General features: G+C 71.2%; 38 protein-coding genes and 3 pseudogenes (2 of these 41 cut by a window edge). 18 read left to right on the top strand and 23 right to left on the bottom strand.

Features of this window, described 5'->3' with window-relative positions:
• Positions 1–335 carry the 3' portion of a hypothetical protein gene (locus ACWDYF_RS32005; protein ID WP_389474515.1) on the top strand. Its footprint begins 301 nt before the window's first position, so 335 of the gene's 636 nt are visible here — the last part of the coding sequence; its start codon lies beyond the left edge, outside the window; the stop codon is at positions 333–335.
• Here the strand turns inward: ACWDYF_RS32005 and ACWDYF_RS32000 are convergent.
• Together ACWDYF_RS32000 and ACWDYF_RS31995 are read right to left on the bottom strand one after the other, a co-directional pair.
• The gene (locus ACWDYF_RS32000; protein WP_389474513.1) at positions 258–5,105 is read right to left on the bottom strand and encodes a hypothetical protein; all 4,848 of its coding nucleotides are present in this window, start codon (positions 5,103–5,105) and stop codon (positions 258–260) included. The genes ACWDYF_RS32005 and ACWDYF_RS32000 overlap by 78 nt on opposite strands.
• 272 nt (positions 5,106–5,377) lie before the next feature.
• Positions 5,378–5,573 (bottom strand): annotated as a pseudogene (locus ACWDYF_RS31995) (hypothetical protein); the annotation flags it as partial.
• Here ACWDYF_RS31995 and ACWDYF_RS31990 point away from each other — a divergent pair.
• A pseudogene (locus tag ACWDYF_RS31990) lies at positions 5,547–5,908 on the top strand (hypothetical protein); the annotation flags it as partial. The pseudogenes ACWDYF_RS31995 and ACWDYF_RS31990 sit on opposite strands and share 27 nt — an antisense overlap.
• A gap of 166 nt (positions 5,909–6,074) precedes the next feature.
• On the opposite strand, the gene ACWDYF_RS31985 reads toward ACWDYF_RS31990, so the two are convergent.
• Both ACWDYF_RS31985 and ACWDYF_RS31980 read right to left on the bottom strand, forming a co-directional pair.
• Positions 6,075–6,773 carry a hypothetical protein gene (locus ACWDYF_RS31985; RefSeq protein ID WP_389474518.1) on the bottom strand — a complete coding sequence of 233 codons (699 nt, stop codon included), beginning with the start codon at positions 6,771–6,773 and terminating at the stop codon, positions 6,075–6,077.
• A gap of 84 nt (positions 6,774–6,857) precedes the next feature.
• Positions 6,858–7,151: pseudogene (locus ACWDYF_RS31980) on the bottom strand (hypothetical protein); the annotation flags it as partial.
• On the opposite strand from ACWDYF_RS31980, the gene ACWDYF_RS31975 reads away from it, so the two are divergent.
• Positions 7,088–7,489 carry an integrase gene (locus ACWDYF_RS31975; RefSeq protein ID WP_389474511.1) on the top strand — a complete coding sequence of 134 codons (402 nt, stop codon included), beginning with the start codon at positions 7,088–7,090 and terminating at the stop codon, positions 7,487–7,489. The pseudogene ACWDYF_RS31980 and the gene ACWDYF_RS31975 sit on opposite strands and share 64 nt — an antisense overlap.
• Positions 7,490–7,638: 149 nt before the next feature.
• On the opposite strand, the gene ACWDYF_RS31970 is transcribed toward ACWDYF_RS31975, so the two are convergent.
• Positions 7,639–9,168 (bottom strand): helix-turn-helix domain-containing protein, encoded by a 1,530-nt coding sequence (locus tag ACWDYF_RS31970; protein ID WP_018564444.1) that lies wholly within the window; start codon positions 9,166–9,168, stop codon positions 7,639–7,641.
• 462 nt (positions 9,169–9,630) lie between these two features.
• Between ACWDYF_RS31970 and acnA the strand changes: the two genes are divergently transcribed.
• Positions 9,631–12,348 carry an aconitate hydratase AcnA gene (gene acnA / locus ACWDYF_RS31965; protein ID WP_018564443.1) on the top strand — a complete coding sequence of 906 codons (2,718 nt, stop codon included), beginning with the start codon at positions 9,631–9,633 and terminating at the stop codon, positions 12,346–12,348.
• A gap of 385 nt (positions 12,349–12,733) precedes the next feature.
• Positions 12,734–16,018 (top strand): GH92 family glycosyl hydrolase, encoded by a 3,285-nt coding sequence (locus tag ACWDYF_RS31960; RefSeq protein WP_389474508.1) that lies wholly within the window; start codon positions 12,734–12,736, stop codon positions 16,016–16,018.
• An 83-nt stretch (positions 16,019–16,101) separates the two neighbouring features.
• Here ACWDYF_RS31960 and ACWDYF_RS31955 read toward each other — a convergent pair whose 3' ends face one another.
• On the bottom strand, positions 16,102–19,905 hold the full coding sequence (locus ACWDYF_RS31955) for a GH92 family glycosyl hydrolase (RefSeq protein ID WP_389474506.1): 3,804 nt from the start codon (positions 19,903–19,905) through the stop codon (positions 16,102–16,104).
• A gap of 464 nt (positions 19,906–20,369) precedes the next feature.
• Here ACWDYF_RS31955 and ngcE point away from each other — a divergent pair, with 464 nt between their 5' ends.
• The 9 genes from ngcE (at position 20,370) to ACWDYF_RS31910 (ending at position 32,603) form a co-directional block, all read left to right on the top strand.
• A complete protein-coding gene (ngcE, locus tag ACWDYF_RS31950; RefSeq protein ID WP_381739757.1) occupies positions 20,370–21,815 on the top strand; it encodes an N-acetylglucosamine/diacetylchitobiose ABC transporter substrate-binding protein in 1,446 nt (481 codons plus the stop codon).
• Positions 21,816–21,906: 91 nt separating this feature from the next.
• Entirely contained in the window at positions 21,907–22,833 is a 927-nt protein-coding gene (locus ACWDYF_RS31945; protein WP_018564439.1) for a carbohydrate ABC transporter permease, read from the top strand.
• A 2-nt stretch (positions 22,834–22,835) separates the two neighbouring features.
• Entirely contained in the window at positions 22,836–23,762 is a 927-nt protein-coding gene (locus ACWDYF_RS31940) for a carbohydrate ABC transporter permease (protein WP_037889294.1), read from the top strand.
• Positions 23,763–24,012: 250 nt separating this feature from the next.
• Positions 24,013–25,212: an ROK family transcriptional regulator gene (locus tag ACWDYF_RS31935; protein WP_355479753.1), complete on the top strand. Its 1,200-nt coding sequence runs from the start codon at positions 24,013–24,015 to the stop codon at positions 25,210–25,212.
• Between the two features lie 134 nt (positions 25,213–25,346).
• Complete coding sequence (locus ACWDYF_RS31930; protein ID WP_381740339.1) at positions 25,347–26,453, top strand: sugar ABC transporter substrate-binding protein; 1,107 nt, start codon at positions 25,347–25,349, stop codon at positions 26,451–26,453.
• A 231-nt stretch (positions 26,454–26,684) separates the two neighbouring features.
• Positions 26,685–27,476, top strand: coding sequence for an ATP-binding cassette domain-containing protein (locus ACWDYF_RS31925; protein WP_037872558.1), 792 nt, complete (start codon positions 26,685–26,687; stop codon positions 27,474–27,476).
• A complete protein-coding gene (locus ACWDYF_RS31920) occupies positions 27,473–28,768 on the top strand; it encodes a sugar ABC transporter permease (protein ID WP_381739760.1) in 1,296 nt (431 codons plus the stop codon). The genes ACWDYF_RS31925 and ACWDYF_RS31920 overlap by 4 nt, the downstream gene beginning before the upstream one ends.
• 206 nt (positions 28,769–28,974) lie before the next feature.
• Complete coding sequence (gene dxs, locus ACWDYF_RS31915; RefSeq protein WP_389474500.1) at positions 28,975–30,906, top strand: 1-deoxy-D-xylulose-5-phosphate synthase; 1,932 nt, start codon at positions 28,975–28,977, stop codon at positions 30,904–30,906.
• 170 nt (positions 30,907–31,076) lie between these two features.
• Positions 31,077–32,603, top strand: coding sequence for an amino acid permease (locus ACWDYF_RS31910; RefSeq protein WP_381739762.1), 1,527 nt, complete (start codon positions 31,077–31,079; stop codon positions 32,601–32,603).
• Positions 32,604–32,624: 21 nt separating this feature from the next.
• Here ACWDYF_RS31910 and ACWDYF_RS31905 read toward each other — a convergent pair whose 3' ends face one another.
• Positions 32,625–33,020: an NYN domain-containing protein gene (locus ACWDYF_RS31905; protein ID WP_389474498.1), complete on the bottom strand. Its 396-nt coding sequence runs from the start codon at positions 33,018–33,020 to the stop codon at positions 32,625–32,627.
• A gap of 266 nt (positions 33,021–33,286) precedes the next feature.
• On the opposite strand from ACWDYF_RS31905, the gene ACWDYF_RS31900 reads away from it, so the two are divergent.
• The gene (locus ACWDYF_RS31900) at positions 33,287–34,408 is read left to right on the top strand and encodes a hypothetical protein (RefSeq protein WP_389474496.1); all 1,122 of its coding nucleotides are present in this window, start codon (positions 33,287–33,289) and stop codon (positions 34,406–34,408) included.
• 162 nt (positions 34,409–34,570) lie between these two features.
• On the opposite strand, the gene ACWDYF_RS31895 is transcribed toward ACWDYF_RS31900, so the two are convergent.
• The 5 genes from ACWDYF_RS31895 to ACWDYF_RS31875 form a co-directional block, all read right to left on the bottom strand.
• Positions 34,571–36,700: a 3-hydroxyacyl-CoA dehydrogenase NAD-binding domain-containing protein gene (locus ACWDYF_RS31895; protein WP_389474494.1), complete on the bottom strand. Its 2,130-nt coding sequence runs from the start codon at positions 36,698–36,700 to the stop codon at positions 34,571–34,573.
• Positions 36,697–37,926: a thiolase family protein gene (locus tag ACWDYF_RS31890; protein WP_018564427.1), complete on the bottom strand. Its 1,230-nt coding sequence runs from the start codon at positions 37,924–37,926 to the stop codon at positions 36,697–36,699. Before ACWDYF_RS31890 ends, ACWDYF_RS31895 begins: the two co-directional genes overlap by 4 nt.
• Before the next feature lie 224 nt (positions 37,927–38,150).
• Entirely contained in the window at positions 38,151–39,449 is a 1,299-nt protein-coding gene (locus tag ACWDYF_RS31885) for an HRDC domain-containing protein (RefSeq protein WP_381739769.1), read from the bottom strand.
• Positions 39,450–39,705: 256 nt separating this feature from the next.
• Positions 39,706–40,362, bottom strand: coding sequence for a response regulator transcription factor (locus ACWDYF_RS31880; RefSeq protein ID WP_018564425.1), 657 nt, complete (start codon positions 40,360–40,362; stop codon positions 39,706–39,708).
• Between the two features lie 413 nt (positions 40,363–40,775).
• On the bottom strand, positions 40,776–41,471 hold the full coding sequence (locus tag ACWDYF_RS31875; protein WP_037872557.1) for a DUF3000 domain-containing protein: 696 nt from the start codon (positions 41,469–41,471) through the stop codon (positions 40,776–40,778).
• A 125-nt stretch (positions 41,472–41,596) separates the two neighbouring features.
• On the opposite strand from ACWDYF_RS31875, the gene hemE reads away from it, so the two are divergent.
• Complete coding sequence (gene hemE / locus ACWDYF_RS31870; RefSeq protein WP_381739771.1) at positions 41,597–42,667, top strand: uroporphyrinogen decarboxylase; 1,071 nt, start codon at positions 41,597–41,599, stop codon at positions 42,665–42,667.
• A 113-nt stretch (positions 42,668–42,780) separates the two neighbouring features.
• On the opposite strand, the gene ACWDYF_RS31865 is transcribed toward hemE, so the two are convergent.
• The 4 genes from ACWDYF_RS31865 to ACWDYF_RS31850 form a co-directional block, all read right to left on the bottom strand.
• Positions 42,781–45,153, bottom strand: coding sequence for a glycosyl hydrolase family 18 protein (locus ACWDYF_RS31865; RefSeq protein ID WP_389473927.1), 2,373 nt, complete (start codon positions 45,151–45,153; stop codon positions 42,781–42,783).
• A 220-nt stretch (positions 45,154–45,373) separates the two neighbouring features.
• Positions 45,374–46,192, bottom strand: a complete 819-nt coding sequence (locus ACWDYF_RS31860; RefSeq protein WP_381739774.1) for a rhomboid family intramembrane serine protease — start codon at positions 46,190–46,192, stop codon at positions 45,374–45,376.
• A 45-nt stretch (positions 46,193–46,237) separates the two neighbouring features.
• Positions 46,238–47,650 carry an FAD-dependent oxidoreductase gene (locus ACWDYF_RS31855; RefSeq protein ID WP_389473925.1) on the bottom strand — a complete coding sequence of 471 codons (1,413 nt, stop codon included), beginning with the start codon at positions 47,648–47,650 and terminating at the stop codon, positions 46,238–46,240.
• Positions 47,651–47,674: 24 nt separating this feature from the next.
• Positions 47,675–48,646, bottom strand: a complete 972-nt coding sequence (locus ACWDYF_RS31850) for a DUF4349 domain-containing protein (protein WP_389473923.1) — start codon at positions 48,644–48,646, stop codon at positions 47,675–47,677.
• A 345-nt stretch (positions 48,647–48,991) separates the two neighbouring features.
• On the opposite strand from ACWDYF_RS31850, the gene hemG reads away from it, so the two are divergent.
• Both hemG and hemQ read left to right on the top strand, forming a co-directional pair.
• The gene (hemG, locus tag ACWDYF_RS31845) at positions 48,992–50,446 is read left to right on the top strand and encodes a protoporphyrinogen oxidase (RefSeq protein WP_389473921.1); all 1,455 of its coding nucleotides are present in this window, start codon (positions 48,992–48,994) and stop codon (positions 50,444–50,446) included.
• Positions 50,447–50,450: 4 nt separating this feature from the next.
• A complete protein-coding gene (gene hemQ / locus ACWDYF_RS31840) occupies positions 50,451–51,182 on the top strand; it encodes a hydrogen peroxide-dependent heme synthase (RefSeq protein WP_018564417.1) in 732 nt (243 codons plus the stop codon).
• A gap of 10 nt (positions 51,183–51,192) precedes the next feature.
• Here the strand turns inward: hemQ and ACWDYF_RS31835 are convergent, their stop codons facing one another.
• The 7 genes from ACWDYF_RS31835 to ACWDYF_RS31805 form a co-directional block, all read right to left on the bottom strand.
• Positions 51,193–52,902 carry an alpha/beta hydrolase gene (locus tag ACWDYF_RS31835; RefSeq protein ID WP_389473919.1) on the bottom strand — a complete coding sequence of 570 codons (1,710 nt, stop codon included), beginning with the start codon at positions 52,900–52,902 and terminating at the stop codon, positions 51,193–51,195.
• Between the two features lie 217 nt (positions 52,903–53,119).
• Complete coding sequence (locus ACWDYF_RS31830) at positions 53,120–53,908, bottom strand: TIGR04222 domain-containing membrane protein (protein WP_389473917.1); 789 nt, start codon at positions 53,906–53,908, stop codon at positions 53,120–53,122.
• Between the two features lie 43 nt (positions 53,909–53,951).
• Entirely contained in the window at positions 53,952–55,370 is a 1,419-nt protein-coding gene (locus tag ACWDYF_RS31825) for a DUF692 domain-containing protein (RefSeq protein ID WP_389473915.1), read from the bottom strand.
• 182 nt (positions 55,371–55,552) lie between these two features.
• Positions 55,553–56,266, bottom strand: coding sequence for an aminoacyl-tRNA hydrolase (locus tag ACWDYF_RS31820; RefSeq protein WP_389473912.1), 714 nt, complete (start codon positions 56,264–56,266; stop codon positions 55,553–55,555).
• A 71-nt stretch (positions 56,267–56,337) separates the two neighbouring features.
• The gene (locus ACWDYF_RS31815) at positions 56,338–56,577 is read right to left on the bottom strand and encodes a hypothetical protein (protein WP_381739788.1); all 240 of its coding nucleotides are present in this window, start codon (positions 56,575–56,577) and stop codon (positions 56,338–56,340) included.
• 19 nt (positions 56,578–56,596) lie between these two features.
• On the bottom strand, positions 56,597–57,496 hold the full coding sequence (locus ACWDYF_RS31810) for a polysaccharide deacetylase family protein (RefSeq protein WP_389473910.1): 900 nt from the start codon (positions 57,494–57,496) through the stop codon (positions 56,597–56,599).
• Positions 57,497–57,631: 135 nt separating this feature from the next.
• A protein-coding gene (locus tag ACWDYF_RS31805) for an FAD-dependent oxidoreductase (protein WP_389473908.1) crosses the window boundary here: on the bottom strand, positions 57,632–57,671 show its final stretch. The gene runs 1,520 nt beyond the window's last position; the window shows 40 of its 1,560 coding nt (coding positions 1,521–1,560); its start codon lies off the right edge, out of view; it ends in the stop codon at positions 57,632–57,634.

Below are 57,671 nucleotides of genomic sequence, written 5' to 3'. Positions count from 1 at the left end.
TGACGCCAGAGGAGAGAGCGGCCGCCGACGGGGGCCCGTGGACGCTCTGGGGATGGTTGTACTACTTCGACCCGACCGAGGAAGGAATGGGAGACGATCGCAGCTGGTGGTGGTGCCACGCAGGAACCGGCGAGTCGGGCGGCTGGGTGGCGGCGTGGATCTCGTCTACGGGCCATAAGCAGCGGCTCGCCGTGATCGCGACCTACGGCTGGAGTACCAGGCGCAGGGTCGCGTGGTCGGCTCAGGCGAACGCCATGTCAATTTTGGCCGCCTCTCCCCGTGAGGGCGGTGAAAGCACTGTCGGACCTGGAAGCCCCAGTAGAACGCGCTACTGAAATCCAATCAGCCAAATCGACGGCACTTTCGAAGACTACTGCTGAGATTCCCGTATCTCTCGCGCGACGCAAGATTTCGCGTTCTTCGTCAGGCCGCAGGTGCGTTCCGCCGCTTGAATCTAGAACGGCATTTACGATTCGCAGCAGCAGCTGTTCCGCTTCGGAACGCGAGTCGGGTTCCTCATTTCCGGACCTGCCTGCCCCCGAAGGCCCGGCCGTACTGGCGCCGGGGTCGACTGTGAGGGCGCGGCGCCCCACCGCGATGGTATTTGCCAAATCTAGCACCACTTCCCAATCATCAGGCGCCTGCATTGCACCTGGATGGCCGAATAGTTCAATCTCTTCGTGTGCATTCAAAGGCCATTGGCCGTCTATTCCTAGTGCAAGATTGACCATTTGAACTAGTTCATCATTTTGGGTCAGGTCGCGCTCTGGATGACCTTGGGCGGATGCGCCTGCCCTTGACGCCCCTGTGCCGCTATTGCTGGGTTCTGGAACGGAGGCAAAACGTGCCAGCACCACGTTTTCTGCCATAGTTTGAGCAAAGTCCCAGTCGTGCGCGGTCTGAGAAAGGAGTGGATGGCCCACCATTGTCTGCACCTCCTCTACGCTTAGCGGGTCATGTCCAAGCACCAGAAGCGCAGTATCCACCATTTGCATTAGCTCCTCGTGAGCCGCCGCAGGCGCCTGCTCAAATCGCGCTTGATCTTCGACATCAAACTCGAAAATATCGCGTAGCATCTCCTGCAAATTGTCGGCACTCTGTTCCCGTAGGGGATCACCGACGGAACGCTCCCTTGAGCCTCTCGGCGAGTCATGCGCTACAGACGCCGACCTGCTGGAGCCAGCCGCACCCCTGGCCGTGCCGGAGGGAGTCGGCAAGCGCAGGTGATCCTGGCCAATGCCACCCATGACTCGATCTGGAGTGGCACCACCAAATATGTCTTCTTGTAGTGCCAGAGACCCGTCAGGCGCCCTACGGATATTGACGGAGATCATTTGCACCGGTTCGCCGGACGAATCCGCGGGGATCCGGCTGGGTCCCGCAGTCGGCTGTTGTTCCGGGCCGCGCATGACAACGAAAGGACCGGACCGCTCCCGCACGACTCGAGGGGACGAAGAAGGCAGCTCCCCGGTCCGATTTCTTCCGTGATTGGTCTGCCATTCATCGTGCGCGTCCGAAATCCTCTGAGCGGTGGCGTCATCGATCTTACGTGAAGGGTATTTCTCGGCAAAGAAGTACGCTGCGCCAGAGATGCTGCTCGTTGAATTCCTCTGGACGATCTCAACTCCTCCGTCCCTGAAGGCTTGAATCACATCAGGGTGGATTGTCCGATAGCCAACCCGTCTGAAGTGTCCACTCCAGTCTGCGAAGGCGCGCACCTGAGCAGGCAGCCGCCTCCTTGCATGACTGTTCAGGAACGAAGGGATGCGTCCACGGTTCTGTGGATCACCGAACCAAGCACGGATCTCATGAGCCAGCCGCGATCCTTCGTCTGCCGCCTCCGCCTCCGCCTCCGGGGCTGAAATCCTTCCGGTAGGTAGAGCAAGGTTCCAAGGGTTCGAGCTAGACGATTGATCAGGTGTAGGAGGCGGCGGCGAACCGAAGAGACTGTCGTTCTCGTCGTTTCGACCGGAGCGATTCGCTCCATACTGGTGATTGGGCGCCGGATCTATGAGTGCTTGCACGGTGGACGAAGTACTGGAGCTCGAATGACGAGGTAGAGCGAGAACTCCACCTGCGGGACCTACGAAAAGTGCGCGCGCTTCCACCGGTGCCGTCTGTGGTAGGTCTTCTGTTATGAAGCGGTGCTGTGCGGCGGTCATGTCGATCCAAACGACTCGAGGGGGACTCTGCGGGTCTTTCGGATGCAGGGAGTAGGCAGCCCATGAGTGTCCCATACCGGACAGGTGGCGATTGAGGATGAATGCGGCACTGCCCGGGGCATTCCCCAGCGTTTCTATTACGGAACGCCAGGAATCAACTTTCTGCCATCCCGGCCCTGCAGCGATCAAGCTCTCCTGGTGGTGAACCCCGAGTACGGCGTCGTCGACAGTGGTCGAGGGCCGAATTCCGTGAGGATAAAGTTGCTTCCTCAGTTCGTGTAGAAGCGTCAGGCACTCCTGGACCGTCATGTCATGCGGAGACTGTGTGGCATGCGCATCGGCGTTGGCTGTTGATCGCTCCTTGTGGGTTATCTGGGCCACATGACGCACGGCGGTTTCCACCTCCGTGATGCTCAGCGGGTGACGCTGGGTGCCCACAGTGCCTCGACGAAACTGGTCACCGTTAGACCCGGGGACGGTGTTCGAAATGGTGCGCCTGGCCACTTGGCCTTCGGTGTCGGTCGGCGGACGCAGCCTTTCGTCGGACAGGCCCGTGAGCGAGTTCTCCGCGCCGCGGAAGACGGAAGCCCTACCAACACCGGCATCTGCCACCACTGTCGAATCGGGGACCTCATTCCCTGTGTCCTTCCCGGCGCTGACTGCCTCTGCGGTGACTGCGGGGCCCTTCTCCGCTTCACTGGCCGTCGGTAGCGGGTGGTCGGGTGCCGCCACTGAGCGGGTGTCGGCACCCGATACGGGAATGCCTGAGCCGGGTTCGGCGTCGAGTAGAGGTCGGGAAGCCGCTCCGTGTGTCTCGGGCGTGTTCGCGTCGAGAGTGACCCGAATGTGGTCGCGAAGGTCGGTGAGGTGAGTGGCCGCCTGCTGCCAGTCGCGGCGGGCCGCCGCCGCGTCGGCGGGGGCGAGGAGGCGGCGCTGCTCGGCGGGCGTGATGCCCGCTTCGGCGGCGAGCTGCCGCAGGTGCTGCATCGCCTGGAAGGCGGCTGCGGGGCGTTCCAGGACGAGGCGCGTCCGGTCGGCGTCGTGCCGGGTCAGTTCCTCGGGTGCCTGCCAGCGGTGCAACGACTCTTCCAGCCGGGCCCGCTGACCGGCCTCGAGCGGAGGGCGGCCGGCGCCGGACTCGGTGGCCAGGCGCGGGGCAGGCGTGAGCGGGGCGGGACGGCCGTTCCCGGCCGGTGTCGCCCCGGGCGCCGCATGGCCGACGGTGAGCCGTTCGGGGATGTCGAGCCGTACCTGCCCCGACCGGGGGAACTGTGTTCCCGGCCCCGGCGACCAAGACGGGGCCGGTGTGCCGTTGCCGGTGGCCGGCAGGGCACTTGCCTGGAGCAGGGTGCTTTCGCCTGGCCCTGGAACGGCTCGGTAGGGCCGTGCTGGCACGGACCCGTCTTGCCTGGCACCGTCCCCGAACGGGAAGCCACCGGTGCTGCTGTCAGCGGGCCCGTGTCCGGGTGTCCTGTTGATCTGTGTGAGGTCGAGGTCGGTGAGGGAGGGTTTGTGGTGGGGGAGGTCGAAGCCGAGCTTCCCCTTGATCCAGTGGCCGAGTTTGGCCGCGCCGATGTGGCCGATCTCGCTGCCCAACGAGGCGCCTGCACCACCCACCGTGGTCATCCACGTGGTGGTGAATTGGCCCGTCTCGCTGAGGTTGAAGAACGCTTCCGCCCCGTTCATGGCCGCGGCCTGCAGCGCGGCCACCGGGAAGGCACGGACGAGTTTCATCAACAACGGCGAGGGCAGCGCGCCGGCCAGGCCGTGCGAGAGCGCGCTGTGCAGCCCGTCCAGGCCGGCCGGCATCCAGCTCAGCGCGGAGTCCAGCTCCCGGCCCAGCGTCCTGGGTCCGTGTCCCGCGTGCGCCATGAAGGTGTCCGCCCACCGCAGGCCGGCTTCTCCTGCCTGGTGCAGGCCCAGCCGCTCGCCGAAGGCCCGCGTGAACTGGTCGCCCACCGCGGTGCGGAACTCCTGCCGGGTCTTCTGCCACACCACCTCGTTCTGCAGCCGGATCGCCATCGGCACGCTCAGGCGGGCCATCTCGTGCCCGAACCAGTCGCCTCTCAACAGCTCGCGGGAGAGCGGATCGTTGTGCAGTCCGCCCAGGGCACCCTTGCCGAAGACCCCCGTCTCCGCGCCGAGCAGGGCTTTCTCCCCGCCGGATACGGCTGCCTTGCCGCCGGCACGGGCCGGTGCCGTCCCGGGGCCGTGCACACTCTTCTCGATGATCTGCTCGATGTTCTTGATCGATTTCGGACCGAGGAAGGGCAGTTTCCCGACGGCCTTGCCGATCGGTCCCACCACGAACGGCACCAGCGTGGACAGCGCACCCTGGATCGCCCCGAACTTCAGCGACTGATCGCGGTACTCGTCCGCGTGGGCCGTGTGCTTGCCCTGGGCCGCCAGGATCCAGCGGGTCAGACCGTCCAGAGATGCCGCGAGCACGACGTTCATGGCCATGATCGATGCGCTCTGTATGGCGACACGTGCCATGAACAGCTTCAGTTCCGAGATGAACACGTCCCGGAAGAAGAGTTCCAGGATCATCTTCTCGAACTGGGCCTCGATCGGGTCGAAGAACTCCAGGAGCAGGACGATCGCCAATTCGGCGAAGAACAGGGCCACCTGTTCCACGATCATCATGTTCGTGTAGTCGAGCTGGTACGCGAGCTCGTTGCCCGCGTCCGCGAGTTGCAGCGCGGTGTCCTTCAGGCCCTGTATATAGTCCGCGCCGTCTCCCGAGGCGAACCGCGAGATGGCCTGGACGTACGCATCGATCGCCTCGCCCTTCGCCCCCGACACCGTGGCACCCGCGACATCCGCGACGGCCCCCTGCAGACCGGTCAGGAACTGCGACACCGCCAGATGCGGAACTACAACCTCGGCATATATCCGCTCCGATGAGCCCTCAGGAACCGACATCCCCGTCAGCATGAGCACAAGACCATTGACCGCAGGATCCACAGCCACCGAAAACCCCCCGTATACATACAGAAAAGGAAGGCGCAGACAGTTGCACCGTGGCGCAGCTGTAGCACCACGGACGAATGTAAACCTCCATTTCTGATACGTAGTCGCAACCCGCAAGGTTCACGCGTCGCGGCGCCAGTTGAGGTCTGATCCGCTGGGGGTTGGGCCGATGCTGCTCGCCGAGGCGGAAGGCGCGCGGAGCTCGCGGCGGCGACGAGCTGCGAGCTGGCCGCCCGGGCGGCGGGCCGGTGGGTGAGCCGCTGCACGAGTGTCGGGAACAGGTGGTGCGTCGCCTCTGCGGCGAGGTGCTCTCGAAGCCAGTCCGACCGGGAGCCGCTGGCTGAAGCTGTGAATGGCGGCCTCCTGGGCCAGGTTCCGAAGCTGAGCGGTGCCGCCGGTTCGGACGGTGCCGGGGAGGGTCGGCACCTCGTCGAGCATGCCGCCACCCTTGGCATCGACATGGAAATCAGCGCACGCAAACCGGGACCAAGGGTTTCACCCCGATCCCAAAGTGGTGGGCGGTCCAGCGCACCTACGGCTGGCTCATGCTCCGCCGCCCGCCGCCCGCCGCCCGCCGCCCGCCGCCCGCCGCCCGCCGCCTGGCCCGCGAGCGAGAGACCTCCCCTGGCGCGACCCGACACCACAGACCAAACAGCCGATTCCGGCATGAAACATCAGGCGAAAACGACCTCAGCCCCCATGCGAGCTGCCGTTCTGGCGGCCAACTCGACCACAAAATAGAACGATTCCCCAGACCATCGGTTCCGGAGTGATCCAACCACCTCGGAGATCATTTCGTTAAGAGTTCCGAGGAGGGAGGCCGGGCTTCGTGCGTGGCAGCGCGGTCCGTGCGGTGCGTGGCCTCAGCCGTGCCGGGCGCACGCTACGGAATGCCGGAGCCCCGGCCGTACGAAGGCGGCCGGGGCCACGAGAGCCGGGTCAGCCGGTGGCTGTGGCCTTGGCGAGGGCGTTGTCGAGGTGGCGGTCGACGAGGGCAGGGGAGCCGGAGAGGACCAGCAGCACACTGCCGTCGCGGACCGCGGTCTCCTTGACCACGGTGCCCCTGCCCTCACTGGAGAACGTGAGGAGCTGGCTCCACTGCTCGTCGCCGAGTCCACTGGGCGCGGGCAGCTTCCGCGAGGCCATGTCGATCGTGGTGCCGCCTGCGACGACCTGATAGGTCGGGCAGTTGGTCATGGCGTCGAATATCCGGCTGATGCCGTCGGACAGCTGGGTCGTGCTGCCGCTGTACAACTCCTCGGACACCTCGGAGCCGCCGACGGAGTAGGTGGAGGTGGCCTTCGTCGTGCGCGGGAAGGCGAATGCGCCGCCGGTGGCCGCGTCGCCGCCCAGCTCGCTCAGGGCCGGGCAGCCCAGGACCGTCACGTCTCCGTGCCGAGCTGGGGGCTGCGGCTTGCGCACGTAGCCGTTGCGGAGTTCGCTGCCGTCCAGCAGGCGCATCTCCAGCACGGCTGACGAGAGCTGGGTGGGCTCCCGGACAGCGCCGGATGTCCTGCCCGAACGGGCGGGGGCGGCGCCCCGGTGCTCGGCGCCGATGGTGTCGGTGGAGCAGGCGGGTACGGAAAGGAGAGCGGCGGTGATGCCGAGGGCGGTGGTGGTGGCGGTGCGGATGCGCATGCGCATGCGGAACTGACCCCTTGATGCTGGGCGACGGGTGGTCAGTGCGGGCCCGAGGGCCCGGTGGGGTCGTGGGAGTAGGGGTCAGTGCCCGAGGTGGCGGAGGCAGTCCTCGAACGTGGCGTGCGTGGCGACGTCCGCCGGTCCGGAGTTCCGGTTGAACCAGGCGGTGTCGAGGCGGCTCTCCTGCTGCTGGTGGCCGGCCCGGCACCGCAGCCAGATCTGGTCGCGGGTGGAGAGGATGAGCCAGTCCCGGTACGCGCCGCACTCGCCGCAGGCGATCATCTCACCGTGGAGGACGAGTGGCTGCGTCCATGGCATCATCGAGCCACCCACCTGGTCGTGGCTGGGTACTCGCAGCTCCGGCGGAAGGAAGTCGCAACCTCCTGGTCACGGGACGCGAGCGGAAGGCCATCAACCGGAACTACTTCAACTCCTACGTGTGGAAGCCCGCTCTGGCCACGGCGGGCGTGATCGCCCCGCTGGACGAGGGCAGCACCGACGGTGCCCGCGTGTGGGAGCCGTCCCGGGAACACGGCTTCCACGCCCTGCGCCACTTCTTCGCCTCCGAGGAACTGGAGGCTGGCGAATCGGTCGTCTCCCTGGCACGCTGGCTGGGGCATTCCGATCCTGGGTTCACGCTGCGGAAGTACTCCCACTTCCTGCCGTGCGCCGGCGCACGAGGCAGCGCCGCCATCGACGCGATCTTCGCGTAGCTGCGGCCGTGGCCGGTCGGTAGAGCCCGTGGAGCGTGACGCGTAGTCCGCCGCAGGCCCAAAGTCCCAGAGAAGTCCCACAGATGCCGCCGCACCCCTCACTGAGCCGCTAAATGGCAGGTCAGACGGGGTGTGGCGGCATCGTCATATCAAATGTCCCGGAAGATCTCGATCTGCGCCCCGATCGAGTTCAGCCGCTCCGCGAGGTCCTCGTAACCGCGGTTGATGACGTACACGTTGCGCAGCACGGACGTGCCCTCGGCGGCCATCATGGCGAGGAGGACGACGACGGCGGGGCGCAGGGCCGGCGGGCACATCATCTCGGCGGCGCGCCAGCGGGTGGGGCCCTCGACCAGGACGCGGTGCGGGTCGAGGAGCTGGAGGCGGCCGCCGAGGCGGTTGAGGTCCGTCAGATAGATGGCGCGGTTGTCGTAGACCCAGTCGTGGATGAGGGTCTTGCCCTGGGCGGTGGCCGCGATGGCCGCGAAGAAGGGCACGTTGTCGATGTTCAGGCCGGGGAACGGCATGGGGTGGATCTTGTCGATCGGCGCCTCCAGCTTGGAGGGCCGGACGGTGAGGTCCACCAGGCGGGTGCGGCCGTTGTCCGCGACGTACTCGGGCGTGCGGTCGTGGTCGAGGCCCATCTCCTCCAGGACCGCCAGCTCGATCTCCAGGAACTCGATCGGGACGCGGCGGACCGTCAGTTCGGACTCCGTGACGACGGCGGCGGCCACCAGGCTCATCGCCTCCACCGGGTCCTCGGAGGGCGAGTAGTCGACGTCGACGTCGATGACGGGCACGCCGTGCACGGTGAGCGTGGTGGTGCCGATGCCCTCCACCCGGACGCCCAGCGCCTCCAGGAAGAAGCACAGGTCCTGGACCATGTAGTTGGAGGAGGCGTTGCGGATGACGGTCACGCCGTCGTGCCGGGCGGCGGCCAGCAGCGCGTTCTCGGTCACCGTGTCCCCGCGCTCGGTCAGCACGATCGGGCGGTCCGGGCGGACGGAGCGGTCGACCACGGCGTGGTACTGACCCTCCGTCGCGGCCACGTCCAGACCGAACCGGCGCAGCGCGATCATGTGCGGCTCGATGGTGCGCGTACCGAGGTCGCAGCCGCCCGCGTAGGGCAGCTTGAAGCGGTCCAGGCGGTGCAGCAGCGGACCGAGGAACATGATGATGGAGCGGGTGCGGACGGCGGCCTCGGCGTCGATGGTGCCCAGGTCGAGGTCGGCCGGCGGCACGATCTCCAGGTCGGTGCCGTCGTTGATCCAGCGGGTGCGCACGCCGATGGAGCCCAGCACCTCCAGGAGGCGGTAGACCTCCTCGATCCGGGCCACCCGGCGCAGCACCGTGCGCCCCTTGTTGAGCAGCGAGGCGCACAGCAGCGCGACACACGCGTTCTTGCTGGTCTTCACGTCGATGGCGCCGGACAGCCGGCGGCCGCCGACCACCCGCAGATGCATCGGGCCCGCGTAGCCGAGCGAGACGATCTCACTGTCGAGCGCTTCGCCGATCCGGGCGATCATCTCAAGGCTGATGTTCTGGTTGCCGCGCTCGATGCGATTGACGGCGCTCTGGCTGGTGCCGAGCGCCTCGGCGAGCTGCGCCTGCGTCCAGCCGCGGTGCTGCCGGGCGTCGCGGATGAGCTTGCCGATGCGTACGAGGTAGTCGTCTGCCATGGGGTTGAGGTTATCTCAGATATGAGATGGCACCTCTCGGGGGGTCCGTTCGGGTGATGTGCCGTCAGTCCGCCCTGCTCGCAAGGGTTCCGCGTCACCCGAACGGACCTGGCAAATCGCCCGATGTCGTACGACATCCGCTGTTGTGGTGGGTGTGTCGCGGAGTTCCGGCGCAGCCGTGCGGCGGGCGGGCCGGGTGGTGCCGGGCCGGGTGTCGGGCCGGTTGGTGTCGGGGCGTGCCGGGGCGCGCCTGGGCTCCGGAACGGGCCGTGGGCGCGGGGCGCGCATGACCTTCCGGGTCTCATGTACTAGAGTTATCTCGACATCGAGATATCTGCCGGGGAGCACCACCGCCGTCACCTGGGTAAGGGCTACCTAACTTAGGTCTACCTTAGCGGACTGGCCGAGTTGGCGTGGCGGCAGGATCGTGGTGGTACGCGCACATCAATGAAGGAGACTGTCGTGTCGGCGAACAGCTTCGACGCCCGCAGCACGCTGCACGTGGGCGACGAGTCGTACGAGATCTTCCGGCTTGACAAGGTCGAGGGCTCGGCCCGACTGCCTTACAGCCTGAAGGTCCTGCTGGAGAACCTGCTCCGCACCGAGGACGGCGCGAACATCACCGCCGACCACATCCGCGCCCTCGGCACCTGGGACTCCCAGGCCCAGCCGTCGCAGGAGATCCAGTTCACGCCGGCCCGTGTGATCATGCAGGACTTCACCGGTGTCCCGTGCGTCGTGGACCTCGCGACCATGCGCGAGGCCGTGAAGGAGCTGGGCGGCGACCCGGCCAAGATCAACCCGCTGGCCCCGGCCGAGCTGGTCATCGACCACTCCGTCATCGCCGACAAGTTCGGCACCAACGACGCCTTCCAGCAGAACGTCGAGCTGGAGTACGGCCGCAACCGCGAGCGCTACCAGTTCCTGCGCTGGGGCCAGACCGCCTTCGACGAGTTCAAGGTCGTCCCGCCGGGCACCGGCATCGTCCACCAGGTCAACATCGAGAAGCTGGCCCGCGTCGTCATGGTCCGTGACGGCAGGGCCTACCCCGACACTCTGGTCGGCACCGACTCGCACACCACCATGGTCAACGGCCTCGGCGTCCTCGGCTGGGGCGTCGGCGGCATCGAGGCCGAGGCCGCGATGCTCGGCCAGCCGGTCTCCATGCTGATCCCGCGCGTCGTCGGCTTCAAGCTGACCGGCGAGCTCCCGGCCGGCACCACCGCCACCGACCTGGTGCTGACCATCACCGAGATGCTGCGCAAGCACGGCGTGGTCGGCAAGTTCGTCGAGTTCTACGGCGAGGGCGTGGCCGCCACCTCCCTGGCCAACCGCGCCACCATCGGCAACATGTCGCCGGAGTTCGGCTCCACCGCCGCGATCTTCCCGATCGACGACGAGACCCTGAAGTACCTGCGGCTGACCGGCCGCAGCGACCAGCAGGTCGCGCTGGTCGAGGCGTACGCCAAGGAGCAGGGCCTCTGGCTTGACCCGAAGGCCGAGCCGGACTTCTCCGAGAAGCTGGAGCTGGACCTCTCCACGGTGGTCCCGTCCATCGCCGGTCCCAAGCGCCCGCAGGACCGCATCGTCCTGGCCAACGCCGCCCAGCAGTTCAAGTCGGACGTCCTCAACTACGTGGACGTCGTGGACGAGGCGGGCAAGGAGTCCTTCCCGGCCTCCGACTCCCCGGCCGTCACCCCGAACGGCGCGCCGTCCAACCCGGTCCAGGTCACCGCCCCCGACGGCACGACCTACACGCTGGACCACGGTGCGGTGACGGTCGCGGCCATCACCTCCTGCACCAACACCTCCAACCCGTACGTCATGGTCGCCGCCGCCCTGGTGGCCAAGAAGGCGGTCGAGAAGGGCCTGACCCGCAAGCCGTGGGTCAAGACCACCCTCGCCCCCGGGTCCAAGGTCGTCACCGACTACTTCGACAAGGCGGGCCTGACCCCGTACCTCGACAAGGTCGGCTTCAACCTGGTCGGCTACGGCTGCACCACCTGCATCGGCAACTCCGGCCCGCTGCCGGAGGAGGTCTCCAGGGCGGTCAACGAGCACGACCTGGCCGTCACCTCGGTGCTGTCCGGCAACCGCAACTTCGAGGGCCGGATCAACCCCGACGTCAAGATGAACTACCTGGCCTCCCCGCCGCTGGTCGTCGCGTACGCCCTGGCGGGCTCCATGAAGGTGGACATCACCAAGGACGCCCTCGGCACCGACCAGGACGGCAACCCGGTCTACCTGAAGGACGTCTGGCCCTCCGAGGCCGAGGTCAACGACGTCGTGGCCAACGCCATCGGCGAGGACATGTTCAACAAGTCCTACCAGGACGTCTTCGCCGGCGACGCGCAGTGGCAGGCGCTGCCGATCCCGACCGGCAACACCTTCGAGTGGGACGCCGAGTCCACCTACGTCCGCAAGCCCCCGTACTTCGAGGGCATGACGATGGAGACCACCCCGGTCTCCGACATCTCCGGCGCCCGGGTGCTGGCCAAGCTGGGCGACTCGGTCACCACCGACCACATCTCCCCGGCCGGTGCCATCAAGGCCGACACCCCGGCCGGCAAGTACCTCACCGAGCACGGTGTGGAGCGTCGTGACTTCAACTCCTACGGCTCGCGCCGGGGCAACCACGAGGTCATGATCCGCGGCACGTTCGCCAACATCCGCCTGCGCAACCAGATCGCGCCGGGCACCGAGGGCGGCTACACGCGCGACTTCACCCAGGAGGGCGCGCCGGTCTCCTTCATCTACGACGCCTCCCGGAACTACATCGACCAGGGCATCCCGCTGGTCGTCCTCGCGGGCAAGGAGTACGGCTCCGGCTCGTCCCGCGACTGGGCGGCCAAGGGCACCGCGCTGCTCGGCGTCAAGGCCGTCATCGCCGAGTCCTACGAGCGCATCCACCGCTCCAACCTCATCGGCATGGGCGTCCTGCCGCTCCAGTTCCCCGAGGGCCGCACCGCCGAGTCCCTCGGCCTGACCGGCGAGGAGACCTTCTCCTTCACCGGCGTCGAGGAGCTGAACAACGGCACCACCCCGCGCACGGTGAAGGTCACCACCGACACCGGCGTCGAGTTCGACGCGGTCGTCCGCATCGACACCCCCGGCGAGGCGGACTACTACCGCAACGGCGGCATCATGCAGTACGTGCTGCGCAGCCTGATCCGCAAGTAACCGGCAGGCGCACGGGCGCACTCGGGCCGCACCCCCGGCGAAGGGGGTGCGGCCCTCGCGCGTGCGGGGCGCGGCGGCGGGGGGAAGCGTGGCCGCCGGGTCCGCGAGCGGCCGGCCGGGCGCCGGGGGAGGACGCCGGACCGGGGCAGTGCTGGCTTGTGGTGGTGCCGTGGTGCGACAACGTTGTCTGACTGGTCTGTACATGACTGTACCGCCGTAACGGACAACGATGTCAAGCATCTTGGCCGACCGCCGCCCCCCGGAGGGCGCGGCACACGCCGGTGGAGCGCGCGGTCTTCCGCTGTACCACCGGCGCGCGCTACTGTCCCTGCGGCTTGTGTGCTCCGTGGTGCGCGACCCGTCCTGAAGGAGGAGGGGCCGCGTCATGCGTTTCCGTCCCATGTCCCTGCTGCTGGCCGCGGTACTCGCGGCCGGCGGCGCCACGCCCGCCCTCGCGGCGACCACCGCGCCCGGCGGATCCGGGGCCGCCCTGGTGAAGGACCCGACACCGTACGTCGATCCGCTGATCGGCACCAAGAACGGCGGCGACACCTTCCCGGGCGCCGTCACGCCCTTCGGCATGTTCTCCTTCAGCCCGGAGAACACCCGCGGCGACGCCACCCGCACCACCGCCCCCGGCGGCTACCACTACGACGCCACCCGCGTCCGCGGCTTCAGCCTCACCCACATGTCCGGCACCGGCTGCGCGGGCGGCAGCGGCGACATCCCGTTCTTCCCGTACGCCGGGAAGGTCACCACCTCACCGGCGAGCGACACCAAGGACGCCGTCTACGCCGCCGACTTCCAGCACCGCGACGAGCAGGCCGAACCGGGCCACTACCGGGTCGGCCTCGCCTCCGGGGTCACCGCCGACCTCGCCGCGACCGCCCGCACCGGCTCGGCGCGCTTCACCTACCCCGCGGACAAGCCCGCCTCGCTGCTGATCCGCACCGCCAACTCCGAGCTGGGCTCCACCGACTCCTCGGTCACCATCGACCCGGCCGCCCGCACCGTGTCCGGCTCGGTCACCTCCGGCAACTTCTGCGGCTACCTCGACCCGGAGGGCCAGCGCTCTTACTACACGCTCTACTTCACCGCCCGCTTCGACCGGCCCTTCACCGCCACCGGCACCTGGCAGGACGACAAGCTGACCCCCGGCGCCACGAAGGCCACCGGCGGCACCGGCGGCTTCTCGCACGGCGGACGGCCGGTGGCGGGCAAGGGCGCCGGCGGCTACGTCGAGTTCGCGCCCGGCACCGGCCCGGTCGGCGTCAAGGTCGGCATCTCCTATGTCAGCCAGGCGGGCGCGGCGGCCAACCTCGCCGCCGAGAACCCGCCCCGCCGCTCCTTCGACGCCGTCCGTGACGCGGCCCGCCGCGCCTGGCGCGAACGGCTGGGCGCGATCCAGGTCGGCGGCGGCACCACCGACGAGCGCACCACCTTCTACACCGCGCTCTACCACGCCCTGCTGCACCCCAACGTCATCAGCGACACCGACCGCCGCTACCGGGGCCCGGACGGCAAGGTGCACACCGTCGCCCGCGGCCACCAGGCGCAGTACGGCACCTTCTCCGGCTGGGACGTCTACCGCGACCAGGTGCAGCTGCTCACCCTGCTCAGCCCGCGCACCGGCTCCGACATCGCCCAGTCGCTGTACGAGCTGTCCCGGCAGAACGGCGGCGTGTGGGACCGCTGGCTGCACGGCGCGAGCGGCACCCACGTCATGAACGGCGACCCCTCGCCCACCGCACTGGCCGGCATCCGCGCCTTCGGCGGCACCGACTTCGACCTCAGGGGCGCGCTGGCCTCCCTGGTGAAGGCGGCCACCGTACCGACGGAGCAGGACCTCTCCCCGGCCGGCAAGCCGGTGCTCTCCGCCGGTCAGCGGCCCTCCCTGGACAAGTACCTCAAGCTGCACTACATGCCGTCCGTCTCCAACGCCTGGGGCGGCGCCGCCGAGACCCTGGAGATGTCCACGGCGGACTTCTCCCTCTCCCAGCTCGCCGCGACGGCCGGACAGAAGAGGACCGCGGACGCCTTCGCCGGCCGCGCCCAGTGGTGGCAGAACAACTTCAACGTCGCCGCCACCCCCTCCGGCGGCTACATCGCCAACCGCAAGGCCGACGGCAGCTGGGTGACCGGCTTCACCCCGGACACCGGCAACGGCTTCGTCGAGGGCACGGCCGCCCAGTACACCTGGATGGTCCAGCACGATCCGGCCGGGCTGTTCGCGGCCATGGGCGGCCGGGACGCGGCCCTCGGCCGCCTCGACGCCTTCTTCCACACGGACGGCGGCGGCTGGGCCTTCACGGGCCAGGGCGGCGACAAGGCCGCCATGGACAACGAGCCGTCCATCAACGTCCCCTACCTCTACGACTACGCGGGCGCCCCCTACAAGGCGCAGGAGACCGTCCGCGCCGCCATGCGGCAGCTGTGGACCACCGAGCCCGGCGGCATCCCCGGCAACGACGACCTGGGCGCCATGTCCGCCTGGTACGTCTTCTCCGCGCTCGGCATGTACCCGCAGGTGCCCTCCCGCTCCGAACTGGTCCTCGCCTCCCCGCTGTTCGAGCGCGCCGAGATCCACCGTCCGCAGGGCAACGACATCTCCGTGCGCGCCCGGGGAGCGGCGGCCGGATCGCCCTACGTGCAGTCCCTGAAGGTCAACGGCCGCACCAGCGACCGGCCGTGGCTGCCCGCCTCCTTCGTCCGCGACGGCGGACGCCTGGACTACACCCTCTCCTCGACACCGAACCGCGCCTGGGGCAGCGCCCCGTCCGCCGCGCCGCCGTCCTTCCGGCAGGGCGAGCAGCCGTACCAGATCGGCGTGGGCCCGACCACGGCGACGCTCGCCCCCGGTGAGAGCGCCGAGGTCACCGTCCGCGCGCTGGCGCTGAACGGCGGCCAGGGACCCGAGGCGCACTTCCGGGTCAGCACCCCGGCCGGTGTCACGGCGAGCCCCGCCGAGGGCACCGTCACCGGCGGCGCGCAGAAGATCACCCTCACCGCCGGGAAGGACACCGCGCAGGGCTACTACGACGCGCGCGTCACGGTGACCTCCGGCGAGCAGTCCTACGAGCAGCCCGTGGCCCTCACCGTCGCGGCCCCCGGCACCCTGCTCGCCGCCCGCGACAACACCGGCGTCTCCGACGACACCGGCGACCACGACGAGGCCGACTACGACGGCGGCGGCTGGAGCTACTCCCGCCAGGCCCTCGCCGCGGCCGGTCTCACCGCCGGCGGCCGGGGCACCGCGGACGGCCTCGCCTTCACCTGGCCCGGCTCGCCCGACGGCCGCCCCGACAACGTCTCCGCGGCCGGCCAGAGCATCACCCTGGACGCGCCCGCGTCCGCCCTGTCCTTCGTGGGCAGCGCGGTCAACGGCGACCAGCAGGCCAAGGCCACCGTCACCTACACCGACGGCACCACGGCCGAGACCGACCTCGCCTTCACCGACTGGACCGTCGGCGGGGGCGGCGGCACCGTCCAGTACGGCAACACGGTGGTCGCCAAGACCGCGTACCGCAATGTCGCGGGCGCCGACAAGGACCCGGTGGCCACCTATGTGTTCGCCACCCGGCCCTTCACGGCCCCGGCGGGCCGGCAGATCCGCTCGGTGAAGCTGCCGTCCGACACCGACCTGCACGTCTTCGCCCTCGCGGTGAAGTGACCGGCTGAGCCGCACGGCGGCAGCACGAAGGGGCGGGCCCGCCGGGACCCGCCCCTTGTGCTGTGCCGCGCACCGGGTGCGCGTCAGGCCAGCAGCTCCACCTCCGCCAGCGTCGCGGAACCGTCGAGCACCAGCCGGTACTTCTGGTACGTGCCCGGCGAGGCTATGGTGAACGGCCGGGTCTGCTTGTCCCAGGCGAAGGACTCGCCCGAGCGCCGGTCCAGCGTCCTGAAGTGCGTGCCGTCCGCCGACGCCTGGAGCGTCCAGCCCTTCGGCGCCTTCGTGCGGTCGCCCGACGAGGTCAGCGTGTACTGGACGGCCTTGGCGGCGCCGGTCACCGGCAGGTCCACCGTGGTCACCGTGGCGTCCGTGGCCGAGGTGTCGTCGAACAGCGCGCCCTCGCCCTTGAGCACGTCGGCGCGCGGGGCGGGCGCCTTGTCGCCGGTCGTGATCGACACCGGCGCCGCGTTCTTGCCGGTGCCCCACTTCGAGGGCCGCGGGCCCATGTCGAACTCCAGGACCCCGCCCTTGGACAGCAGCGAGTGCGGCAGGTTCGTGGAGTCCCACTTCTTGCCGTTGAACCGGACGCCCTGCACATAGATGTTCCGGGCGCTGTTGCGCGGCGCCTTGACGACCAGGTCGTGGCCGTTCTCCAGGTGCACGGTCGCCTTCGTGAACAGCGGGCTGCCTATCGCGTACTCGCCGCTGCCCATGACCAGCGGGTAGAAGCCGAGCGAGGAGAAGAGGTACCAGGCCGACTGCTCGCCGTTGTCCTCGTCGCCGTGGTAGCCCTGGCCGATCTCACTGCCCACGTACAGCCGGGAGAGGACCTCGCGGATCTTCTCCTGCGCCTTCCAGGGCTGCCCGGCCGCGTCGTACATGTACGTGACGTGGTGGGCGACCTGGTTGGAGTGGCCGTACTGGCCCATCCGCACGTCCCGCGCCTCGGTCATCTCGTGGATGATCCCGCCGTAGGAGCCGGCGAACTCGGAGGTGGCCGTCTCCGGGGTGGCGAAGTACGTGTCGAGCTTGTCCGCCAGGCCCTTCTGGCCGCCGTACAGGTTGGCCAGGCCCCGGCTGTCCTGCGGGGCGGTGAAGGCGTAGCCCCAGCCGTTCGTCTCCGTGTAGTCGTAGCCCCACACGCGCGGGTCGTACTTCGCGGAGTCGACGCGCCAGTTGCCCTTGGCGTCCTTGCCCTGGAAGAAGCCGGCCTTCGGGTCGAACATCTTCACGTAGTCCTGGGCGCGGTTGAGGAAGTACTGCGCCTCGTCCTTGTAGTGCTGCTGCCCGGTCTTCTTGTAGAGGGCCTCGCCCATCTTGGCGATGCCGTAGTCGTTGACGTAGCCCTCCATGGCCCAGGACAGGCCCTCACCGGTGGCGGTGCTGGTGTAGCCGAGGAAGGGCGAGGTGCTCATGCCCTTGCGGCCCACCCCGGAGGACGGGGGCACCACGGTGGCGTTCTTGACGGCCGCGTCGTACGCCGCCTTCGCGTCCATGGGGACGCCCTTGACGTACGCGTCCGCGAACGCCACGTCCGAGGAGGTGCCCGTCATCAGGTCGGCGTAGCCGGGGGAGGACCAGCGGGAGGTCCAGCCGCCGTCCTTGTAGCCCTGCACGAACCCGTCGACCATCTCACCGGCCTGCGAGGGCGTCAGCAGCGAGTACGCGGGCCAGGTGGTGCGGTAGGTGTCCCAGAAGCCGTTGTTGACGTACACCTTGCCGTCGACGATCTTGGCGCCGGTCTGCGTCGGTGTGTCCTCGCCGGTCATCGCCGAGAACGGGGAGGCGTAGCGGTCCTTGCCGCCGACCTTCTCGAAGCCCGAGTTCGGGTACAGGTACAGCCGGTACATGCTGGAGTACAGCGTGGTCAGCTGGTCCGGGGTGGCGCCCTGGACCTCGACCTTGCCGAGCAGCTTGTCCCAGGTGCGCTGGGCGCGCTGCTCGACCGTGCCGAAGGAGGTGCCCGCCGGGATCTCCTGGCGCAGGTTGTCCTTGGCCTGGTCGACGCTGATCAGCGAGGTGGCCAGGCGCAGCGTGACGCTGCGGCTCTTGCCCGCGTCGAAGCGGAGGTAGCCCTTGACGCCGGAGGACGAGCCGTCCTTGACGGGCTTGTCGAAGACGCCGTAGACGAAGAGCCGGGTGGCGCCGGTGGACAGCCCGGACTTCACGTCCGAGAAGCCGGTGACGACGCCGTGCTCCTTGTCCAGGGTCAGACCGGCCTGGTCGGTGACGTTGTCGAACAGGACGCTGGCGTCGTCACCGGGGTAGGTGAAGCGCAGCGCCGCCGCGTGGTCGGTCGGGGCCATCTCGGCCTTGACGCCGTTCTCGAAGGTGACGCCGTAGTAGTAGGGGTGCGCGGTCTCCTTCTCGTGCCGGAAGGGCAGCGCGCGGGCGGCCCGGCCGGTGTCCGGGGTGCCGGACGCGGCCGACGGCATCACCTGGAAGGTCTGCCGGTCGCCCATCCACGGGCTGGGCTCGTGGCTGGCGGCGAACGCCTGGATGGTGGGCAGGTTGTCGCTGTTGTTCGCACGTGCGTATTCGTACAGCCAGCTCTGCGAACCCGCGTTGGTGACCGGGGTCCAGAAGTTGAAGCCGTGCGGCACGGCGGTCGCGGGGAAGTTGTTGCCGCGCGAGAAGCTGCCGCTGGAGTTGGTGCCGCGGGTGGTCAGCGCGTAGTCGGCCAGGTGCGCCTCGGGGCGCTCGGGCGCGGCCTGCTTGATCGACACGTCGTCCAGCCAGCCGCGGAACTTCGCCGGGCCGGTGGGGGAGTCGTAGGCGAGCAGGACGCGGTCGACGGTCTTGCCGGCCGCGACCGACCCGATCCGCGAGGAGACGTTGTTCCACTGGTTGACGTAGAGCGTCTTGGCGGCGCCCTGCGCCTGCGGGCTCAGGGCGAAGCCGTGCTGGTCGGTGGCGCCGAGACGGCTCAGATAGGTGCCGTCGGTGAAGGCGAGGTCGACGGAGACGTTCGTGGCGTCGTAGTCGCGGTCGCCGTCCGCCATCGACGGGAAGAGGCGGTAGGACAGCTGGGTGTCCCGGGTGACCTTGACGTTCACATCGAAGATCTTGTTGTACGAGTAGGCGCGGCCCTTGGCGGTGTGCCGTCCGGCGTAGCGCAGGGCCCGGGTGCCGGTGTAGCCCGCGCCGGCCTTCGCGGTCGGCGAGCCGCTGGGGCCGCGGTCGGCCAGCGAGAGCATGTCCGGCGGGGTGGACCCGCCGTCGTCGCCGGTGGAGAACTGCACATCGGCGAGCTGGAGTATGCCCGAGGCGCCGTTGTTCTTGCTGATGTCGAGCCGGAAGTGCTGGTACTCGGCCGGGGCGGCGAGGTCGTAGGTCCTGGTCTGGAGCCGCTGGGCGAAGGATTCCCCGGAGCGGCTGTCGACGGTCTTCCAGTCCTTGCCGTCGGCGGAGCCCTGGAGCGTCCAGTCCTTCGGGTCGCGCTCGCCGTAGTCATTGGCGGAAGTGAGAGCGTATCGAGTGATTTTTATGGGTTTGTCGAGGTCGAACTCCACCCAGCCGGTGGATTCGAACGCGAGCCATTTGGTGCCCGGCTCGCCGTCGACCAGGTTCTCCTTCACCTCGCCCGAGCCGCTGTTCTCGGCGCTGGCCCGCAGCCCGGTGACATGGTCGTCGACATTGCCCGGGATACCGGTGCTGTAGCCGCCGTCCACGCCCGAGGCGCGCTTGCCGCCGTCCCGCCCGGTGTCGACCGTGTTCAGCCAGTCCGGTGCCGGGTCGCCGGACTCGAACGAGGACGTGAACTCCCGGTCCGCCGCCGGGGCCTTGCCCGGCAGGGCCACCGCCGCCCCCTGGGAACCCGCGGCCAAGGCGAAGGCGGCCGTGACCACGACCGCCGGACTCCATCTGTGCCGTACTCTGCGCTGCATACGAGGGCACCCTCCCTGGTTCTTCTGGCGCCGGACAACGTTGTCAAATTCGGCGCAAGCACCAGTAGGGAGTCAAGTGGCCAGGGATGTCAAGGGTGTTGGGTGCGGCATTCGGGCGTGAAGTCCCGGATATTTCCGTCAAGGACCCCCACAGGGGGTTCATATTTCCGTGAGGTCTCAACTCGGAAAAGACCGACAGTGAACCTTGCGTTCGATCTTGCTCCGTCCGCCTGAAGTGGACTATACCTGTCGGCGTCCGCGAAGCCGTTCGACTGCTCGGCCGCGGCCGCCGGGGGAGCCGGAAAGGTGGTTTGACGTGCGAAACACGTCGGCCTCCTTGTTTTCCCAGTGCTCCCGGTGGATGACGCAACGAAGTACTTTTTGCATGACCCAGCTTGGCCTACCGCGGTGCCGGGGAGGATCCGGTTCACCGCCTGAGTCCTGGAGAAGGCGAGGACTTGCGCATGGGATCCACTTCCGCCGAGAACCACGGGGGCGTCGGCCGCCGTTCCCTCATCAAGAGGTCCGCGGCCCTCGGACTCGCGTCCGTGCCCGCGATGAGCTTCCTGTCCGCCTGCGCCAGCGGCGGTGGCGACGGCCAGGACAAGGCCAAGGCGGGCAAGAAGACGGCGAAGAATCCGCTCGGTGTCAACGACACCGCGCAGATGGAATTCGTCCTCTTCGACGGCGGCTTCGGCTCGGAGTACGCCAAGGACGCGACCGAGATCTACCAGAAGAACTTCCCGAAGGCGAAGGTGAAGTTCACCACCACCCAGAAGATCCAGTCGACGCTCCAGCCCCGGTTCAACCAGGGCAACCCGCCGGACCTCATCGACAACTCCGGCGCCGAGCAGATGGACATGGGTGTGCTGGTCGGCAAGAACCAGCTGGCGGACCTCACCCCGCTGCTGGACGCGCCGTCCTACGACGACCCGAGCAAGAAGGTCCGTGACACGCTGCGGCCGGGCATCGTCGAGATGGGCCAGTTCGACGGCAAGCCGGTCTGGATCTTCTACTACGCCTACACCGTCTACGGTGTCTGGTACTCCCAGAAGGCGCTGGACGCGCTGGACGAGAAGTACCCGGAGACCTGGGACGAGATGATCAAGGTCTGCACCAAGGCCAAGGCCAAGGGCATGGCCGGCTGGACCTACGCGGGCAAGTATCCGTACTACCTGCCGTTCTCGCTCTACCCGATGATCGGCAAGGTCGGCGGCCGCGACGTCCTGGACGCCATCGACAACCTGGAGCCGAACGCCTGGAAGCACCCGGCCGTCAAGGCCTGTTTCGAGGCGTACTACGAGCTGTACAAGAAGGGCTTCATCCTCAAGGGCACCCCTGGTCTGGACCACATCCAGTCGCAGACCGCGTGGGCCAAGGGCAACGCGCTGTTCATCCCGAACGGCTCGTGGGTGGAGAACGAGTCGGCGAACGTCATCCCCAAGGACTTCGACCTCGCCGTCTCCGCGCCCACCGGCCTCGACAGCTCCGACAAGATGCCGTTCGGCACGATCTGGGCCTCCGGCGGCGAGCCCTTCATCGTCCCGGCCAAGGCCGCGAACACCGAGGGCGGCATGGAGCAGCTGCGCATCATGCTCAGCGAGGCGTCCTCCAAGAACTTCACCGCCAAGGTGAAGTCGCTGACCGCGTACAACGGCGGCACCACCGGCATCGACCTGACCCCCGGTCTGAAGTCGGGTGTGGCGGCGCTGGAGAAGGCGGGCACCAATGTGGTGAACCCGCGCATGCAGGACTGGTACGTGCAGCTCCAGAAGGAGAAGATCGGTGTGTCCGGTCTCGGCGAGATGATGGCCGGCCGTGCCACCCCGGCGGAGACCATCAAGAAGATCCAGGGCTTCGCCGACGAGGCCGCCAAGGACACGTCGATCAAGCACTACAAGCACCAGTGAGGGCTCGTCATCAGGGTCCGTCCGGCGGTCGGTCAGGCCGCCGGACGGACCCTGGCGGCACCGCCCGCCCTTCAGATCGGGGTCGCTAGCAATGCAGCACGGCAAGTACCGGTTCATCGTGGGGTTCCTGGTGGTACCCCTGGGGCTGTACGCGCTCTTCGTCGTCTGGCCGTTCATCCAGTCCATCTACTACTCGTTCACGGACTGGACGGGCCTGAGTCCCGACTTCAAGATGGTCGGCGTCGACAACTACAAGCGGATGTTCGACGACGAGATCTTCTGGAAGTCGTTGCAGCACAGCCTGGTGTTCGCCCTGGTACTGCCGGTGGTGACGATCGGGCTGGCGCTGTTCTTCTCCTTCATGATCAATGTCGGCGGGCGGCGCAGGAGGGGCGGACCGGCGATCAGCGGTGTCCGCGGCTCCTCCTTCTACAAGATCGTCTACTTCTTCCCGCAGGTGCTGTCGATCGCCATCGTCGCCCTGCTCTTCGCCTTCGCGTACAACCCGGACAGCGGGGCGATCAACTCCCTGCTGCGCGGGGTCGGGCTCGGCAGCCTCCAGCCGCTGTGGCTGGGCGATCCGAACCTGGCCCTGTGGTGCGTCATGGCCGTGCTCGTCTGGTCGACCACCGGCTTCTTCGTGGTGCTCTTCTCGGCGGCGATGGCCTCCATCCCGGCGGACCTGTACGAGGCGGCGCTGCTGGACGGCGCGAGCCGCTTCACCACCTTCTTCCGCATCACCCTGCCGCTGCTGTGGGACACCGTGCAGTCCGGCTGGGTCTACATGGGCATCCTCGCGCTCGGCGCGGAGTCCTTCGCCGTCGTGCAGATCATGACGACCGGCCCCGGCGGCCCCGACTACTCGACCACCGTCATGGTCCTGTACGTGTACCAGAAGGCGTTCCGTGACGGTCAGGCCGCCTACGCCACCACGATCGGCGTCGCCCTGCTCGTCGTCACGCTGGCCTTCTCGGCCCTCGTGATGAAGCTGGGCCGGCGCGAGCGGCTGGAGTTCTGAGCATGGAAACCACCGAGACCCCCGCCCCCGTGCCGGCCGAGTCCGGCGTCGCCGTCACCAAGACCGGCACCCCCGGCGCGAAGAAGGAGCCCCGCCAGAAGAAGGAGGGCGGTGTCCTCAACGTCTTCTCGCACGGGGTCCTGATCATCTGGGCGATCATGGTCGTGCTGCCGCTGGTGTGGGCGGTGATGACCTCCTTCAAGTCCGACGGGGCCATCTTCAGCTCGCCCTGGGCGCTGCCCGACAAGCTGCACTTCGACAACTGGTCCCGGGCGTGGAACGACGCCCATATGAGCGACTACTTCCTGAACACCGTCCTGGTGGTCGGCGGCTCGCTCGTGGGCACGCTGGTGCTCGGCTCGATGGCGGCCTACGTACTGGCCCGCTTCGAATTCCCGGGCAACCGGTTCATCTATTACCTGTTCATCGCCGGCATGAGTTTCCCGGTCATTCTGGCGCTGGTCCCGCTGTTCTATGTCGTGAACAACATGGGGCTGCTGAACACCATCCACGGGCTGATCCTGGTCTATATCGCCTATTCGCTGCCCTTCACGGTGTTCTTCCTGACGGCGTTCTTCCGGTCGCTGCCCAGTTCGGTGGCCGAGGCCGCCTTCGTGGACGGCGCCTCGCACACCCGGACGTTCTTCCAGATCATGCTGCCGATGGCGAAGCCCGGCCTGATCAGCGTCGGGATCTTCAATTTCCTGGGGCAGTGGAACCAGTACATCCTGCCGACCGTGCTGAACACCGACCCGGACAAACGCGTTCTCACCCAGGGCCTGGTCCAGCTGGCCGTCAGCCAGGGTTACAAGGGTGACTGGTCGGGCCTTTTCGCGGGTCTGGTGATGGCGATGCTGCCGGTGCTGGCGGCGTACATCATCTTCCAGCGACAGGTGGTGCAGGGGCTCACCGCAGGTGCGCTGAAATAGTTTCGGGGGCCGCGAGGCCCCGCCGCTCCAGGACCGCCCCCGGCGATATGCCGGGGGCGGTCCTGTGCATGTCCGCGAGCCGATTCCCGGTGCCCTGACGTGCTGTCCTGTGCATGCCAGCGTCGTTCTCCGTGGCCCCTGAAACGGTTCAACCTCTTGACGGGAGGCGACCCGAACGGCTCATCTTAGAGTTCACTTGTTGGACATGGACGGGGCCTCGCCGAAGCGGCCCCGCGCTCAGGAGGTCGTCGTGGAGACTCCAGGGTCGCAGTCGTCGCTGCACCGAGCCAACCTGGAGCGGGTCGTACGTGCCGTGCGTCTTGCCGGATCCCTCACCCAGGCGGAGATCGCGCGGACCACGGGTCTGTCCGCGGCGACGGTCTCCAACATCGTGCGGGAGCTGAAGGACGGGGGGACGGTCCAGGTCACCCCCACGTCAGCGGGCGGGCGCCGGGCCCGCAGCGTCTCCCTGAGCGGAGACGCCGGGATCGTCATAGGGGTCGACTTCGGGCACACCCATTTGCGGGTCGCGATCGGGAACCTGGCCCACCAGGTGCTCGCCGAGGAGTCCGAGCCACTGGACGTGGACGCCTCCTCCAGCGAGGGCTTCGACCGGGCCGAGGAGCTGGTCAGCCGGCTGATCACGGCGACCGGGGTGGACCGCGCCAAGATCGCCGGGGTGGGCCTCGGCGTGCCCGGACCGATCGACGTGGAGTCCGGCACGCTGGGCTCCACCGCGATCCTGCCGGGCTGGGGCGGCATCAAGCCCGCCGAGGAGCTGCGCGGGCGCCTAGGCGTCCCGGTGCACGTGGACAACGACGCCAACCTCGGCGCCCTCGGCGAGCTGGTCTGGGGCAGCGGGCGCGGGGTGCGCGACCTGGCGTACATCAAGATCGCCAGCGGTGTGGGCGCCGGTCTGGTGATCAACGGCAAGATCTACCGCGGCCCCGGCGGCACCGCCGGCGAGATCGGGCACATCACGCTCGACGAGTCGGGACCGGTCTGCCGCTGCGGCAACCGCGGCTGCCTGGAGACCTTCACCGCGGCCCGCTACGTGCTGCCGCTGCTCCAGCCGAGCCACGGCACCGAGCTGACCATGGAGGGCGTGGTGCGGCTGGCCCGGGACGGCGACCCGGGCTGCCGCCGGGTGATCGCCGACGTCGGCCGGCACATCGGCAGCGGGGTGGCCAATCTCTGCAATCTGCTCAACCCGAGCCGGGTGGTCCTCGGCGGCGATCTCGCGGAGGCGGGCGAGCTGGTGCTCGGCCCCATCCGGGAGTCCGTGGGCCGCTACGCCATCCCCAGCGCCGCGCGTCAACTGTCCGTGCTTCCCGGGGCACTCGGCGGCCGTGCGGAGGTGCTGGGCGCCCTCGCGCTGGCGCTCAGCGAGATGGGGGATTCGACCCTTTTGGACGGAACCCTGACCGCGGCGACCCCTGCCTTCACTTAGAGAACGTATGGCACCGTTGCCATCTCGTTAAGGATTTACTTCTTGACGTCGCACGTGCGGCCGAGTTGACTTCCAGCCACCTCGGCCGCAACGACGCGGCCTCGTCAGGGAGGTTTGAGGAAGTGAACACGCGTATGCGTCGTGCGGCCTTCGCCGTTGCCGCTGGTGCCATGGCCGTCTCGCTCGCCGCCTGTGGCAGTGCCAAGGAGTCCAAGGACAAGGACACCTCGTCGTCCGCCCCCGCGGCCAAGAAGGGCGACGACATCAAGGTCGGCCTGCTGCTGCCGGAGAACAAGACCGCTCGTTACGAGCAGTTCGACAAGCCCCTGATCGAGAAGAAGGTCGCGGAGCTGACGAACAACAAGGGCAAGGTCTTCTACAACAACGCCCAGCAGAACGCGAACCTGCAGAGCCAGCAGGTCGACACGATGATCACCAACAAGGTGGACGTGCTCATCGTGGACGCGGTGGACGCCAAGGCCATCAAGAACTCCATCCAGAAGGCCAAGGACCAGGGCATCAAGGTCGTCGCCTACGACCGCCTGGCCGAGGGCCCGATCGACGCCTTCACCACCTTCGACAACGAAGAGGTCGGCAAGGCGCAGGGCGAGGCGCTGCTGAAGGCGCTGGGCGACAAGGCCACCAAGGCGAGCAAGATCGTCATGATCAACGGCTCGGTGACCGACCCGAACGCCGCCCAGTTCAAGAAGGGCGCCCACTCCGCGCTCGACGGCAAGGTGACCATCGCCAAGGAGTACGACACCAAGGAGTGGTCGCCGGACAACGCCAACTCCGAGATGGAGGCGGCGATCTCCGCGATCGGCGCCAAGAACATCGCGGGCGTCTACTCCGCCAACGACGGCATGGCCGGCGGCGCCATCACCGCCCTGAAGGCCGCGGGCATCAGCGTCCCGGTCACCGGCCAGGACGCCGAACTCGCCGGTGTGCAGCGCATCCTCGCGGGCGAGCAGAACATGAGCATCTTCAAGTCCTACCCGACCGAGGCGAACGTCGCCGCCGAGATGGCGGTCGCCCTCGCCAAGGGCACCAGCCTGGACTCGATCGCCAAGACCAAGGTCGACAGCGACAGCGCCAAGAACGTCCCGGCGCTGCTGGTCCCGGTCATCTCGCTGACCAAGGACAACGTCAACGAGACGGTCATCAAGGAGGGCTTCTACACCGCCGCCCAGATCTGCACCGGCAAGTACAAGGCCGACTGCGACAAGTACGGCGTCAAGTAGGCGGCCCGGCCGGGACCGCGCACCGCGGGTCCCACCGGACCGCCGTCGAGCGGCCCGCACCGGTCCGCCGCGGGAGTCGCCAGCGACCTCCCGCACGGACCGCGGCCGCCCCATGGCTCCGCCGGCGCCCCGCGCGCCATTCAGCCCCGCAAGCTCGGCGCGGGGCGCCGGACGGAACATCCTCCCCCCAAACTTCTGCACAACCTCCCGCCGGGTCAGGCGGCGAAGGAGATGGTTCACGTGTCCGCTACGCCCGTGCTGGCGTTGCGCGGGGTCTCCAAGCGGTTCGGTGCCGTTCAGGCGCTCACCGACGTAGAGCTTGAGGTCCACGCCGGTGAGGTGGTCGCCCTGGTCGGCGACAACGGCGCCGGAAAGTCCACGCTGGTCAAGACGATCGCCGGCGTCCACCCGATCGACGAGGGCGCCATCGAGTGGGACGGCAGGCCCGTCCAGATCGGCAAGCCGCACGACGCCCAGAGCCTCGGCATCGCGACCGTCTACCAGGACCTCGCGCTGTGCGACAACATCGACGTCGTCGGCAACCTCTACCTGGGCCGCGAACTGAAACGGTTCGGCGTGCTCGACGAGGTCGAGATGGAGCGCCGCTCCCAGGAGCTGCTGCGCACCCTGTCGATCCGCATCCCGAGCGTGCGCATCCCGATCGCCTCGCTCTCCGGCGGCCAGCGCCAGGTCGTGGCCATCGCCCGCTCCATGCTCGGCGAGCCCAAGCTGGTCATCCTGGACGAGCCCACCGCCGCCCTCGGCGTCGAGCAGACCGCCCAGGTGCTCGACCTCGTCGAGCGGCTGCGCGAGCGCGGCCACGCCGTCATCCTGATCAGCCACAACATGGCCGATGTGAAGGCCGTGGCGGACAAGGTCGCCGTCCTTCGCCTGGGCCGCAACAACGGTGTCTTCGAGGTCAGGACGACCTCGCAGGAGGAGATCATCTCCGCCATCACCGGCGCCACCGACAACGCCGTGACCCGCCGTGCGGCGCGCGCGAACGGGGAGGTATCCAAGTGAGCATCGACAAGACCTCCGCCACCGCGCAGGACGGGCCGAGCGTGGAGAACACCGAGGCCGCGGCCGCGGCGGTGACCGCCGTCGACCCGCGCCTCCTGGTGCGCGAGCAGGGACTGGCCGGCTACTTCGGCGAGTTCAAGCGCAAGATGAAGGCCGGTGAACTGGGCTCGCTCCCGGTCATCCTCGGCCTGATCATCATCTGCGTCGTCTTCCAGAGCCTCAACTCGCAGTTCCTGTCCGCGCAGAACCTGAGCGACATCACCGTCACGATGGTCGGCACGGGCATGATCTCCGTCGGCATCGTCTTCGTGCTGCTGCTCGGCGAGATCGACCTGTCGGTCGGCTCCGTCAGCGGCGCGGGCAGCGCCCTGGCCGCCGTCCTCGCGGTCAACCAGGGCTGGCCCGAGTGGGCCGCCGTGCTCATCGCCGTCGCCGCGGGCGCGGCCATCGGCGCGGCCCACGGCTTCTTCTTCGCGGTGCTGGGCGCCCCCGCCTTCGCCGTGACCCTGGCCGGCCTGCTGTTCTGGCTCGGCTTCATGCTCAAGATCCTGGGCGCCCAGGGCACCATCAACCTCGACAGCGACGGCCTGATCGGCAAGCTGACGACGTACTTCTTCGCGGACGTGGCCGCCGCCTACGGGCTGGCCCTGATCGTGGTCGTGGTGTTCTTCGTCACCTCCTTCCTCGGCAACCGCCGCCGGGAGGCCGCGGGCATCCCCTCCCGCCCGCTCAGCGACACCGTCCTGCGCACCGTGCTGCTCGCCGTGATCTCCTTCGCCGCCGCCTTCATGTACAACCAGTACAAGGGGCTGCCGCTGGCCACGGTGATCTTCCTGGTGTTCCTGATCGGCACCGACTTCCTGCTGCGCCGCACCGCCTTCGGCCGGAAGATCTTCGCGCTCGGCGGCAGCGTCGAGGCGTCCCGCCGCGCGGGCATCAACGTCACCGCCATCCGGATCTCCGTGTTCGGCATCTCGGGCGGCTTCGCCGCGATCGGCGGCCTCTTCCTGGCCTCCAAGATCGCCTCGGCCAACCAGAGCGCCGGCACCGGTGACCTGCTGATGAACGCCATCGCGGCGGCCGTCATCGGCGGCACGTCCCTCTTCGGCGGCCGCGGGCGCACCTGGAACGCGCTCCTCGGTGTCCTCGTCATCGTCTCGATCCAGTACGGCCTCCAGCTGGAGTCCATCGCCGAGCCGGTGAAGTACATGATCACCGCGGCGGTCCTGCTGGCCACCGTCGTCATCGACTCGGTCACCCGCAAGACCCAGAAGACGGCCGGCCGCGCCTGACCGCGACCGACCCGAACACCTGTGCCCGGCACCCCTGCGGTGCCGGGCACAGTCGTCGGGGGAACCCAGCCATGGAACGGCCCCGGCCGGGGTACAGCCGTTCGCGTGACCTACGACGCACCGCCCGGCCGCAGGGCGCCGGAGCGGAACATTAGACTCGACAAGCCCGGCAACAGCTCGATCAGCTCTACTGCAAGGAGGCACGGGTGCCGCTGCTGACCCGCATCAGGGGACCGCGCGATCTGGACCGGCTCAGCATGGAGGAGCTGGACCAGCTGGCGGAGGAGATCCGGACCTTCCTGGTCGACGCCGTGTCCAAGACCGGCGGTCACCTCGGCCCCAACCTCGGTGTGGTGGAGCTGACCATCGCCCTGCACCGGGTCTTCCACTCGCCGAAGGACAAGGTGCTCTGGGACACCGGCCACCAGTCCTATGTGCACAAGCTGCTCACCGGCCGTCAGGACTTCTCCCGGCTGAAGATGAAGGGCGGCCTGTCCGGCTACCCCGCGCAGGCCGAGTCCGAGCACGACGTCATCGAGAACAGCCACGCCTCCACGGTGCTCGGCTGGGCCGACGGCATCGCCAAGGGCAACCAGATCCTGCGGCGCGACAGCCACGTCGCCGCCGTCATCGGCGACGGCGCCCTGACCGGCGGCATGGCCTGGGAGGCGCTGAACAACATCGCCGCCGCCAAGGACCGCCCGCTCGTCATCGTCGTCAACGACAACGAGCGCTCCTACGCGCCCACCATCGGCGGCCTCGCCGACCACCTGGCCACCCTGCGCACCACCGACGGCTACGAGCGCTTCCTCGCCCGCACCCGCGAGGTCCTGGAGCGCACCCCGGTCGTCGGCCGCCCGCTGTACGAGACGCTGCACGGCGCCAAGAAGGGCCTGAAGGACTTCATCACCCCGCAGGGCATGTTCGAGGACCTGGGCCTCAAGTACGTCGGCCCGATCGACGGCCATGACATCGAGGCCCTGGAGTCCGCGCTGACGCGCGCCAAGCGCTTCGGCGGCCCGGTCATCGTGCACTGCCTCACCGAGAAGGGCCGCGGCTACCAGCCCGCCCTCCAGGACGAGGCCGACCGTTTCCACGCCGTCGGCAAGATCCACCCGGACACGGGCCTGCCGATCGCCGCCTCCGGCGCCGACTGGACCTCCGTCTTCGGCGAGGAGATGGTCAGGCTCGGCAAGGAGCGCGAGGACATCGTCGCCATCACGGCGGCCATGCTCCAGCCGGTCGGCCTGGACAAGTTCGCCAAGGCCTTCCCCGACCGGGTCTACGACGTCGGCATCGCCGAGCAGCACGGCGCCGTCTCCGCCGCCGGCCTTGCCCACGCGGGCGTGCACCCGGTCTTCGCGGTCTACGCCACCTTCCTCAACCGTGCCTTCGACCAGGTGCTGATGGACGTGGCCCTGCACAAGTGCGGCGTCACCTTCGTCCTGGACCGGGCCGGGGTCACCGGCACCGACGGCGCCTCCCACAACGGCATGTGGGACATGTCGATCCTCCAGGTCGTGCCCGGCCTCCGGCTGGCCGCCCCGCGCGACGCCGACCAGGTCCGCGCCCAGCTCCGCGAGGCCGTCGCGGTCGACGACGCGCCCACCGTGGTCCGCTTCTCCAAGGGCGCCGTCGGCCCCGCCGTGCCCGCCGTGGGCCGGGTGGGCGGCATGGACGTGCTGCGCGAGCCCGGCACCGCCACCCCCGACGTGCTGCTCGTCTCCGTCGGCGCGCTCGCCCCGATGTGCCTGGAGATCGCGGCGCTGCTGGACAAGCAGGGCATCTCCACGACGGTCGTCGACCCGCGCTGGGTCAAGCCCGTCGACGAGGCCATGGCCCCGCTGGCGGAGCGGCACCGCGTGGTCGTCACCGTCGAGGACAACTCCCGCGTCGGCGGTGTCGGCTCCACGATCGCCCAGGCGCTGCGCGACGCGGGCGTCGACGTACCGCTGCGTGACTTCGGCATCCCGCCGCGCTTCCTCGACCACGCCTCGCGCGCCGAGGTCATGGCGGAGATCGGCCTGACCGCGCCCGACATCGCCCGCCAGGTGACCGGCCTGGTCTCCGAGCTGGACGGCCGCTTCGCGCGGACGGCCGCCGACGTCGACCAGGCGGTGCAGCCCGCCCGCGACTGACCGGCGGGCACCCACACCCCGCGCACACCGGAAGGACCGGTTCCGTCACCCTCCCACAGGTGGCGGAACCGGTCCTTCTGAGTGAACCTGCCAGTGCGGGGGCATGCGCGTCCCCAGCCCTCTCGATCACGTCGAGCCAGGTCGAGGCGAGCAGCGTGGGAGGTAGGCCCGTGACCGATTCGCTGTTCCGGACGAAGAACATCGAGCAGTCGATCCAGGACACCGAGGAACCCGAGCACGCGCTGCGCAAGTCGCTGTCCGCCCTCGACCTGACCGTCTTCGGCGTCGGCGTCATCATCGGCACCGGCATCTTCGTCCTCACCGGCACGGCCGCCCGCAACACCGCGGGACCGGCCGTGTCGCTGTCGTTCGTGGTGGCCGGAGTGGTGTGCGCGCTCGCCGCGCTGTGCTACGCCGAGTTCGCCTCCACGGTCCCGGTCGCCGGATCGGCGTACACCTTCTCCTACGCCTCGCTCGGCGAGTTCCCGGCCTGGATCATCGGCTGGGACCTGGTGCTGGAACTCGCGCTCGGCACGGCGGTGGTGGCCGTCGGCTGGTCCGGCTACATCCACTCGCTGCTGGACAACGCGGGCTGGCACCTGCCCGCCTACCTCGGCGGCCGGGACGCCGCCTCCGGCTTCGGCTTCGACATCCTCGCCGCCGTCCTGGTCCTGGCCCTCACGGCCATCCTCGTGGTCGGCATGAAGCTCTCCGCACGGGTCACCACGGTCGTCGTCGCGATCAAGGTGGCGGTGGTGCTCGTGGTGATCATCGCGGGTGCCTTCTTCGTCAAGGGCGGCAACTACGACCCGTTCATCCCGAAGGCCCGGCCGGTCACGGCGGGCGGCAACCTCCAGGCCCCGCTGGTCCAGCTCATGTTCGGCTGGGCGCCCTCGGACTTCGGCGTGATGGGCATCTTCACCGCCGCCTCCGTGGTCTTCTTCGCCTTCATCGGCTTCGACGTGGTCGCCACGGCGGCCGAGGAGACCCGCAATCCGCAGCGCGACGTGCCGCGCGGCATCCTCGGCTCACTGGTCATCTGCACCGCGCTGTACGTGGCCGTGTCCATCGTGGTCACCGGCATGCAGAAGTACAGCAAGCTGTCCGTGGACGCGCCGCTCGCCGACGCGTTCAAGTCCACCGGGCACCCCTGGTTCGCCGGACTGATCAGCTTCGGCGCCGCGATCGGCCTGACCACGGTCTGCATGATCCTGCTGCTCGGGCAGGCCCGGGTGTTCTTCGCGATGAGCCGCGACGGTCTGCTGCCCCGCTTCTTCTCGCACACCCACCCGCGCTTCCGCACCCCCTACCGGCCGACCATCCTGCTCGGCGTGATCATCGCGATCGTGGCGGGCTTCACCAGCCTGAGCGAGCTGGCCGAACTGGTGAACATCGGTACTCTGTTCGCCTTCATCGTCGTCGCGCTGAGCGTGATCATCCTCCGCAGGACCCGCCCCGATCTGCACCGCGCCTTCCGCACCCCGCTGGTGCCCTTCGTGCCGGTCGTCTCCGTGCTCGCCTCGCTGTGGCTGATGCTGAACCTGCCCGCCGAGACCTGGCTGCGGTTCGCCGTGTGGATGGCGATCGGCTTCGTCGTCTACTTCCTCTACGGCCGCTCGCACAGCCGCCTCGCCCAGCGCACCCGCGCCGCGGCGGACGCCCCGCCCGGCGGCGGAACTCCCGGCGGGACTCCGTAGCCCCGCCCGCGCGGGCGCGGCTCAGCCCCGTACCGTACGCGGACCGGCGACCTCGGCGCCCCGCTCCGCCACCCGGCGGCGCAGCTCCCGGTCCGCCGTCACCACCAGCACCCGGCGGCCCGCGGCCCCTTCGGCCAGCGCCACCACCAGGTCGTCGCCGCTGCCGGGCGCCGCCTCCACCCGCACCCCGGGGACGGACTCCACGCCCCGCGCGGCGCCCTCGACCACCAGCACGATCTCCAGCGGCCCGGGATGTCCGGGCAGCCCCGGACCCGCGTACCCCGCCAGCCGGTCCCGCAGCCGCTCGGCGGCCCCGCGCCGGTCGCGCCACCAGCCGTCCGGCACGGACCCCACGACATTGGCCCCGTCCACGACCAGCAGCAGGGGGGACACCCCGCCGCTCCCGTCATCCGCCATACGCCGCCCGCCTTCCTCGGCCTCCACCCGGCCAGCCTGCCACGACGGCAGGACGCTCCCGCCGCCTCACGGGCAGTCGGTCCGGGCGCGCCGAGCTGCGGGCCGCCGACATGGGCCCCGAGTGCGCGGGCCGGTGCGACCGGCCGCCGTGAGACGCGCATCCGCGCTCGCCTATGATGAGCCAGCTCGGCCGCCCGCAACACGGGTTCGGGACAGGCGGATCAGCCCGCGCCGAGGTCACGTCAGGGAAGGGGCCAGGTCACCTCATGCGGACCAGATCCGGGCGCGCCGCCGCCCGCGGCAGAGCCGAGGCGCCGGGGGAGCATGCGAGCACCGGACGGCACACGGCGGGACGCACCGTCGGCGGACGCTGGCTCGTGCTGGGCAAGGACGGCAGGCTGACGGCGTACGCACGCACCGGCGACGGGCTGCTGCGCTGGACCGAGCTGCGGCCGGGCGGACCGCAGTGGTCGGCGCCGGAGTTCTTCCCGGTGGACGGCCTCACTCACCTGACGGTCGTTCAGGGAGCCGATGCGTACGTGCACTTCCTGGGCCGGCGCGAGGTGCGCCGGGCCGACGGGCCGCCGGCCGTCGACATCGTCCACGCGATCCAGTACCAGACCGGCCGCCCGGTCACCGAGTGGCGCTCGCTCGGCAACGCGCACCAGGACCGGGAGAGGGCGGCCCGCTTCGGTGCGCCCGCGGGCGCGGTCAGCGGCTCGGGCCGGGTCCACGTCTTCGCGCGCAACGCGGGCGGCGGCGTCATGCTGCGCCGGGAGGACGCGAGCGGCAAGTGGGAGGGCTGGCAGGACCTCAAGGGCAGCCAGGTGAAGGACGGGATGGCCGCGGTCGTGCACGACTCCGGCCGGGTCGAACTCCTCGCCGTCGGTGAGGGCGTCGTCATGCGCTGGCAGCAGGAGAGCCCCGACGGCGCGTTCCGGCGGGAGCCGAACGTCTCGCTGCGGGTGGCGCCCGGCACGGTGGCGGCGCTGCCGACCGGTCCGGAGCGCGCCACGTACTACTGGGCCGAGCCCGACCGGGGCGGTCTGGTGGCGCACCGGCCCGGCCGGTCGGCGATCCCGCTCGGCGGCGCGCCGGACGGCGAACCGGTCGGCGCGCTGCGCGCCGATCCGGCCGGTTACGACTGCACGGTGCTGGCCCATCGCGACCAGGACTGGCAGGTCCTGTTCGCCGTGTGCGGCACGGAGAACGAGCAGGCCGGGGTGCGGTGGTCACCGACCGGTGAACGCGCCCTGGGGGCCCCGGCGCTGGCGTTGGACGGGCGCGGACGCGTGGTGCTCGCGCTGATCGGTCCGGACGGGCGGCTCAGGGTGGCCCGGCAGACCGAGGCAGCGGACCTGTCGCTGGGCCCGTGGACGCGGGCCTGACGCCCTCCTCACGCCACCGCCGCGACGGCCGGGCGGCTCCTCGTGCGGACGCCTCCGGAGCCCCACCACGCCCTGGCGGAGGGTGAGTCCGCCTTCCGCGGCACGACCTGACGACGGAGGGCCCCCGCCTCGGCGGGGGCCCTCCTCACCGTGGTGCGCGTCTCACGCCGGGACCGACGCCACGCCCGGTGCCAGGAACCGCTTGCCGTTGACCCGCTCGCTGACGCCCTCGCGGTCCAGGTACGGCGTGATGCCGCCCAGGTGGAAGGGCCAGCCCGCGCCGGTGATCAGGCACAGGTCGATGTCCTGCGCCTCGGCGACGACACCCTCCTCCAGCATGAGCCCGATCTCCTGCGCGACCGCGTCGAGCACCCGGGCCCGCACCTGCTCCTCGGTCAGGACGGTGTCGCCCTGCCTGAGCAGCGCGGCGACCTCGGGGTCCAGCTCGGGCTTGCCGCTGTCGTAGAGGTAGAAGCCGCGCTTGCCGGCCTCGACGACCGCCTTGAGGTTCGGGGAGACCGTGAAGCGGTCCGGGAACGCCCGGTTGAGGGTCTCCGAGACGTGCAGGCCGATCGCCGGGCCGACCAGCTCCAGCAGCACCAGCGGGGACATGGGCAGACCGAGCGGCTCGACCGCCTTCTCCGCCACCTCCACCGGGGTGCCCTCGTCGATGACGTTCTGGATCTCGCCCATGAAGCGGGTCAGGATGCGGTTGACCACGAACGCCGGGGCGTCCTTGACCAGCACCGCGGTCTTCTTCAGCTTCCGGGCCACCGCGAACGCGGTCGCCAGGGAGGCGTCGTCGGTCCGCTCGCCGCGCACGATCTCCAGCAGCGGCAGGATCGCGACCGGGTTGAAGAAGTGGAAGCCGACGACCCGCTCCGGGTTCTTCAGCTTCGAGGCCATCTCCGACACCGACAGGGACGAGGTGTTGGTGGCGAGGATCGCGTGCGCCGGGGCGACCGCCTCGACCTCGGCGAACACCTGCTGCTTGACGCCCATCTCCTCGAACACCGCCTCGATGACGAAGTCGGCGTCCGCGAAGCCCTCGGCCTTGTCCAGGACACCGGTCACCAGCGCCTTGAGCCGGTTGGCCTTGTCCTGGTTGATCCGGCCCTTGCCCAGCAGCTTGTCGATCTCGGCGTGGACGTAGCCCACACCCTTGTCGATACGGTCCTGGTCGATGTCCGTGAGGACCACCGGGACCTCCAGACGGCGCAGGAAGAGCAGGGCGAGCTGAGAGGCCATCAGGCCCGCGCCCACCACGCCGACCTTGGTCACCGGCCGGGCCAGGTTCTTGTCCGGGGCACCGGCGGGGCGCTTGCCGCGCTTCTGCACCAGGTTGAACGAGTAGATACCGGCGCGCAGTTCGCCGCCCATGATCAGGTCCGCGAGGGCCCGGTCCTCGGCGTCGAAACCGGCCTGGAGGTCACCGTCCTTGGCGGCGGCGACGATCTCCAGGGCGCGGTAGGCGGCCGGGGCCGCGCCGTGCACCTTGGAGTCGGCGATGGCCCGGCCGCGCGCGACGGCCTGGTCCCACGCCTCGCCGCGGTCGACCGCGGGACGCTCCACGGCGATCTCGCCCTTGAGGACGGACGCCGTCCAGATCAGCGACTGCTCCAGGAAGTCGGCGCCCTCGAACAGCGCGTCCGCGATGCCGAGTTCGTAGACCTGCTTGCCCTTGAGCTGCCGGTTCTGGTTGAGGCTGTTCTCGATGACGACCGTGACCGCGTTGTCCGCGCCGATCAGGTTCGGCAGCAGGGTGCAGCCGCCCCAGCCGGGCACCAGACCGAGGAAGACCTCCGGCAGCGAGAACGCCGGCAGCGCGGCGGACACCGTGCGGTAGGTGCAGTGCAGACCGACCTCGACACCGCCGCCCATGGCCGCGCCGTTGTAGTACGCGAAGGTCGGCACGGCCAGCTTCGCCAGCCGCTTGAAGACCTCGTGGCCGCCCCTGCCGATGGCCAGCGCGTCCTCGTGCCGCTCCAGCAGCTCGACGCCCTTGAGGTCGGCGCCGACCGCGAAGATGAACGGCTTGCCGGTGATGCCGACGCCGACGAGGGCGCCGTCCGCGGCCTCCTTCTCGACCTGGTCGATCGCGGCGTCCAGGTTCGCCAGCGAGGCCGGTCCGAAGGTGGTCGGCTTGGTGTGGTCCAGGCCGTTGTCCAGGGTGATGAGCGCGAAGCGGCCCGCACCCAGCGGCAGGTCGAAGTGGCGTACGTGCGCCTGGGTGACGACCTCGCCCGGGAACAGCTCCGCCGCGCCCTTCAGGAGTTCGGTGGTGGTGCTCACTTGTCGCCTCCGGCAGCGCTCTCGAAGTGCGGGTTCTCCCAGATGACCGTCGCGCCCATGCCGAAGCCGACGCACATCGTGGTCAGGCCGTAGCGGACGTGCGGCTGCTCCTCGAACTGGCGGGCCAGCTGCGTCATCAGCCGGACACCGGAGGAGGCGAGCGGGTGACCGAAGGCGATGGCGCCGCCGTACTGGTTGACGCGCGCGTCGTCGTCCGCGATGCCGTAGTGCTCCAGGAAGGCCAGCACCTGCACGGCGAAGGCCTCGTTGATCTCGAACAGGCCGATGTCGGAGATGGACAGACCGGCCTTGGCGAGCGCCTTCTCGGTCGCCGGGATCGGGCCGTAGCCCATGACCTCGGGCTCCACGCCCGCGAAGGCGTAGGAGACCAGGCGCATCTTGACCGGCAGGCCGTTCGCGCGGGCGAACTCCTCGCTGGCGATCACGGAGGCGGTGGCACCGTCGTTCAGACCGGCCGCGTTGCCCGCGGTGACCCGGCCGTGCACCCGGAACGGGGTCTTGAGTCCGGCCAGGTTCTCCAGGGTGGTGCCCGGACGCATCGGCTCGTCGGCGGTGACGAGACCCCAGCCGGTCTCGCCGGCCTCGGGGCTGGTGCGGCGCACCGAGACCGGCACCAGGTCGGCCTGGATCTTCCCGTTCGCGTACGCCTTGGCGGCCTTCTCCTGGGAGCGCACCGCGTACTCGTCGGCGCGCAGCTTGGTGATGCCCGGGTACCGGTCGTGCAGGTTCTCCGCGGTCATGCCCATGAACAGCGCGGACTCGTCGACCAGCTTCTCGCTGACGAAGCGCGGGTTGGGGTCGACGCCCTCGCCCATCGGGTGGCGGCCCATGTGCTCGACCCCGCCCGCGATGGCCACGTCGTACGCGCCGAAGGCGACCGAGCCGGCCACCGTGGTCACGGCGGTCAGCGCGCCCGCGCACATGCGGTCGATCGAGTAGCCGGGCACCGAGGTGGGCAGACCCGCCAGGATGCCCGCCGTGCGCCCGATGGTCAGGCCCTGGTCGCCGATCTGCGTGGTCGCGGCGACGGCGACCTCGTCGACCTTCTTCGGGTCGAGCCCGGGGTTGCGGCGCAGCAGCTCCCGGATCGCCTTCACGACGAGGTCGTCGGCGCGGGTCTCGTGGTAGATGCCCTTCGGGCCCGCCTTGCCGAACGGGGTGCGGACGCCGTCGACGAAGACGACGTCCCTGACGGTACGAGGCACGATGGCTCTCCTCCAGGGTGCGGGATGGCACTGCTGCGGCGCGCGGAGCTGAGCGCGCGCTCAGCGCTCATGCTACTCGCGGGTAATGTGACTGCCCAGTCCCCCCGCCCCAAGCGGCGAACATCACACCTCGCGGGACGCCGAAGCGCCCCGCGAGGGACGCGGGGAACCGCGCGAGCAGCCACAGCCACAGGCGCAGCACATCCGCAGCCCGGCCCGCACCCCTACGGTGTCTGGGCGCCCGCGCCCGCCAGCGCGGCGACCAGCGAGGGCGTCGCCAGCTCCACCTGCCACGGCCGCGCGCCGTACCCGGCAAGGGCCGCACCCACGGACGCCTCGTCGGCGGGCTTCGGCGGCTCCCAGCACAGCCGGCGCACCGTGTCCGGCGCGACCAGGTTCTCCTGGGGCAGGTTCAGCCGTTCGGCGAGCGCGGAGACCGCGGCGCGGGCGGCGCTCAGCCGCTGCGCCGCCACCGGGTCCTTGTCGGCCCAGGCCCGCGGCGGCGGGGGACCGGTCACGTGCTGGCCCTGCTGCGGCAGCGCCGTCTCGGGCAGTGCCCTGGCCCGGTCCACCGCCGCCTGCCACTGCTCCAGCTGGCGCCGCCCGGTGCGGTGCCCGAAGCCGTTCAGCGCGGCCAGCGCGTGCACGTTGACGGGCACGGCGAGCGCGGCCTGCACGATGGCGGCGTCCGGGAGCACCTTGCCGGGCGAGACGTCCCGGCGCCGGGCGATCCGGTCCCGGGTCTCCCACAGCTCCCGTACGACGGCGAGCTGCCGCCTGCGCCGCACCTTGTGCATCCCGGAGGTGCGCCGCCAGGGGTCCTTGCGGGGCTCGGGGGGCGGCGCGGAGGCGATGGCGTCGAACTCCTGGAGCGCCCAGTCCAGCTTGCCCTGCCGGTCCAGCTCCTTCTCCAGCGCGTCGCGCAGGTCGACGAGGAGTTCCACGTCGAGGGCGGCGTAGCGCAGCCAGGGCTCGGGCAGCGGGCGGGTGGACCAGTCGACGGCGGAGTGGCCCTTCTCCAGGACGAAGCCGAGGACGTTCTCGACCATGGCGCCCAGGCCCACGCGCGGGAATCCGGCCAGCCGGCCCGCCAGTTCGGTGTCGAACAGGCGGGTGGGGACCATGCCTATCTCGCGCAGGCACGGCAGGTCCTGGGTCGCCGCGTGCAGCACCCACTCGACGCCGGTCAGCGCCTTGCCGAGGGCGGAGAGGTCGGGGCAGCCGACGGGGTCGATCAGTGCGGTCCCGGCGCCCTGGCGGCGCAGCTGGACCAGATAGGCACGCTGGCCGTAGCGGTAGCCGGAGGCGCGCTCGGCGTCGACGGCGACGGGGCCCGAGCCGGCGGCGAAGGCGGCGACGACTTCGGCGAGCCCCTCGGGGGAGGCGATCACGGGCGGAATGCCCTCGCGCGGTTCGAGCAAGGGGACCGGCGTCCCGGTGTCAGAAGTTCCGCCGTCGTCCGGAGGGGCGCCTCCGGTGGTGCGCAGTGGGCTGTCTGCTGCGGTTTCTTGGGCGTCGGTCACCTGTCAAGGGTATCGGTGGATGGGCGGCGCCCGCCGACGGAACGTTCCGTCGGCGGGCGCCGGGGGTCGTGAACCGGTCAGGTCGGGGACACGTCCGGTTCACGGCCGGTACACGGGACAGGCCGGTGCGCGGGGGCCGGACGCGACGGGGCGTCGAACCGGACGGCGGGGGGTCGGGGGATTCGCGGGATCGGGCGGTGGAGTGACGGGCGGACGGCCGATCGGGGGAGCGTGGGCGGCCGGGCGCCGGGCGGGGTCAGTGGATGATGCCGGTGCGCAGGGCCACGGCGACCATCCCGGCGCGGTCGCCGGTGCCGAGCTTGCGGGCGATACGGGCCAGGTGGCTCTTGACGGTGAGGGCGGACAGGCCCATCGAGACGCCGATCGCCTTGTTCGACTGGCCCTCGGCGACCAGCCGCAGCACCTCGACCTCGCGGCCGGACAGCTCGCGGTAGCCGCCCGGGTGGCTCGGGGCGCCCGGGGGGCGGCGGTGCAGCCGGGCGGCGCCGATGGGGGCGGCACCGGGCCGGGTGGGCAGTCCGAGGTTGGTACGGGTGCCGGTGACGACGTAGCCCTTCACTCCGCCCGCGAGGGCGTTGCGGACGGCGCCGATGTCGTCGGCGGCGGACAGGGCCAGGCCGTTGGGCCAGCCGGCGGCTCGGGTCTCGGAGAGCAGGGTGAGCCCGGAGCCGTCGGGCAGGTGCACGTCGGCGACGCAGATGTCGCGCGGGTTGCCGATGCGCGGACGGGCCTCCGCGACGGACGACGCCTCGATGACGTCACGGACTCCGAGCGCCCACAGATGACGGGTGACGGTGGACCGGACGCGCGGGTCCGCCACGACGACCATGGCGGTCGGCTTGTTCGGGCGGTAGGCGACCAGGCTTGCGGGCTGCTCGAGGAGAACGGACACCAGGCCTCCTGGGGGGTGGGGGACGGGGCCGGCTTGTGGGGAGGAAGCCGGTACGAACCGTGCTTGCTAGGTCACAGTCGTCTTCGGCATCAAACCCCTTGTCCTTTAGAGAATGATCACGATCTGGTGAGTAACAATGCGTTCAATTCGGACATACTGTCGATCATCCGAAGGTCGAATCGGTTCACTCGGGGCCGTTCGGGGTCGCTACCTGCCCGAAAGTGGCCGTATCGACAAAGACACGGCAAGGGACCGGTAAGACGCCGGACGGCGGCGGGGACGGCGCTCGGAGCCCGGCACGGCGAACGGCCCGGACGGTGTTCCGTCCGGGCCGTCCGGGCCGTTCGAAGAGACGAGAGAGATCAGAAGAGATCAGGAGAGACGAAGGGAGGGGAGACGCCGGCCGGTGTGGCTCAGCGCGACTGCGGGTCCCGCCGCTGCGGCAGTGTCACCACGGACGCGTCCCCCGGCCCGGCCGGCGGCAGACCCGCCACCTGGGCCAGCAGATCGCACCAGGAGGCCAGGTGCGCCCCCGTGTCCGGCACCCCGCCCAGGCTCTCGCGCGGGGTCCAGGAGGCCCGGATCTCGATCTGCGAGGCCGGCGGCCGCGCCGACAGCCCGCCGAAGTAGTGCGAACCGGCCCGGGTGACCGTACCGCTCGGCTCCCCGTACGTCAGCCCGCGCGCCTGGAGCGCCCCGGTCAGCCAGGACCAGCACACCTCCGGCAGCAGCGGATCCGCGGCCATCTCCGGCTCCAGCTCCGCGCGCACCAGGGTCACCAGCCGGAACGTGCCCCGCCACGCGTCGTGCCCGGCCGGGTCGTGCAGCAGCACCAGCCGGCCGTCGGCGAGGTCCTGCTCGCCGTCGACGACGGTGGCCTCCAGCGCGTACGCGTACGGCGCCAGCCGCTGCGGCGGCGGTACCTGGTCGATCTCCACCTGCGGCCGCAGCCGCGCGGCTCTCAGCGCGTCGACGGCAGCCCTGAACGGCAACGGCACCTGATCCGCCCTGCCCGCATTCCCGTCGCCGTCTTTCGCCTCCTTCTTCGCCCCCTTCGCGTCGTCCATCCCGCCAGCGCCGTCCGACAGTCGTCCCTGAGCCGCAGCCATGCCGGGAAGATTAAGGGGAACCGGGCCTTTGTGCAGGGCAAGACACCCCGCCGCAGGCAGGAGCGCCGTCCGCGGGCCGCACACCGCGGCCCGCGCGCCCCCGGCGCCGTGCGAAACTTGCTCGCGTGAGTGCCAACGAGACGCCTGCCAGCCACCGGCCGCCGACGGCCACCTACGACTCCGCCTTCCTCAGGGCGTGCCGGCGCGAACCGGTGCCGCACACGCCCGTGTGGTTCATGCGGCAGGCCGGGCGCTCGCTGCCGGAGTACCGCAAGGTGCGCGAGGGCATCGGCATGCTGGACTCCTGCATGCGGCCCGACCTGGTCACCGAGATCACCCTCCAGCCGGTCCGCCGGCACGACGTGGACGCGGCGATCTACTTCAGCGACATCGTCGTCCCGCTGAAGGCCATCGGCATCGACCTCGACATCAAGCCGGGCGTGGGCCCGGTCGTCGAGCGCCCGGTGCGCACCCGCGCGGACCTGGCCCGGCTGCGCGACCTGACCCCCGAGGACGTCTCCTACGTCACCGAGGCGATCGGCCTGCTCACCCGCGAGCTGGGCGCCACCCCGCTGATCGGCTTCGCCGGGGCGCCGTTCACCCTCGCGAGCTACCTCGTGGAGGGCGGCCCCTCGCGCACGTACGAGAACGCCAAGGCGATGATGTACGGCGACCCGGAGCTGTGGGCCGATCTGCTGGACCGGCTGGCCGCCATCACGGCCGCCTTCCTCAAGGTGCAGATCGAGGCGGGCGCGAGCGCCGTGCAGCTCTTCGACTCCTGGGCCGGGGCGCTGGCCCCCGCCGACTACCGTCGCTCGGTGCTGCCCGCCTCCGCGAAGGTCTTCGAGGCCGTCGCCGGGTACGGCGTCCCGCGCATCCACTTCGGCGTCGGCACCGGCGAGCTGCTGGGCCTGATGGGCGAGGCGGGCGCGGACGTCGTCGGCGTCGACTGGCGGGTCCCGCTGGACGAGGCCGCCCGCCGGGTCGGCCCCGGCAAGGCGCTCCAGGGCAACCTCGACCCGACCGTGCTGTTCGCGACCCGCGAGGCCGTGGAGGACAAGACGCGCGAGGTGCTGGCGGCGGCTCAGGGCCTGGACGGCCATGTCTTCAACCTCGGCCACGGGGTCATGCCGGCCACCGACCCGGACGCGCTGACCCGGCTCGTGGAGTACGTGCACACCCGCACCGCCCGCTGAGGCGGGCGGCCTGACGGACGGGCGGACGGACCCGGGCGGGCGGTCCGCCGGCCGCCCGCCCGGGAGTCACCGGCCGGCCCGGAGTCCCGGACCGGCCCGCTCTGCTGCTCCGGCTACTTCAGCCCGGTGTCGAGCGCGGTCATCAGCTGACCGTTCGAGGTGTCACCGGACATCTCCCACACGAAGCCGCCCAGCAGCCCCTTGGACTTGATCCAGGCCGTCTTCTTCCCGATCGACCAGGCGTCGTCGAAGGACCACCACTGGCCGTTCGCGCCGGTGTAGCCGAACGTCGACACCGACTGCTCGTCGTGGTGGACGGTCATCGACGGATAGCTGGCGATCAGGTTGTTGTAGCCGCGCACCCCGGCCTCGGTGTCGAACTGGCCGGGCGCCGCGCCGTTCGCGGCCTGCCACTCACCGGCCGCGCCGCCGTCGGTGACGCCCTGCCAGCCGCGCCCGTAGAACGGGAAGCCCACGGCCAGCTTGCGCGGGTTGACCCCGGCGTCGAGGTACGCCTGGATGGCGTTCTCGATGCTGAAGTGGAACGAGTAGGGGTCCTGTGCGTCCGTGTACAGGTTGGACGCGTCACCGGTGCGGTTGGGCTCCCAGGAGTTGTCGCTGCCCGAGCCGTGGAAGTCGTAGCCCTGGACATCGGCGTAGTCGAGGGAGTCGAAGATCCGGCTCAGGTCCCAGCCGGCGGCGATCTTCGCCGGGTCGGCCGGGGTGAACGCGGTCAGCAGCTTGTGCTCGCCGCCGAGCGCGTCGAGCTGCTTGCGGAACTCGGCGAGCAGCGCGGTCAGGTTGTCCTTGTCCTGGGTGCCGTAGTGGTTGCCCGGGTGGCCCTCGGAGCCCGGCCACTCCCAGTCGATGTCGAAGCCGTCGAAGATCCCGGCCGCGGTGCCGGGGCCGCCCGCGCCGTTGTAGACGGGCAGGTTGCCCTTGATCCACACGTCGATGCAGGACTTGACGAACTTCTCCCGGCTGGCCTGGGTGGCGGCGGCGTCGGAGAAGAACTTCGAGTACGTCCAGCCGCCGATCGACGCGACGATCTTCAGCTTGGGGTACTTGGCCTTGAGCTTCTTCAACTGGTTGAGGTTGCCGCGCAGTTTGCCCCAGCCGTCGTCGGCGACGCCGTCGACCGACTGGTCGGCGGACATCGGGCGCGCGTAGTCGGCGTCCGCGTCACCCGCGTCGGTGCCCTGGTCCGGGTCCTCCGGGTCGGCGGTGGTGCCCCTGGTGACGCCCGCCTTGCAGGTGAGGTCCTTCGAATCCAGGTTCTCGAAGGCGTAGTTGACGACGTCGAGCTTGGCCGCGGCGCCGGAGGTGTCCAGGTTCTTCACGAAGTACTGGCGGCCGTAGATGCCCCACTGGACGAAGTAGCCCACCTTGAGCTGCTTGCCCTGCCCGGCCACGTCGTCGGTGGTGACCTTCACCGCGTTCGAGGCGGGCGACGGGTTGTCCGCGGTGTCGCGGGCCTTGACGGTGAAGGTGTAGGCGGTGGCCGGGGAGAGGCCGTCCACGGTGGCCGTCGTGGTGTCCGCGCCGACCGACTTCGCCAGCGTGCTGCCGCGGTAGACGTCGTAGGCGGCCACGCCCACGTTGTCGGTGGCCTTGTCCCAGGCCAGGCCGACGCTGTAGGAGGTCTTGCCGGTGGAGCGCAGGTTGCCCGGCGCGGTCGGCGGCGTCGGGTCGGTCGACGGGTCCACCGTCTTGACGGTCAGCGGCTGGCTGGCCGGTCCGATGTTCCCGCGGGTGTCCTTGGCCCGCACGGTGTACGTGTAGTTCGTCGCCGGGGTCAGCCCGGTGACGGTCGCCGAGGTGCCGGTGACGGTGGCCACGGTGTTCGTGCCGCTCAGCACGTCGTAGGAGGCCACGGTGTGGTCGCCCGGCTGGGCCGCGGTCCAGCTCAGCGCCACCGAGTGCGCGGTGACCGCGGTCGCCTTGGGGGTGCCCGGCGCGGTCGGCGGGATGTCGGGGCTGCCGTCGCACTTGTCGCCGTTGATGGTGCAGCCGGTCGGCGCGGCGGCCTTGCCGGTCGCGGTGAACCAGTAGCTGTACGGCTCGGTGCTGCCGCCGGCCGGGACGTTCCCGTTGTAGTAGGCGTTCTTCGCGGTCACATGCTGCCCGGAGACCGTGACGTCGGCGTAGTAGTTGCTGGTCAGGGTCGCCCCGGCCGGGAGGTCGAACTCCAGGGTCCAGCCGCTGGCGGCGGCGGAGCCGCTGTTGCGGACGACGTACTTGCCCTGCCAGCCGGAGCCGTTGTCCTGGGAGGAGAAGGTCGCGGTGAGCGTGCCGGCCGCGTGGGCGGGCGCGGCGAGGGCGGTGAGTCCGGCCAGCGGCAGGATCAGGGTCGCGCCCAGGGCGACGATCCGCCGCCGCAGCCGTCCGGCCCCTGAGCCGGGCCGGCGCGGCGTCCTGATGCCGGACAGCGGTCCTCGCCCGCGGTCCGGTCCTCTCTCGGAAAGTGGTCTGCGCCTGTGGAACATGGCTCTCCCTGCTGAGGTGGGGTGGTACAGGGGTGAGGTGAACCGTGCGCGTGCGCGTGCGTGTGCCGGGAGGGGAGGCAGGCCGGCGGGCCGGGACACGGCGCGCTCCCGCCTTCGATCGGGGCGCCCACAACGTAGAAGGTCTGGACCAATGCGTCAACAGGTCCGGCCGGACTCCGGGGGGTCAGGGGTACCCCCGGCGGCCCTCACCGGCCGGTGCTCACCAGCCGGTCCGGGCCCGGCGGCCGAACAGCAGACCGCGCGGCTCCGGCGGGGGCGGGGTGCCGGGGCGCAGCGGCAGCGCGAGCAGCATGCCCGCGACGAAGCCGAACACATGGGCGGTGTACGCCACGGTGCCCGCGTCGGACACGCCCTCGCCCGCGGAGTAGAACGCCTGGAGCAGGAACCAGAATCCCAGCACGATCCAGGCCGGGAGACGCAGCGGCAGGAAGATCAGGAACGGCACGAGGACCCAGACCCGGGCCCGGGGATAGAGCACCAGATAGGCGCCGAGGACCCCGGCGATCGCCCCCGAGGCGCCGATCAGCGGCTGGCCGGAATCCGCGTCCAGCAGGGCGAAGCCGTACCCGGCCACGTATCCGCACACCACATAGAACAGCAGGAAGCGGACGCGGCCCATCCGGTCCTCGACGTTGTTGCCGAAGATGAACAGGAACAGCATGTTCCCCAGCAGGTGCAGCCAGCTCCCGTGCAGGAACATCGAGGTCAGCACCGACAGCACCGGCGACTTCCGGTACGTCGGCGGGCCCAGCACACAGCCGGGCCCCTGCACGCCCACCCCGGTCGCGCCCGTCGGCACCAGCGACGGCAGCCGGCCGTGGATCAGCTCGCGCGGCACCAGCGCGTAGTGCTGCGTGAACGCCTCCAGATGGCACAGCTGCGCCAGCGAGCCGCCCCCGGTCACCGAGCCGGTGACACCCGGCGTGGCCAGGAACACGACGACGTTCGCGACGATCAGGGCGTACGTCACCCAGGGGGTGCGCCGCACCGGATTGACGTCATGGACGGGGATGACCACGAAGAAGTCCTTCCCGGGATGCGCCCGGTGAACCGGCCCGCCGGATCAGCGCGCCCGGTCGACCGCGGCCGCCGCCTTGCGGGCCGCCACCAGCACCGGGTCCCACACCGGGGAGAACGGCGGGGCGTAGCCGAGGTCCAGCGCGGTCATCTGCTCCACGGTCAGCCCCGCCGTGAGCGCCACGGCGGCGATGTCGACCCGCTTGGCCGCGCCCTCCCGGCCCACGATCTGGACCCCCAGCAGCCGGCCCGTGCGCCGCTCGGCGAGCATCTTCACGGTCATCGGGGAGGCCCCCGGGTAGTAGCCCGCCCGGCTGGTCGACTCGATGGTGACCGTCTCGAAGCGCAGCCCGACGCGCCGGGCGTCCCGCTCCCGCAGCCCGGTCCGGGCGATCTCCAGGTCGCACACCTTGCTCACCGCGGTCCCGACCACGCCCGGGAAGGTGGCGTAGCCGCCGCCCGCGTTGGTGCCGATGACCTGGCCCTGCTTGTTGGCGTGGGTGCCGAGCGGCACGTGCCGCTGCTGTCCCGAGACCAGGTCGAGCACCTCGACGCAGTCACCGCCCGCCCAGATGTCCTCGTGCCCGCGCACCCGCATCGCCCGGTCCGTGAGCAGCCCGCCGTGGTCGCCGAGCGGCAGCCCCGCCGCCCGCGCCAGCGACGTCTCGGGCCGCACCCCGATGCCCAGCACCACCACGTCCGCCGGGTACTCGGCGTCGCCGGTGGCCACCGCACGCGCCCGCCCGTCCGCCCCGGTCAGCACCCCGGTCACCTCGGTGCCGCCCACCATGGTGACGCCCAGGCCCGTCATCGCCTCGCGCACCAGGCGGCCCATGTCCGGGTCGAGCGTCGCCATCGGCTCCGCACCCCGGTTGACGACCGTCACCTCGTAGCCGCGCTTGATCAGCGCCTCGGCCATCTCCACCCCGATGTAGCCCGCGCCCACCACGACCGCCCGGCGGCCCCGGGTGCGGGCCAGACCGCCGAGCAGTTCCTCGCCGTCGTCCAGGGTCTGCACGCCGTACACCCCGGGCGCGTCGATGCCGGGCAGCTCCGGGCGCACCGGCCGGGCCCCGGTCGCGACGACGAGCTTGTCGTACGACGTCCAGGACTCGGCCCCCGACCCGGCGTCCCGCGCGCGGACCCGGCGCCCGGCCACGTCGATCTCCGTGACCTCGGTGCGCATCCGCAGGTCGATGCCGCGCGCGCGGTGCTCCTCGGGCGTGCGCGCGATCAGCTCGTCCCGCTCCTCGACGTCACCGCTCACCCAGTAGGGGATCCCGCAGGCCGAGTACGAGCTGAAGTGGCCGCGTTCGAACGCCACGATCTCCAGCTCGTCCGGTCCGCGCAGCCGCCGGGCCTGCGACGCCGCGGACATCCCCGCGGCATCGCCCCCGATCACGACCAGCCGCTCCCGCCGTCCGCCGCCGTCCGTGCCCGTGCCGTCGCTCATGCTCATGCGCACACGCTACGACGGCCGCGCTCACCGCTCCCGGCCGCCGTCCGCACCGGCGCTGTCCGTACCGGCGGCAGGCGCCGGGGCCGCCGGGTGGACCGGCAGGCCGGGGCCCGCCGGGGCGGTCACCGGCGCCCCGGCGGGGGCGCGGCGGGGCAGGCGCGGGCGTACGACCCGGAGCCAGAGCACGGTGAGAAGGGCCGCGGCGGCGGCGAAGGGCAGCACCGCGCCCAGGGCGAGGGCGAGCCAGCGGACCACGGTCACGAACACGTGCCAGCCGCCCGCCAGCGCGTCCAGGAACCCGGGATCGTCGTCCGCGCTCTCGTGCGCCGGAGCGGACGCCGAGGACAGCGACAGGGTGACGGTGGCCAGGCTCGTACGGTCCTTCAGGGACGCCTGCTGGGCGAGCAGCGCCTCCAGATCGGCCTCGCGGCGGCTCAGTTCGCTCTCCAGGGAGACGACGTCGCCGAGGCTCCCGGCCTTGTCCATGAGCGCGCGGACCCGGGCCACGCTGGCGCGCTGCGACCGGATCCGGCTGTCGACGTCCACGACCTGGCCGGTGACGTCCTCGGCCTTGGCCGACCGCTCGACCAGCCGCCCGGAGCCCTCAAGGCGGGCCAGGAGCGCGTCGTAGCGGTCCACCGGCACCCGCAGCACGACCCGGGTCCGCTCGTGTCCCTCGGCGTCCCGGTCGGTGGTCTCGTCGCCCACGTAGCCCCCGGCGTCCTGGGCCGCCGCGCGCGCCGTGGCGAGGGCCTTCGCCACGTCCCGCACCTCCACCGTCAGCGAGGCCGTGCGGACGATCTGGGCGGCCGGGGCCTTCGGCGCGGCGGTGGCCCCGGTGCCGGGCGCGTCGGTCCGGTCGGCGTACCCGGCGGCGCCGTTCCCGGTGGCCGGGACGCCCCGCTGGGCCGCGCTCCCGGCGGCCTTGCGGGAGGAACTGTCGGAACCGCCGGACTCGCTGCATCCGGTGACCGCGAGCGCCGCCGCGAGCAGCACACCGGTCAGGGCGGCAGCCGTCCTGGGGGCGGACCGGGACGCGGACCGGGGCGAGGGCGGACGCGGGGCCGGTGAAGCAGACGGAGAAACAGAAGGAGAAACGGACGGTGAAGCAGAAGGAGAAACGGACGGTGAAGCGGATATGGCTCGAACGGAGCGTCGAGCGCGGTGCTGTGCGCGCATGTGTCGCGTACCCCCCAGGGCGTGGTGACCTCTGACGCTCCTTCGACTCGGCGGCCGCCCGATGCGTTGCCGGTGCGCGGTCCCGATGCGGTCACGGTCAGGACTCGTCCCGGACACCGGGGCCCCGCGGGCGCGCCGGGCGGGTCTGAGAGAGTGGAGGCCATGAGCGCAACGGGCACGGACACGCGGCAGGTCGTCGTCGTCGGAGGCGGGATCGCGGGGCTGGCCGCCGCGCACCGGCTGCTGGAGCGCGGCGCGCGGGTGACCGTGCTGGAGGCCGCCGACCGCGTCGGCGGCAAGCTGCTGCCCGGCGAGATCGCGGGCGTCCGCGTCGACCTGGGTGCCGAGTCGATGCTGGCCCGGCGGCCCGAGGCCGTGGGCCTCGCCCGCGAGGTGGGCCTGGCCGACCGGCTCCGGCCGCCCGCCACCGCGACCGCCTCCCTGTGGACCCGCGGCGCCCTGCGCCCGATGCCCAAGGGCCATGTGATGGGCGTGCCCGGCACCGCCGCCGCCCTCGCCGGGATCCTCTCCGCCGAGGGCCTGGCCCGTATCGAGCGCGACGCCGACCTGCCGCGCACCGAGGTCGGCGAGGACGTGGCGGTCGGCGCGTACGTCGCCGAGCGGCTGGGCCGCGAGGTCGTCGACCGCCTGGTCGAACCGCTGCTCGGCGGCGTCTACGCGGGCGACGCCCACCGCATCTCGATGCGCTCGGCGGTGCCCCAGCTCTTCGAGGCCGCCCGCACCCACACCTCCCTGACCGAGGCGGTCCGCGCCCTCCAGGACCGCGCGGCGCGGACCCCGGCCACCGGCCCGGTCTTCCTGGGCATCGAGGGCGGCGTCGGCACGCTGCCGCTCGCGGTCGCCGCCTCGGTACGGGCACGTGGCGGCGAGATCCTGACCGGCACCCCGGCGAGCGGACTGCGCCGGACCCCGGAGGGCGGCTGGCGGCTGCTCGCCGGGGACCGCGTCCTGCACGCCGACGCGGTCGTCGTCGCCGTCCCCGCGCCCGCCGCCGCCGCCCTGCTGGAGACCGAGTCCCCGGGCGCGGCGGCCGAGCTGCGGGCCGTCGAGTACGCCTCCATGGCCCTGGTCACCCTCGCCTACCGCCGCGCCGACGCCGCCCTGCCCGAGGGCAGCGGCTTCCTCGTGCCGCCCGTCGACGGACACACCATCAAGGCGTCGACCTTCGCCTCCCGCAAGTGGGGCTGGATCGCCGAGGAGGACCCGGACGTGCTGGTGCTGCGCACCTCGGTCGGCCGGTACGGCGAGACGGAGATCCTGGACCGCGACGACGCCGACCTGGTGGACCTCTCCCGCCGCGACCTGCGCGCGGCCACCGGCCTGGACGCCGTACCGCTGCGCACCCGCGTCACCCGCTGGGACGGCGGACTGCCCCAGTACCCGGTCGGCCACCACGCGCGCGTGGCCCGGGTCCGCGACCACGTCGCCCGGCTGCCGGGCCTCGCGGTGTGCGGCGCCGCCTACGACGGGGTGGGCATCCCCGCCTGCGTGGCGAGCGCGGACGCCGCCGTGGACCGGCTCACGGGCGGCCTCACGGCCGTGCGGGAACTCACCGCCCACCCGGTGCGGAGTCCGCACGGCGGAGCGGGAGAATAGCCCCATGAGTGACGACGCCTCCACCACCGACGCCGGCCGGATCCCGAACAAGGGCAAGCTGGCCAAGGACCTCAACGAGGTCATCCGCTACACCCTGTGGTCCGTCTTCAAGCTGAAGGACGTCCTCCCCGAGGACCGCACCGGCTACGCCGACGAGGTCCAGGAGCTGTTCGACCAGCTCGCCGCGAAGGACGTGACGGTCCGCGGCACCTACGACCTGTCCGGGATGCGCGCCGACGCCGACATCCTGATCTGGTGGCACGCCGAGACCAGCGACCTGCTCCAGGAGGCGTACAGCCGCTTCCGCCGCACCCGGCTCGGCCGCGCGCTGGAGCCGGTGTGGTCGAACATGGCGCTGCACCGGCCCGCCGAGTTCAACCGCTCGCACATCCCGGCGTTCCTCGCCGACGAGACGGCGCGCGACTACGTCAGCGTCTACCCGTTCGTCCGCTCCTACGACTGGTACCTGCTGCCCGACGAGGACCGCCGCCGGATGCTCGCCGACCACGGCAAGATGGCCCGCGGCTACCCGGACGTCCGGGCGAACACCGTCGCGTCCTTCTCCCTGGGCGACTACGAGTGGATCCTCGCCTTCGAGGCCGACGAACTGCACCGCATCGTCGACCTCATGCGCCACCTGCGCGGCTCGGAGGCCCGCAGGCACGTGCGCGAGGAGGTGCCGTTCTTCACCGGCCGCCGCAAGGACGTGGCGGACCTGGTCGCCGGGCTCGCCTGACCGCTCCCGGTCAGGTCCCGGCCGGCCGCCGGTCGTCCTTCCGCCCCAGGGCGTCCCGCAGCTCGCGCGCCCGGTTCTCCTGGAAGGTCGGCCGGCCCGGCAGCGGCTCGGGCCGCGCGGCGCACTCCGCGTCCCGGTCCGGCAGCCGCCCTTCCAGGAGATACGCGTCCACGCGCGCGTCGACGCACCGGTTCGGGCCGTACGCGATGCCGTGCGTGCCCGCGCCCCGCTCGGTCACCAGCACGGAACCGGCCAGTCGCCGCCGCAGTTCCAGCGCGCCCGCGTACGGGGTGGCCGCGTCCCGTTCGGCGGCCAGGACCAGCGTGGGCGGCAGCGCGCCCGGCACGGTCCGCACGTCCAGCGGCCGCTGCCGGGGCACCGGCCAGTAGGCGCACGGCAGATTCGCCCACACATTGCCCCAGGTCTCGAAGGGCGCCACCCGCGCGAGCCGCGTGTTGTCGCGGTCCCAGACCCGGAAGTCGCCCGGCCAGGGCGCGTCGTTGCACTCCACGGCCGTGTACACGGCGGTGCTGTTCTCCGCCTCGGCGGCCCCCGCCCGGTACGGCGCGGCCAGCGCGACCAGCGGCTTCTCGTCGCCCTTCAGATAGGCCGAGAGCGCCTCGGCGGCCCCCGGCCAGAAGTCGTCGTAGTAGCCCGCGTTCAGCAGCGCGCCCTGCAACTGCGCCGGTCCCACCGTGCCGCCCGCCGGGCGCGCGGCCAGCCGGGTGCGCGCCCGCTCGTAGGCCGTGCCCACCGCCCGCGCGCTGCGGCCGAGGCCGTACACGTCGTCGTGCCGGGCCACCCAGCGCCGGAAGTCCGCCCAGCGGGTCTCGAACGCGGCCGACTGGTCGAGGTTGTCGCGGTACCAGATCCGGGACGGGTCCGGGTCCACCGCCGAGTCGAGGACCATCCGCCGCACATGCGCCGGGAACAGCGTCGCGTACAGCGCGCCCAGATAGGTGCCGTAGGAGGCGCCCATGAAGGTCAGCCGGTCCTCGCCGAGCGCGGCCCGCAGCACCTCCAGGTCGCGGGTGTTGGCGAGGGAGGTGTAGAAGCGCAGGGCGGCGCCCGTGCGCCGGGCGCACCCCTGGGCGTAGGCCCTGGCCTCGGCCACGCGGCGGCGCTTGTACGCCGCCGAGGGGTGCGTCGGCGCCGGGTCCGGCCCCTTGAAGAAGCTCTTCGGGTCCTCGCAGGACAGCGGAGCCGAGCGGCCCACCCCGCGCGGGGCGTAGCCGACGAGGTCGTAGGCGGCCGCGACCCGCTTCCACTCGGGCAGCAGCCCGATCAGCGGGAACGACATGCCGTCGCCGCCCGGCCCGCCGGGGTTGAAGACGAGGGCGCCCTGCCGCGGCACCCGCCCGGCGGTGGCCGGGTCCCGGCCGGTGGCCCGCGCCCGGCTGACGGTGAGGCGGATCTGCGGGCCGTCGGGGCGGGCGTAGTCGAGCGGTACGGAGACGGTGCCGCACTCCATGACGGCGGGCATGTCCCGGCCGCCCGGACAGGCGCCGAAGCCGATGCCCGCCACCCGGGCGCGCGCGGCGGCCACGGCCGTGCCCCGCAACTCGGCCGCCCCGCCGGGCACTTCGGGCACCGCGTGCACCGCGTGCACCGCGTGCACACCGGGGTCCCCGGGCGCCCGGGGTGCGCCGCCCGAGGGGGCGGCGGCCAGGGCGGTCAGGACCAAGGACGCGGCGACCGTGTGGACGGCGGCGGCTCTCATCGGCGTATCCCTTCGGCGCACGGCGGCACCAAGGGATGCTTCGGCCACTCGCGCGCGAAGGCAAGCACCGGCGGCCGGTGTCGCCGCGGGTGCGCCCGATGCGCCCCTGCCGCGGGCCGCACGCCCCGGCGCGCGGCACGCGGAGCACGCGGAGTGCGCGGGGTGCGCGCCCGCGCGTGCGGACATCGGGCGGTGTCGCTCCCGCCGGGCCGGCCGGTCACTCCCGGTAGGGCTGGTCGCGGTGGGCGAAGGCCGCGCGCAGTTCCGGTTCGCCGATCGCGCGGATGCCCCGTACGGCCACGGAGGCCAGGTAGGCGCGTTCGTCGCCGGTGCGGTGCGCGCGCCGGACCAGGGCGCCGAGCAGGTGCTGCCCCGCCGGGGACGCCCAGCGCGCGGACGGGTGGATCTCGAACCGGGCGATGGCGAGGCAGCCCACGGTGAGCGCCAGCGGGAGCGCGAACCACAGGGCGATCAGCGGGCGCGGCATCCCGGCCGGGACCGGCAGCAGCAGTGCGGCCACCCCCAGCGCGGTCACCGCGAGCGCGGCCGTCCGCACCCCGCGTGTCCCGGCCGCCATGGCCGCGCCCGGCGCGTCCTCCGGTACGGCGAGCCCGGCGTCCACCAGCCGCTCGGCGAGCCCGCGCACGGGGTCGGCGGCGGCCGCGGCGGACCGTACCGGAGCGATCCGGGACTGTCCCTCGGGGCCGATGGCCCCTATGACGGACCGTTCCATCTCGTCCCGTCCGCACGGGTCGACGACGGTGGCCCAGCCGGTGTGCGCGAGCAGCAGCCTGCGCTCGCGCGCCATGGCGACCAGCGTGACGTCGGCGACCCGGGCGGGACCGCCGGACAGGAACGCGGCCTCGTACAGCGTGAGATCGTGGTCCCGGTCCACCACCAGGTCCCGGGTCTCCTCGGCCGCCGCGCGAACGGCGGCCAGACACAGCCGCGTACAGGCCACACCGGCGACGACCCAGGCCGGGAGCAGAAGGAGAACCCAGAGCATGACCTGTTTCTATGCCAGTGACCTGGGAAAATCCATCGCCTTTTCACATCGCGGACGAGGCGTGCTCGCTGTGTGAAGCCCTCCCGGTGCCGCGCAGCAGCATCCGGCGGGCCGCCCGTGCCACCCGGACCGCCGGCCTGCGCGACCTCGGCGCGGGCCCCGAGCGCTCCCGCCACCAGTGGTGCAGCTTCCGGCGGGCCGCGGGGTCCTCGGGCCGCCCGGCCAGCAGCAGGGACTCCGCGAACGCCATCGCGTCCAGCCGGTAGCCGCCGCGCATCGGGTGCCGCTGCGCGTAGGCGAGGAAGGCGGTCCGGTACCCGTCCCCGAGGATGACCGGAAGCTCCGGTGTCACCTTGGCCACGACACCCGCCCGCTTCGAGGCCAGCGCCCGCGCCTGGACCCCGAGCCGCGCCCGGTCGAACCCCTCCGGCGCGGGCGTCCCCGCCACCAGCGCCGACAGCAGCGCGGTCTGCGCGAGCGCCAGCCGCTGCCGGACGGGCTCGGAACCGGAAGCGCAGCCGGGGCGGGGCCCCGGGACGGTGGCGGTGCCGGTCCGGAGGGTGGTGGCAGTCCGGGTGGCGGTGGCGGTGCCGCGCGACCGTCCCGTACCCGCCCCGTGCTCGCGCTCACCCGCCGCGTGCCCGCGTTCCACCGCCTCCGCGATGGCGTCCAGTTCCCCCTTCAGCACCTCCGGCGCCGGGAAGTTCTCGTCGCGTTCCAGCAGGACCCCCGGCGGGGCGACGCGCGAGGCGAGGTCGGCCAGGATGTCGAGCACCGGCCGGGGGACCGGGTGGGCGTGGCTGTCGTGCCAGACACCGTCGCGTTCGAAGCCGCCCGCCACATGGACGTACGCGAGCGCCTCCAGCGGCAGTTCGGACAGCGCCTCGGCCGGGTCCTCGCCCTGGTTGACGTGGTTGGTGTGCAGATTGGCCACGTCGATCAGCAGCCCCACGCCGGTGCGGTCCGCCAGCTCGTACAGGAACTGCCCCTCGGTCAGCTCCTCGCCGGGCCAGGCCAGCAGCGCGGCGATGTTCTCCACGGCGAGCGGCACGGGCAGGGCGTCCTGCGCGATACGGATGTTCTCGCACAGCACGTCGAGGGCGTCGCGGGTGCGCGGCACGGGCAGCAGATGGCCCGCCTCGATCCGGTCCGACGCGGTCAGCGGGCCGCCCGCCCGGACGAAGGCGATGTGCTCGGTCACCAGCGGCGAGCCGAGGGCCTGGGCCCGCTCGGCGAGCGCCTTCAGCCGCCCCTCGTCGGGGCGTTCACCGCCGCCGAGCCCGAGCGAGACGCCGTGCGGCACCACGGTCACCCCGCGCTCGCGCAGCCGCCGCAGCGACGCGGGCAGATGGTCCGGGCACACGTTCTCGGCCACGGCCTCGACCCAGTCGAGGCCCGGCATGCGCTCCACGGCGTCCGCGATCTCCGGGCGCCATCCGATACCCGTCCCCAGTCGTTCCATGAGTCCCTCGTCCCCCCTTGTCCCTTGTCCCTCGTCCCTCGCCCCCGCGTCCCCCCGCCCCGCGTACCGGACGTCCGCGCGCGGCGCACCCGAGGGGTATGGCCCCGCCGGGCGGCGGTGAACCGCGCGGCGGACTCCTTCAGAGCAACATCTGAGGTTTCCCGGTCCGGACCCGGCCGCGCCTACCGCAGCGCCGGATGGTCGGCGACCACCGTGCAGGAACCGGGCGCGATCTCGGTGAAGCCCGCGTCCCGCACCAACGGCAGCCCGCTGTCCACCAGTTCGCGCCACTGGCCGGGTTCGGCGGTGCGCACGGCGAGCGGGAAGCCGGCGTCCCGCCAGGCCGCGCGCCGCTCGTCGGTCAGCTCCCACCAGGCGAGCTGGGCGCCGTGGCCGGCCTGGGCCATCGCCTTGCCCGCGGACATCTCCAGGCCCGGGTTGAACCACAGGACCGGTGTGCCGGGCGCGGGCCGGGCGGGCGGCTCCGGGTCGTCGAGGTCGGTGCCGGAGACCTGGAGCTTCGCCAGGTCCTTGGGCCAGCCGTCCAGCGGCACGGGCGGGAAGACCCGTACCTCGGCGGCGGCTCCGGTGACCGTGACGCCGTCCAGCGCCCCGGCCCGCCGCCACTCCGCGCCGCGCGCCCGCCGCACCACCTTGCGGATCCGGGCGTCCTGCCAGTCCCGCACCGCCTGGGCCCAGGGGCCGTCACCGAGGGCGCGCTCGTCGCTCAGCAGCACCAGCACCGCGCGGGCCGCCGCCTCCAGCGCGTCGGTACGGGCCGGGGGAGCGGCCCGCTCGATCCGGACGACCAGCGGCAGCACGAACTGCGGCGCCTCGTCCCGGGCGCTGGGCTCGGCACGGAACGGGCTCTCGGGAACGGAGGTCTCATACGTCACGCCCCCAGTGTGCCAACCGCGGCGGCCGCCCGGGGAACCCGGTGGAGGGGGCGACCGGGGCGACGGCGGAGTCAGCCCGAGCAGGCCGTGCGCTGCGCCTCCTGCCACGCGCAGACGGGGCAGAGGGTGATCCCCTTGTACGACTCCGGGTACTCGGTCGGTTCCCGGCACAGCACACACTCCGCGTACGGCGGCCCGTCGGCCCTGGGCGGCAGGGGCGCGCCGGTCACGCAGTACCCGGTGCCGCCGTCCTCCCCGGCCGTGCCGCCGCCGCTCGCGCCGTTCGTGTCGTTCCCGTGGTCCACGCTCATGGTTCCAGCGTAGGACGCCTCAGGTGCGGCCCGCCGAGGCCCCGATCATGTCGGACACCTTCACGAAGCGGTAGCCCTGCTTGCGCAGCTCCGGCACGACCGCGCGCACCACGCGCTCGGTGGTCGGGGCAGCGCTGCGCGTGCAGTGCATGACCACGACCGAGCCGGGCTTCACCCCGTCGAGCACCTGCCGGACCACGGCGTCCGCGTCGGTGGCGAACGCGTCGCCGCTCACCACGTCCCACTGCACGGCGGTGACACCGAGGGGCGCGAGCGTGCGCAGCACCTGGGAGTCGTAGCAGCCGCCGGGGAAGCGGAGGTAGGGCATCGGGTGCGGGACGCCCGCCTTGGCGAAGGCCGTGTACGCGCGTTCCACGTCGGGGCGGACCTGGTCGGCGGTGACCGTCGGCAGGCCGTAGCAGTCGCCGGTGAACGCGTAGTGGCTGTAGGAGTGGTTGGCGAGTTCGAACAGGGGGTCCGTGCCGATGGAACGGGCCTGGTCGGGGTACGTCTCCGCCCACTTGCCGGTCATGAACACGGTGGCGGGCACCTTGAGGGCGCGCAGCGCGGCGATCAGCTCCGGGTTGTCGAAGTGCTCGCCGGAGGCCGCGCGGCGCCCCTCGTCGGCGGTCATGTCGGCGTCGAAGGTGAAGGCGACGGTCTTGCCCTTGTCCCGGGGGCCGTGCGTGAACACGGGCGTCAGCCCGCCGGGCCCGGGGGTGAGCCGGGGCGGCTTGGACGGCGTGGTGGGCGAGGGCTTCGCGGGGGCCGCGGACGAGGGGGAGACGGGGGAGTCCGGGTGCCCGGCGCGGGTGGCCTGGGTGCTCTGGGCGGAGCCGCAGGCGGCGAGGGAGGCGAGCGCGGTGCTCAGGACACCGGCGGCGGCATAACGGGCGATACGTCGTACAAGTGGGATCACCCGACGAAAGTAGGACGCTCTCCGGTCATATGAACGGCGGCGGGGCCGTGCGGTCACCCGGCCGGTGGTCACCCGCCGAGCGGCCCGCCACGGCCGGGGCGGATCCCGGCCCGGGGCGGCTCCGGCCGCGGTGGCTCACCGCTCCCGCCGCTCCAGCGGCTCGGTCGCCGGGCCC

Source organism: Streptomyces sp. NPDC003284, assembly GCF_053589675.1.
This window is presented reverse-complemented; position numbering and strand designations above follow the sequence as displayed.

What these genes read in the sequence shown, in the direction of transcription:
- ACWDYF_RS31825 (WP_389473915.1), bottom strand. Translation starts at nt 55,370, where the DNA reads ATGGAACGACTGGGGACGGGTATCGGATGGCGCCCGGAGATCGCGGAC.
- ACWDYF_RS31855 (WP_389473925.1), bottom strand. Translation starts at nt 47,650, where the DNA reads ATGAGCATGAGCGACGGCACGGGCACGGACGGCGGCGGACGGCGGGAG.
- ACWDYF_RS31835 (WP_389473919.1), bottom strand. Translation starts at nt 52,902, where the DNA reads ATGAGAGCCGCCGCCGTCCACACGGTCGCCGCGTCCTTGGTCCTGACC.
- ACWDYF_RS31975 (WP_389474511.1), top strand. Translation starts at nt 7,088, where the DNA reads ATGGCATCATCGAGCCACCCACCTGGTCGTGGCTGGGTACTCGCAGCT.
- ACWDYF_RS31925 (WP_037872558.1), top strand. Translation starts at nt 26,685, where the DNA reads ATGGTTCACGTGTCCGCTACGCCCGTGCTGGCGTTGCGCGGGGTCTCC.
- ngcE (WP_381739757.1), top strand. Translation starts at nt 20,370, where the DNA reads ATGGGATCCACTTCCGCCGAGAACCACGGGGGCGTCGGCCGCCGTTCC.
- ACWDYF_RS31960 (WP_389474508.1), top strand. Translation starts at nt 12,734, where the DNA reads ATGCGTTTCCGTCCCATGTCCCTGCTGCTGGCCGCGGTACTCGCGGCC.
- ACWDYF_RS31900 (WP_389474496.1), top strand. Translation starts at nt 33,287, where the DNA reads ATGCGGACCAGATCCGGGCGCGCCGCCGCCCGCGGCAGAGCCGAGGCG.
- ACWDYF_RS31970 (WP_018564444.1), bottom strand. Translation starts at nt 9,168, where the DNA reads ATGGCAGACGACTACCTCGTACGCATCGGCAAGCTCATCCGCGACGCC.
- ACWDYF_RS31905 (WP_389474498.1), bottom strand. Translation starts at nt 33,020, where the DNA reads ATGGCGGATGACGGGAGCGGCGGGGTGTCCCCCCTGCTGCTGGTCGTG.
- ACWDYF_RS31830 (WP_389473917.1), bottom strand. Translation starts at nt 53,908, where the DNA reads ATGCTCTGGGTTCTCCTTCTGCTCCCGGCCTGGGTCGTCGCCGGTGTG.
- hemG (WP_389473921.1), top strand. Translation starts at nt 48,992, where the DNA reads ATGAGCGCAACGGGCACGGACACGCGGCAGGTCGTCGTCGTCGGAGGC.
- hemQ (WP_018564417.1), top strand. Translation starts at nt 50,451, where the DNA reads ATGAGTGACGACGCCTCCACCACCGACGCCGGCCGGATCCCGAACAAG.
- ACWDYF_RS31955 (WP_389474506.1), bottom strand. Translation starts at nt 19,905, where the DNA reads ATGCAGCGCAGAGTACGGCACAGATGGAGTCCGGCGGTCGTGGTCACG.
- ACWDYF_RS31815 (WP_381739788.1), bottom strand. Translation starts at nt 56,577, where the DNA reads ATGAGCGTGGACCACGGGAACGACACGAACGGCGCGAGCGGCGGCGGC.
- ACWDYF_RS31940 (WP_037889294.1), top strand. Translation starts at nt 22,836, where the DNA reads ATGGAAACCACCGAGACCCCCGCCCCCGTGCCGGCCGAGTCCGGCGTC.
- ACWDYF_RS31945 (WP_018564439.1), top strand. Translation starts at nt 21,907, where the DNA reads ATGCAGCACGGCAAGTACCGGTTCATCGTGGGGTTCCTGGTGGTACCC.
- ACWDYF_RS31865 (WP_389473927.1), bottom strand. Translation starts at nt 45,153, where the DNA reads ATGTTCCACAGGCGCAGACCACTTTCCGAGAGAGGACCGGACCGCGGG.
- ACWDYF_RS31875 (WP_037872557.1), bottom strand. Translation starts at nt 41,471, where the DNA reads ATGGCTGCGGCTCAGGGACGACTGTCGGACGGCGCTGGCGGGATGGAC.
- ACWDYF_RS31985 (WP_389474518.1), bottom strand. Translation starts at nt 6,773, where the DNA reads ATGCGCATCCGCACCGCCACCACCACCGCCCTCGGCATCACCGCCGCT.
- ACWDYF_RS31930 (WP_381740339.1), top strand. Translation starts at nt 25,347, where the DNA reads ATGCGTCGTGCGGCCTTCGCCGTTGCCGCTGGTGCCATGGCCGTCTCG.